Genomic DNA, 57,671 nt, shown 5'->3' with positions numbered 1-57,671 from the left:
CGGCGCGGTCGACAGGGGTACTGACGGCTGTGCACCCCAGGGTTAGGGTGACTGCCTGACGGCTTGGACGGAGTCCTCGAACGGCATCTCCGTACCGCGCCGGAGCGGTCGTTTCCGCTGGCCACAGTGGAGCAAGCCGCGAACCCATCACGTTCCATCACGCTGATCGAGCTGTAGGTGCCCGTGCCCCATACCGCATTCGCGCCCGAGGCCACGACCAACCGCGCGCTCCGGGTCTTCCTGCACGGACTCCCGGGCGTCGACGAGGTCGGTGCGCGCTCCCGCGCCCAGGACCTGTCCACCCGGTCCATCAAGACCACCGCCAAACGGGAGGCCATCGACCTGGCCATCCGGATGGTCGACCTGACCACGCTGGAGGGCGCCGACACGCCCGGCAAGGTCCGCGCCCTGTGCGCCAAGGCAGCCCTTCCCGACCCCGCCGACCGTACCGTGCCACAGGTTGCGCCGTGTGCGTCTACCCCGACCGGGTCGCCACCGCCGTCGAGGCCCTGCGCGGCACCGGAACCGGCATCGGCATCGCCTCCGTCGCCACCGCCTTCCCCGCCGGCGCGCGCCCCTGGAGGTCAAACTCGCCGACACGCGCCGCGCGGTCGAGGACGGCGCGACCGAGATCGACATGGTCATCGATCGCGGCGCCTTCCTCTCCGGCGACTATCTGAAGGTGTACGACGAGATCGTCGCGGTCAAGGAGGCCTGCGGCGCCGCTCACCTGAAGGTCATCCTGGAGACCGGGGAACTGGTGACCTACGACAACGTGCGCCGCGCTTCCCACCTGGCCATCCGCGCCGGAGCCGACTTCATCAAGACCTCGACCGGCAAGGTCTCCCCGGCGGCCACGCCGCCCGTCGTCCTCGTCATGCTCGAAGCCGTCCGCGACCACCGCGCCGCCACCGCGCCCGCGTCGGCGTCAAGCCCGCCGGTGGCATCCGCACTGCCAAGGACGCCATCCGCCAACTGGTGATGGTCAACGAGGTAGCCGGTCCCGACTGGCTGACCCCGGACCTTTTCCGCATCGGCGCCTCCAGCCTGCTGAACGACCTGCTCATGCAGCGCACCAGGCTCAGTACCGGCACCTACCCGGGCCCCGACTACTACACGCTGGACTAAAGCCGTGATCTTCGACTACGCGCCCGCACCGGAGTCCCGCTCCGTCGTCCGTCTGCGCGAGAACTACGACCTGTTCATCGACGGTGAGTTCACCCCCGGGAAGGACGGGGACCAGATGTCCACCGTCAACCCGGCCGACGAGACCGAACTCGCCCGCTTCACCGTCGCTGGCGCGTCCGACGTCGACCGTGCGGTCGCCGCCGCCCGCCGCGCCTACGACACCGTGTGGAGCCGGATGGCCGGCGCCGAGCGCGGCAAGTACCTCTTCCGGATCGCCCGGGTGATCCAGGAGCGCTCCCGTGAGCTGGCCGTCCTGGAGTCCCTGGACAACGGCAAGCCGATCAAGGAGACCCGCGACGTCGACCTGCCCCTCGTCGCCGCGCACTTCTTCTACTACGCGGGCTGGGCCGACAAACTCGCCCACGCCGGACTGGGCCCCGACCCGCGCCCGCTCGGTGTGGCCGCTCAGGTCATCCCGTGGAACTTCCCGCTGCTCATGCTCGCGTGGAAGGTCGCCCCGGCGCTGGCCACCGGCAACACCGTCGTTCTCAAGCCCGCCGAGACCACCCCGCTGACCGCGCTGGTCTTCGCGCAGATCTGCCAGGAGGCGGACCTGCCGCCGGGCGTGGTCAACATCGTCACCGGCGCCGGTGAGACCGGCCGCGCTCTCGTGGAGCACCCAGGCGCCGACAAGGTGGCCTTCACGGGCTCCACCGAGGTCGGCCGTCAGATCGCGCGTTCGGTGGCGGGCAGCGACAAGCGGCTGACCCTCGAACTGGGCGGCAAGGGCGCCAACATCGTCTACGACGACGCCGCCGTCGACCAGGCGGTCGAGGGCGTCGTCTCCGGCATCTTCTTCAACCAGGGCCACGTGTGCTGCGCGGGTTCGCGCCTCCTGGTCCAGGAGTCGATCGCGGACGAACTGCTGCCCCGGCTCAAGGACCGGATCGCCAAGCTCCGCCTCGGCGACCCGCTCGACAAGAACACCGACATCGGCGCGATCAACTCCGCCGCCCAGCTGCGGCGGATCCGGGAGCTGACCGACTCGGGCGCGGAGGAGGGCGTCGAACGCTGGTCGCCGTCCTGCGACCTGCCGCCGTCCGGCTACTGGTTCGCGCCCACGGTCCTCACCGGAGTGAGCCAGGCGCACCGGGTAGCCCGCGAGGAGATCTTCGGCCCCGTGCTGTCCGTGCTCACGTTCCGGACACCGGAGGAGGCGGTGACCAAGGCCAACAACACGCCGTACGGGTTGTCGGCGGGTGTGTGGACCGAGAAGGGCTCGCGCATGCTGTGGACGGCTGAGCGCCTGCGCGCGGGCGTGATCTGGTCCAACACGTTCAACAAGTTCGACCCGACCAGCCCCTTCGGCGGCTACAAGGAGTCGGGCTACGGCCGCGAGGGCGGGCGGCACGGATTGGAGGCCTACCTTGGCTAAGAAGGCTCAACAGCCCCAGCGGCGAACAGGGCGCCAAGGCCAGGGAAGGAAGGGCCCGGTCCGGCCCGGCGCGGATCGAAGCGACCGGAGCCGATGCGACCCGGCCCGACACGACCCGGCCCGACACGGCGCCGTCCGTGCGCCTGGCGGTTCGCAAGACGTACAAGCTCTACCTGGGCGGGGCGTTCCCGCGTTCGGAATCGGGCAGGTGCTACCCCGTGACCTCATCCGACGGCGAACACCTCGCCAACGCCTCCCTCGCCTCCCGCAAGGACGCCCGAGACGCGGTCATGGCCGCGCGCAAGGCGTTCGGCGGCTGGTCGTCGCGGACGGCCTACAACCGCGGGCAGATCCTGTACCGCGTCGCCGAGGTCCTGGAGGGCCGCCGCGACCAGTTCGCCGCGGGCGCCGAGCGCGCCCAGGGTCTGTCCCGAGCCGCCGCCGACCAGGCGGTCTCGGCCGCGATCGACCGGTGGGTGTACTACGCGGGCTGGACCGACAAGATCGCCCAGGTGCTGGGCGGCGCCAACCCGGTCTCCGGCCCGTACTACAACCACTCCGCACCCGAGCCGACCGGCGTGGTGGCGGTGTTCGCGCCGCGGAATGCCCCGCTGCTCGGACTGACCTGCGTGCTGGCTCCCGTCATCGCGTCCGGCAACACGGCCGTCGTGGTCGCCTCCGAGCGCGCGCCCCTGGCCGCGGTCGACCTGGCAGAGGTGCTGGCCACCTCGGACGTGCCCGGCGGTGTGGTCAACCTGCTCACGGGGCGGGTGCCGGAGATCGGCCCGCACCTCGCCTCGCACGCCGACGTCAACGCCCTCGACCTCACGGGCGCCGGAGCGATGGCGGCGGAGTTCGAGAAGGTCGCCGCCGCCACCCTCACGCGGGTGCTGCGCCCCGGCCCCGGCGCAGACGGGGGAGAGGACGTCTGGCTCGACCCCGACCCCGGCACCGCGCGCATGACGCCGTTCCTGGAGACCAAGACGGTCTGGCACCCGATCGGGGTGTGACCCGGGATGAAACACTGACGGACCGGGGCCCGATCGGGTCCCGGTCCGACACGGCGAACGAGGAGCCATCGTGGTGACTGACAGACCGGCCGACCCCCCGGTCAGGGGCACGGCCCCGGATGCGCCCCGGTCCGACATCCCGGCCCCGAGCACGACGCCGTCCGAGAGCTCGGGCGCGGCCTCGGAATCGACGCCGTCCGGAAGTTCGGCCCGAGCACGCGTGGTCGGACTGCGTCTGGTCCGGCTCGACCGGTACACGGCCGAGGTCTCCGTCCTACGACACGTGGTGCTCCGCCACCGCCTGGCTCCCGGCCAGTCCAGGTACACCGGACTCCCGGTGGAGACCCTGCCGCGCGCTGACGCCGACCCCGCGCGCGTTCCGTTCGCCGTCGTGCGCACCGGTGTCGACCTCACCGATCCCGACACGGCCCATGACGCCTGCGCCGGTTTCGGGATCATCGACCGCGTCGGTCACCTGCGCGACCTCGTCGACGCGCCGGAGCGGGCCGTGCTCCTGCGCGCCTTCTACGTCACTCCCGGACACCAGGGCCTCGGCGTGGGCCGCGCCGCCTGCTCCGCGCCTCTGCTGGACCTGCTCGTGGCGGGGGTCGACCCCGGCGCCGCCGACATCGTGCTGTGCGTCGACGAGGGCAACGAGGTCGGACTGCGCACCTATCGGTCGGCCGGGTTCACGCCTACGGGCCGCCGCTACGTCGACGGCCCCAACGGCCCGCAGACCGTGATGTCCCGGCCGGTGCGCACGGGAGCCCACGTCCCGACCCGCTCTGACGCCCGGGTCCGACCGGGCACGGGAACCGACGTCCCGCCGAACACCGTCACGCCCGACCCGCCGCGCCCGCGGCCCGAACGAACGGAGAAGTCCCAGTGACCCGCACACCCCAGGCCATCGCCGAAGAGGCCGCGACCGACCTTCGGTCGCGCACCGGAGTGGACAGCTACGACATCGCCCTGGTCATGGGCTCGGGCTGGGCGCCCGCCGCCGACCTGCTCGGGGAGGCGACCGATGAGATCGCGACCGCCGAGCTGCCCGGCTTCCTGCCGCCCGCGGTCGAGGGGCACAGCGGCACTCTGCGCGGGATCCGCGACGGGGACCGGAACCTGCTCGCGTTCCTGGGCCGTACCCACCTGTACGAGGGCCACGGCACCGACGCCGTCGTGCACAACGTGCGCACCGCGATCGCGGCCGGCGCCCGGACGATCGTGCTCACCAACGCGGCCGGCGCCATCAACGGCGACTACTCCGTCGGCTCTCCGGTGCTCATCGCCGACCACCTGAACCTGACGGCGCGCTCGCCGCTGACCGGCGCCGACTTCGTCGACCTCAGCGAGACCTACGACCCCAAGCTGCGCGCCGTGGCGCGCGAGGTCGACCCCGACCTGCCCGAAGGCGTCTACGCGGCCATGCCCGGCCCGCACTTCGAGACCCCGGCCGAGATCCGCATGCTCCGCGCCATGGGCGCCGACCTGGTGGGCATGTCCACCGTCATGGAGGCCATCGCCGCCCGCGCCGCCGGTGCACGGGTCCTGGGGATGTCCCTGGTCACCAATGTCGCCGCCGGCTTGGAGGGCGCCAACCTGGACCACGAGGACGTGCTGGCCACCGGGCGCGACGCCGCCCGTGAGGTCGGCCGCCTGCTCGCCGATGTCGTCGCCGAGCTCTAGGGACCGTGCCGCCTGCTCGTCGACGCGGTCACCGATCCGCGGGGGATCAGGAGCACCGTGCGACCGCCGACATCGTCGTCAATCCGTAGGGACGAGGAACACAGAATGACCGCCGACACCGTCGCCCGCGCCCGGCAGTGGCTGGACGAGGACCCCGATCCCGCCACGCGCGAGGAACTGGGTGCGCTGCTGGCCCGGGCCGAGTCCGGTGACACCGCCGCGCTGGCCGACCTCGACGACCGTTTCTCCGCGCGGCTGGAGTTCGGCACCGCCGGACTGCGCGGCGAGCTGGGAGCGGGGCCCAACCGCATGAACCGGGCCGTGGTCATGCGCGCTGCCGCCGGGATCGCGCGGTGGCTGGCCGAGGGGAGTCACGTCGTCGTCGGGTACGACGCCCGCCACGGCTCGGCGGACTTCGCCGAGGCGAGCGCGGCGGTGCTCACCGGAGCGGGGCACCGGGTGTCGGTGCTGCCGGGTCCCCTGCCCACCCCCGTCCTGGCCTTCTCCGTGCGCGACCTGCACGCGGACGCCGGGATCATGGTCACGGCGAGCCACAACCCGCCGCGGGACAACGGGTACAAGGTCTACGTGGGCGGGACCGGACTCCACGCGGGCGCCCAGATCGTCGCGCCGGTGGACGCCGAGATCTCCGCGGCCATCGACGCGGTCGGCCCGCTCGGCGACCTGCCCCTGGGCCGGGGATGGACGGTGCTGGGCCAGGAGGCGGTCGAACGCTACCTGGCCTCGGTCACCGGTTTGCCCCTGGGCGAGGATCGCGACCTGACCATCGCCTACACGCCCATGCACGGCGTGGGTGGCGAGGTCCTGCTGGCGGCCATGGAACGGGCGGGGTTCGCCCGCCCGTCCGTGGTCGACGCCCAGTTCGCTCCCGACCCCGACTTCCCGACCGTGCGGTTCCCCAACCCCGAGGAACCCGGGGCCATGGACCTGGCGGTCGCGGCGGGCCGGGACACGGGGGCGGATCTGGTGCTCGCCAACGACCCCGACGCCGACCGGCTCGCCGTCGCCGTCCCCGGCCGCCGGCTGCTGACCGGCGACGAGGTCGGCGGTCTGCTGGCCGAGTACGTGCTCGACCACACCACCGGCGCCGACCGGGTCGTGGCCACCTCGATCGTCTCCTCCAGTCTGCTGGGCAAGATCGCCCGCGACCGGGGGGTGCGTTACGAGGAGACCCTCACCGGGTTCAAGTGGCTGGCCCGGGCCGGAGGGCCGGGAGAGCGGCCGGTCCTGTCCTACGAGGAGGCGTTGGGCTACTGCGTCGGCGGTGACGAGGGGCGTCCCGTGGCTGACAAGGACGGCATCGGCGCGGCCCTCGTGATGGCGGCGCTCGCGGCCACGGCCAAGCGCCGCGGCCGCACGCTCATGGACCTGTTGGACGACCAGGCGCGCCGTTACGGCCTGCACCTGAGCGACCAGCTCTCGGTGCGGGTCGAGGATCTGGCGGTGATCTCCACGGCGATGCGGTGGCTGCGCGCCGAACCGCCCGCCGAGTTCGGTTCCCTGAAGGTGGCGGGGGTCGACGACTTCTCCGAGGGGTACGAGGGGCTTCCTCCGACCGACGCCCTGCGCTTCCGGTTGGAGGGCGGTGTCTGGGCGCGGGTGACGTTGCGGCCTTCGGGAACCGAGCCCAAGCTCAAGGCCTACATCGAGGTGGTCCTGGACGTGGACGGGGATGTCTCCGCCGCTCGTGCCCGGGGTTCGGCGGTGCTCGCGGAGCTGGTGGCCGCGGTCGCCGACGCGGTCAGGGGGTGAGCGGGTTCCTCCGCCTCCGCCCGTGGGGCGCGTGCCGCCCGAGGGTCACTCACTCTCGGGCGGTTCCACGACGGGTCGGTGCACGACCTCGTCGATGACGGTGAGCGTCTGGGTCGCGGTCACGCCGGGGAGGGACTGGAGGCGGGTGAGGATGAGATCGCGCAACTGGTTGGTGTTGGCCACGCGGACGAGGAGGACGATGTCCGCCGATCCCACCACGTACCAGCAGTACTCGATCTCGGGGTAGGACGACAGGATCTCGCGGTTGGCGCGCCAGTCCGGTTGGCTGCCGGAGATGAGGACGAGCGCGGTGACGCCGAGCCCCATCTTGGAGTGGTCGGTCACCACCGAGTAGCCGCGGATGACGCCCTCGTCGGTGAGCCGCTTGATCCGGTTGTAGGCGGTGGCCCTGGAGACGTTGGCCAGTGCGGCGATCTCGGTGATCCCGGTCCGCGCGTCCTTGGCGAGGGCGCTCAGAATGGTCTGGTCGGTGGAGTCCGGCCGGCGGCCGCTCCTGCGTTGGTCGCCCATGGCCATGTGGGTGCTCCTCATGTGCTCTTGCGTCAGTGTTCGCCCCTTCCGTCAACTTTGACCGGGGCCAACGAACTACCAGGCAAACGTCGTTCTCGTCGATGGGGATCTCAGTCCGCGAGATTGGGCGACCGGGGGTGGGCGCCGTCCTCCCGGGAAGGCGGCAACCGAGAGGACCGTTCCGGGGGAACCTCTCGCGGGCCCCACGGGGCGTGCCCTTGGGGCTGGGGAAGTCCGACTGTACTCAAGTTGGAGGCCATCACTTGGCCGGTGGTTTCCCTGACCCGTGAGTAACTACACCGGCCCTCGGCAAACATGACAGAACTTCTCCCGAAGTACGCCTCTATGTTGCTGTTTGTCATGTTGAATCCCGCCCCTACGGCACGCTGTCCACATGTGGCCATCGAATTCTTCGGCGATTCGACGGTGGCGGAGAGTGATGATCTCCGTGCTTCCGGTGCTCGCCGTCTCACGTTCTGACACGGCCCGGCGTCGTCGTCGGCCCCGAACGCCGCCCGCCGTGCAGGCCCTGTTCGCGGTGTTTCGCGTGGTGTGTCGTTTTCACGGGAGGGCTGATGCTCAAATTAGACGTTTGCGAACTGAAGAGCGTCAATCGTTCTCATATGTATCAACTACGCGTACATATCTAGCGCATCTGTCGAGTTGACCAGAGAATCAGGACCAGGATCGTGACCACCCGAGCCCTCCGTCGCACGCGCGGGGCCACGTTGGGAGCCGCTCGCATGCCCGCCCGTCGCCCACCATCGCCGCAGGAACCGCTTCGCGGGAGAAACGGGGACACCGTCCACGCGTCGTCCTCCACCACGCCCGGAAAACGGTCTTCGGCCGCGGCGTCCCCCTCCCGCGGAGGCGTTCCCCACCCCGCCCTTCCCACCGACGAGCCGGAGGGTCGGAGCTCCATCACCGTGGATCACCTGCCGTCCGACCTCACCCGCGCGCTCTACCGGGACATGCGGACCGCCCGCGACCTGGACGCCGAAGCCGTCGCCCTCCAGCGTCAGGGTGTCTTCCCGGCCTACGTGTCCGTGCGCGGGCAGGAGGCCGCCCAGGTCGCCAGCGCCACCGCGCTGGACCCGGAGAGAGACTTCGTCTTCCCCACCTACCGCGAGATGGCCTCCGCCCTGGCCTACGGGGTCGAGATGGTCGGCTACATGGCCACCCACCGCGCCCTGTGGCACGGCGGCCTCTACGACGTCATGGCCTCCCGCTTCGGCGCGATCAACGCCGTGGTCGGCGGGCCGGTCCCGCACGCGGTCGGCTGGGCCGTCGGCGAGCGGCTGCGTGGCGACGACGGCGTCGCCCTGGCCTACTTCGGCGACGGGGCCAGTTCCGAGGGCGACGTCCACGAGGCGATGAACTTCGCCGGGGTCATGACCGCCCCCGTCGTCTTCTTCTGCCAGAACAACCAGTGGGCGCTGTCGGTCCCCAACCACCGCCAGATCGCCGGCGGCTCGATCCGGGCCCGCGCCGCGGGCTACGGCATGCCCGGTGTGCTCGTCGACGGCAACGACGCGGGCGCCGTGTACCAGGCCGCCGCCGACGCCGTGGCCCGCGCCCGCCGCGGTGAGGGACCCACCCTGATCGAGGCGCTCACCTACCGCGTCGAACCGCACTCCACCTCCGACGACCCCGGGCGCTACCGGGACGAGGCCGACACCGAGCGCTGGCTCCTGCGCGATCCGCTCGACCTGCTGCGGGCGGCGCTCATCGAGGCCGGGCACGCCGACGAGGACGCGCTGGCCGAGGTGGACGCCGCTGCCCGGGCCCGTGCCGAGACCATCCGCGACGGCGTGGCCCGCGCACCCGAACCGGACGGTTCCGAGCTGTTCACGCACGTCTTCCGGGAGACCACCGACGAGCTGACCCGGCAGCGCCGTGTCTGGCAGGAAGAGGTCGAATCGTGACCGAGCTGATCGAACGAACCAATGCTCCCGCGGGCGCGACCCCCGTGGAACTGTCCATGCAACAGGCGATCAACCGTGCCCTGCGCGTCCTGCTCGCCGAGGATCCCGACGTCCTGGTCTTCGGTGAGGACGTCGGCGCCCTGGGCGGCGTCTTCCGCGTCACCGACGGGCTCCAGAAGCGGTTCGGCGAACAGCGTGTCTTCGACACCCCCCTGGCGGAGTCCGCGATCATGGGCATGGCGGTCGGCCTGGCCATGAACGGTTGGCGGCCGGTGCCCGAGCTCCAGTTCGACGGTTTCGCGTACCCGGCCATCGACCAGATCGTCAACCAGGTCGCCCGGATGAACTACCGGACCCGGGGGGCCGCGCCCATGCCGATCACTTTGCGACTGCCCTCCTTCGGCGGCATCCAGCGCCGGAGCACCACGGCGAGAGCTGGAGGCGCTCTTCGCGCACACGCCCGGGCTCAAGGTGGCCGCCCCCTCCGACGCGGGCGACGCCTACACCCTGCTGCTCCAGTCCGTCCGCTCGGAGGACCCGGTGGTGTTCATGGAGCCCAAGGCCCGCTACTGGGACCGCAAGCCCGTTCGGCTCCTGGAACCCTCCACCCCCATCGGCACCAGCCGTATCGTCCGCCCCGGCCGGCACGCCACGCTCGTCGCCTGGGGCGCCATGGTGCACCGCTGCCTCCAGGTCGCCGAACTCGCGGCCGAGGACGGCGTGGACCTGGAGGTGCTGGACCTGCGCTGGCTCAAGCCGATCGACGCCACCGGACTGGCCGCCTCGGTCGCGCGCACCAAGCGCGCGGTCGTGGTCCACGAGGCGCCGCTGACCGCCGGGCTGGGCGCGGAGGTGGCCGCCCTGGTCACCGAGAACTGCTTCCGCGACCTGGCCGCCCCCGTCCAGCGCGTGACCGGATTCGACGTGCCCTACCCCGCGGGTCCCCTGGAGCCGCAGTACCTGCCGACCATCGACCGCGTCCTGCTCGCGGTGCAACGGACCCTGGAGTACTAGACGCCCATGGCTGAGGACAACACCACCTTCACCCTGCCGGACCTCGGCGAGGGACTGGTCGAGGCCACCGTCCTGGAGTGGCAGGTCGCCGTCGGCGACCAGATCGAGCGCAACGATCCGCTGGTGGAGGTCGAGACCACCAAGTCGGCCGTGGTCATCCCCTCGCCGACCGCCGGACGTGTGGTCGCCCTGCACGCGGAGGAGAACGAGGTCGTCCCGGTGGGCGCGCGCCTGGTCACTTTCGCCGTCACCGTGAGTGACGATTCTCCTCAGGCGGGCATCGTCGGGAAGGTTCCGACCGAGGAGGCCAAGCCCGCGCGCCGTGTGCGGCTGAAGCCGCCGTCGGACTGAGACCCGCACGTCGCGAGGGCCCCTTCGGATGTCAGCACAAACGCGCTCGGGCTTCCGGCCCAGTCGTTTATAGGAACATCTGATTGGGCCTTCGATTTTTCCTGGGTGAAACCCCAAGGTCGAAAACGATGGGAAGACCATGACCGCGAATCTGGCCGGTGACGTGACAATGCGCTACGTGGATTTGCCCGCGAGCGAGCCGCGGGACGCCGTACCCGTCCTTCTTCTCCACGGATTCGGTACGAACTTCGGCATGAATTGGCGCGCAGCGGGGTGGCCGCAGGCACTGGGCGGCGCCGGACTGCGTGTCCTGGGACCGGACCTGCGCGGTCACGGCGGCAGTGACAAGCCGCTCGACGATGCCTCCTACCTGCCGGAACGCTTCATCGGGGACCTGCTCGGCCTGCTCGACGAACTGGCGGTCGACCGGGTCGACGTGGTCGGTTACTCCATGGGTTCCCGTCTGGCCTGGGAGCTGGCCCTGACCGCTTCCGACCGGGTGCGCCGCGCCGTCCTGGGCGGGTTCGGACCGGTCAACGCCTTCGCGGAGGCAGACCTCTCCGCTCCCGGCGCCGGCGACACCCCCTTCGACCAGGTCTTCCGGACGGTCGCCGAGCTCCAGGGCAACGACGCGGCCGCGCTGGCCGCCTGCGCCCGAGGTCAGGCCGCCCGTCCCTTCGTCGGGGAGCCCCGCCCCGTCGGCGTGCCCCTCCTGCTCGTCTCCGGCGCCCGGGATACGCTCGCGACGGGAGCCGAGGACCTCGCGGCCCGTTGCGCCGGGGCGCACGTCGAGATCCCCGGGCGGGACCACGCGACCGCGGTGTCCGCATGGACCTTCAGGCAGGCCGTGGTGGACTTCCTGGTTGGGTAGTCCGGTCTAGACCGGTTGGCCCCGCGGAGGCCGCGGCGCTCCCCCGGCGGGGTCGCGTGACGACCGGTAATCGAACGGAAGCGGAGTGTCAAAAAGGCCTTCCCTGCTGGAGAACCTGAGGTCGGATAAGGAGGAACGGGAATCCGGTCGGCGCCGCGTGGCGCCCGATCGGCAAGTGTCAAGTCAGGAGTCGCGTCACTCAGCTCTCGCCTTTGTAACAACTCAGTACGTCCGTCACGTGTGCTTTCCGCCAGCGGATATTGTCCGGCAACAGAAGTCAGGTCGGTTCGCGTGAATGCGGGCCGGAGGGCGAAGGGGAGAGTTACCAAGTGAAGCGCAGCAACGCGGTCAGATTCGCCGCCGCCGCGGCGGCGGGTGCGCTGGCCCTCACCGCGTGTGACAACGCGACCGACACCGCCGAGGACGGCAGTGGCGGTGAGGCGAACTCCGACGTCCGCGTCGTCTCGCCTACGACGTCGGCGGTCGCGGAGACCGTTCGTTCAACGACTCGGCCTACCGCGGTCTGACCCAGGCCGCGGAGTCGCTGGGCGTGGAGACGCGCGACTTCGAGCCCGCCGACGGCGAGCCCGAGTCCGCCAAGGAGGAGCGCCTGGCCACCATGGCCGAGGAGGGCTTCGACGTCGTTATCGCCGTCGGGTTCGCCTACGCGGAGTCCGTCCTGGCGGTCGCCGAGGACTACCCGGACGTCCACTTCGCCATCGTGGACTCCGAGATCGACGACATCCACAACGTCACCAGTCTGGTCTTCGCCGAGGAGCAGGCCTCCTTCCTGGCCGGCGCCGCCGCGGCGCTGTCCACCGAGGAGGACCACGTCGGCTTCATCGGCGGTGTCGAGACCCCGCTGATCCACAAGTTCCAGGCCGGGTTCGAGGCCGGTGTCGCGCACGTCGACGACGCCATCGAGGTCGAGGTCGACTACATCAGCCAGCCGCCGGACTTCAGCGGCTTCAGCGACCCCGCCGCGGGCCGCGAGACCGCCCAGGCCCAGTACGACCGGGGCGCGGACGTCATCTACCACGCCGCCGGCGCCTCCGGCAACGGCGTCCTCCAGGCCGCCGTCGAGAACGACTTCCTGTTCATCGGCGTCGACAGCGACCAGTACGAGAACGCCGAGGACGACCAGAAGCCGTACGTGCTCACCTCCGCCATCAAGCAGGTGGACGTGGCCGTGTTCGAGCTGATCGCGGACGCGTCGAGGGCGACGTCCAGGGCGGCATCCAGCGCTTCGACCTCGCCTCGGGCGGCGTGGACTACACACAGTCCAACGAGGAGCTCATCGCCCCGCTGGTCGAGGACCTGGACGAGTACCGGCAGCAGATCATCGACGGCGAGATCGAGGTCCCGACCGAGCCGTAAACACGCCGCGCCACGGGCCCGTCCCGTGGCACCGCACCGGAGGGCGGCACCGGCGCGCGGAGGACCCGCGCCCGGTGCCGCTGCTGGTTGCCGCTTCGCGACGACGGCGCCTGGGGCCGCCACCCGGCCGGCCCCGCGCCCCGCCGCCAGTTTCACGAGGAGACAGATGAGCAGCACGTCATCGGGCGGCGGGTCGACCCACACCCCCGCCGTCGAGCTGCACGGGATCACCAAGCGTTTTCCCGGAGTCGTGGCCAACCACGACATCGACATCACCGTGGCTCCCGGTACCGTGCACGCCATCGTCGGCGAGAACGGAGCGGGCAAGTCCACGCTGATGAAGACCCTGTACGGGATGCACCGTCCCGACGAGGGCCGGATCTGCGTCAAGGGCAGGGAGGTCCGCTTCCACTCGCCCTCCGACGCCATCCGCCACGGCATCGGCATGGTGCACCAGCACTTCATGCTCGCGGACAACCTCACCGTCCTGGAGAACGTGGTCCTGGGCGCCGAACGCCGCCACGGCATCGGCAGGCGCGCCCGCGCCGCGATCCAGGAGCTGTCCGCCCAGTACGGGCTGGGGATCGACCCCGACCGCCTGATGGAGGACCTGGGCGTGGGCGACCGCCAGCGTGTGGAGATCCTCAAGGTGCTCTACCGCGGCGCCGAGACGATCATCCTCGACGAGCCCACGGCGGTCCTGGTGCCGCAGGAGGTCGACGAGCTCTTCGACAACCTGCGCGAGCTCAAGCGCGAGGGTCTGACCGTCATCTTCATCTCGCACAAGCTCGACGAGGTGCTGTCCGTCGCCGACGACATCACCGTCATCCGCCGGGGAACCACGGTGGCCACAGCTGACCCGAGCACCACCACCGCCCGGGAACTGGCCACGCTCATGGTCGGCGGCGAACTGCCCGTGCCCGAGCTGCGCGAGTCCACCGTCACCGACCACGTCGTGCTCTCGCTCGACGGGGTGACGGTCCGTTCCGCCGGGGGACGCCCGGTCGTGGACGACGTCAGCGTCGACATCCACCGGGGTGAGATCGTCGGCATCGCCGGAGTCGAGGGCAACGGCCAGTCCGAGCTGATCGAGGCGATCATGGGCATGCGCCACCTCGCCTCGGGCCGCATCCACCTGGAGAGCCAGGACGTCACCGGCTGGTCGACGCTGCGCATCCGCGAGGCGGGGGTCGGCTACATCCCCGAGGACCGCCACCGGCACGGTGTGCTGCTGGAGTCCCCGCTGTGGGAGAACCGCATCCTGGGCCACCAGACCAAGGAGCCCAGCGTGCGCGGCCCCTGGATCAACCGCGTGGGGGCGCGCGCCGACTCCGAACGCATCGTCGCCGAGTACGACGTGCGCACGCCGAGCATCGACGTCATCGCCGACGCCCTGTCCGGCGGCAACCAGCAGAAGTTCATCATCGGCCGGGAGATGAGCGGATCGCCGCGCTTCCTCGTCGCGGCGCACCCCACGCGCGGCGTGGACGTGGGCGCGCAGTCGGCCATCTGGGAGCAGCTGCGCGAGGCCCGCGCCGCCGGGCTCGCGGTGCTGCTGATCTCCGCCGACCTGGACGAGCTGATCGGCATGTCCGACACCATCCACGTGATCCTGCGAGGCCGCCTGGTCGCGCAGGCCGACCCGACCACCGTCACCCCCGAACAGTTGGGCTCCGCCATGACCGGCGCCGGACTGCGCGCGGGCGGCGGTTCCACGGAGAGTGACAGCGGTGCTGAGGGAACTGACCGTGCCGACGAGGACGGGGGCGAGTCGTGACGACCACTGACAACCGACGCTCGCTCCCCGGACCCGCGGCCTTCGCCATCGCCGTGGTGCTGGGCACGGGTGTCACGTTCGCCCTCGATCTGGCGCTGCTGTGGTGGGCGGCGCTGATCGTCGGCGTCACCGCGGCCTTCGCCTTCGTGGTCGTGAGCGCCCGGATCGTTCCGCCCGAGCCCCGAGTCGCGGCGGCGGGCACGCAGGAACAGGGCACCACCCTGCACAACACCCTGGTGGTACCGACGGCCCTGGTGCTGTCGGTCGTCGCCGGGCTGCTGTCGACGTGGCTGCTGGACCTGCAGCTGATCGAGCCCGTCGCCGTCGCCATCGGCGCCGTCGTGGGCTCCGCCCTCACCTTCCTGCTGTTCCAACGCCTGTCGGCGCTGCTGGCGCTGTCCTTCGCCGCGGTGTTCGCGGCCGGGCTGATCGCCATCGCGGTCACCGCGCTCGTCCTGGTCCTCAGCGGCATCGCGCCGATGACGACGTTCGCCCGGATGCTGGAGTACGGCACCCGCCCGGACAGCCTGGTGCAGATCATCAACGACAGCACGACCTACTACCTGGCCGCCGTGGCCGTGGCGATCGGCTTCAAGATGAAGCTGTTCAACATCGGCGTCGACGGCCAGTACCGCCTGGCCGCCCTGCTGTCGGCCGCGGTGGGCGGCTACCTGATCCTGCCGCCGCCGTTCAGCCAGATCCTCATGATCGTGGTGGCCGTGGCCGTGGGCGGCGCCTGGGCCGGCATCGCCGGGTACCTCAAGGTCGCCCGGGGCGTGTCCGAGGTGATCTCCACGATCATGCTCAACGCGATCGCCACCGGAATCACCGCCTACCTGTTGAGCACCGACCGCCTCGCGGTCCAGATCAGCACCAACAACATCGGCACCCCGCCGCTGCCCGAGTCGTCGTGGGTCCCCGGGATCCCGGCGGGCTTCCTCGGCTCGGACCGGGAGATCCTCGGCCTGGTGTTCCTGGCCGTCGCGGTCGGCGTCGGCTACTCGGTGATGCTCAACCGCACCCGTTTCGGCTTCGAGCTGCGGGCCACCGGACAGTCGCAGTCGGCGGCCGACGCCAGCGGCATCAACGTGAAGAAGATGGTGTTCCTGTCCATGCTCTTCTCGGGCATGGTCGCGGGACTGGTGGGTCTTCCCCAGCTGCTCGGGAGCGCGCACTACTACGCGCTGGACTTCCCCACCGGCATCGGCTTCATCGGGATCGCCATCGCCCTGCTGGGACGCAACCACCCGGTGGGCATCGTCTTCGCCGCCATGTTCTGGTCGTTCCTGACCCAGGCGGCGAACATCCTGCCCTTCGACAACATCCCGCAGGAGATCGCGGTCATCGCGCAGGCCACCATCGTGCTCACGGTCGTCGTGGTCTACGAGGTCGTGCACCGGTGGGGCCGTCGTTACCAGCAGCAGCAGATCGGCAAGCAGCTCGGCGCCACGACCGTGGCCGCGGAACCCGTGGGCGCCGCGCCCACGCCCGGCGGTGAGGGCCAGAGCGGTCCGAAGACCGACGGCGAACGCGGCGGGGAGGCACAGTGAGCCAGGAACTCAACGTCACGGAGGCGGTGCACGAGTCGCCGTTCCGTCCCCGGGGATGGGCCAGGTGGCGCTTCCTCACCCTGACCTGCGCGGTGTTCGTCGCCCTGTCCGGGCTGCGGGTCATCACCGGCCAGGACATGCTCACCGACGCGGGCACCATCAACACCACGCTCGCCTTCGCCGTGCCGATCGGCCTGGCCGGTCTGGGCGGTCTGTGGGCGGAGCGCTCCGGCATCATCAACATCGGCCTCGAAGGCATGATGATCCTGGGGACCTGGTTCGGTGCCTACTTCGCGTGGACCTTCGACAACCCCTGGATCGGTCTGATGGCCGGCGTCATCGGGGGCATGCTGGGCGGTCTGCTGCACGCGGTGGCGACCGTGACCTTCGCGGTCGACCACATCGTCTCCGGTGTGGCTGTCAACATCCTCGCGCTCGGTGCGATGCGGTACCTGTCAATCCTGGTCTACTCGGACGTGCCCGGCGCGGGCGCGGCCCAGTCGCCGACGACGCCGTCCTTCCCGACGCTGAACCTGCCGTGGCTGCCGGGAGCGCTGGAGCCCGTCGCCGACAGCGGGATCTTCCTGGTCGGCGACCTGGCGTCGCTGGTGATCGGTCTGACCACGCGGATGTCGGCGCTGACCCTCATCGCGCTGCTGATGATCCCGGTGACCTACCTGGTGCTCTGGAAGACCAGGTTCGGGCTGCGGCTGCGCTCGGTCGGTGAGAACCCCGACGCCGCGGAGTCGCTGGGCGTGCCGGTGTACAGCTTCAAGTACATCGCGGTGGTCATCTCGGGCGGCCTGGCGGGCATGGGCGGAGTGTTCCTCGCGATCGTGGCGTCCAACATCTACCAGGAGGGGCAGACCGGCGGCCGCGGGTACATCGGTCTGGCCGCGATGATCTTCGGCAACTGGCGGCCGGGCGGCCTGGCCATGGGCGCGGGGCTGTTCGGCTACACCGACGCCCTCCAGGTGCGCGGTGGCGGCGAGGCGGTCCACGCCCTGCTGCTGCTCCTGGCGGTGGCGCTGCTGGCGGTCGCGGTCTGGCAGGTGCGCGGGGACCGCAAGGGCCTGGCGATCGCCGGCGCCGCGGCCGGTCTGCTGCTGCTCGTGTGGTACTTCACCACCGACTCCCTGCCGCGCGAGCTGGCCACGTACAGCCCGCACATCGCGACGCTGCTCGTGCTGTCGCTGGCCTCGCAGAGCCTGCGGCCACCCGCGGGCATCGGCAAGCAGTGGAGGGCGAGCCGGTCATGACGGGCGCACCCCTGGACCCGGAGTCCGTCGACTGGGCGGTGCTGCGCGCGGTCGCGCGGGAGGCCATGGGCCACGCCTACGCGCCCTACTCGCGGTACCCGGTGGGCGCGGCGGCGCTGGTCGACGACGGCCGGATCGTCAGCGGCTGCAACGTGGAGAACGCCTCCTATGGGCTGGCCCTGTGCGCCGAGTGCGGTCTGGTCAGCGCCCTGCACGCCTCCGGCGGAGGCCGCCTGACCGCGTTCAGCTGCGTGGACGGCCGGGGGGAGACCCTCATGCCGTGCGGGCGCTGCCGGCAGCTGCTGTACGAACACGGTGGGCCGCACCTGCTGGTCGACTCCCCCGAGGGTGTCCTGACCATGGACCAGGTGCTCCCGCGGGCCTTCGGGCCGCACGACCTCACGAAGTAGCGGGGACGTCTCCCCGGTGCCGGCGACCCGGCGCCGGGGAGACGCCTTCTCCACGGCTGCGCGAAGCAAGGGGAACGGGACATGGACGTCATCGAGATCATCAGGGCCAAGCGGGACGGCGCGGAGCTCACCCGCGAGCAGATCGACTGGGTGATCGACGCCTACACCAGGGGCGAGGTCGCCGAGGAGCAGATGTCCGCGCTGACCATGGCGGTCTTCCTGCGCGGGATGAACCGGGGCGAGGTGGGCCGGTGGACCGAGGCGATGCTCGCGTCCGGTGACCGGCTGGACTTCTCCGACCTGCAACGGCCCACCACGGACAAGCACTCGACGGGCGGAGTGGGGGACAAGATCACGCTGCCGCTGACCCCGACCGTGGCGGCGTGCGGGGCGGCCGTGCCGCAGCTGTCCGGGCGCGGCCTCGGGCACACGGGCGGCACGCTCGACAAGCTGGAGTCGATCCCGGGGTGGCGGGCCTCGCTCAGCACCGACGAGATGCGCGCGGTGCTCTCGTCCACGGGCGGCGTCATCTGCGCGGCCGGGACGGGGCTCGCGCCCGCCGACCGGAAGCTGTACGCGCTGCGCGACGTCACGGGCACGGTCGAGTCCATCCCCATGATCTCCGCCTCCATCATGAGCAAGAAGCTCGCCGAGGGCACGGGTTCGCTGGTCCTGGACGTCAAGGTGGGATCCGGCGCGTTCATGAAGGACGTCGGATCGGCCCGTGAGCTGGCCCGGACGATGGTCGACATCGGCAACGACCACGGGGTGCGCACGGTCGCGCTGCTCACGGACATGGAGGCCCCGCTGGGCAGGCAGGTCGGCAACGCGCTGGAGGTGGCCGAGGCGGTCGAGGTGCTCTCCGGCGGGGGCCCGGCCGACGTGGTGGAGCTGACCGTGGCCCTGGCCCGGGAGATGCTGGCCGCCGCCGGGCTCACCCCCGGGGAGGACGGGGTCAAGGATCCGGCGCAGGCGCTCAGGGACGGGAGCGCGCTGGCCTCGTGGAAGGAGATCATCCGGGCGCAGGGCGGCGACCCGGACGCGCCGCTGCCGGTGGCCGCCGAGACACGCGTGGTGTTGGCGCCCGTGTCGGGGACGCTCACCCGGCTGGACGCCTACCAGGTGGGGTTGGCCGCGTGGCGGCTCGGCGCCGGTCGCGAACGCAAGGAGGACGCGGTGTCCTTCGGCGCCGGGGTGACCCTGCACGCCAAGCCCGGCGAGTCGGTCGCGGCGGGCGAGCCGCTGTTCACCCTGCACGCCGACGAGGCCGAGCGGTTCGACCGCGCCGCGGACGCGCTGGCGGGCGCGTTCGAGATCGAGGCGGAAACCGCCCACGAGCCCCGGCCGCTGGTGATCGAGCGGGTGGCCTGAGGCACGGCGCTCGCACGGGGGCCGCACCGGTACTACCGGCGCGGCCCCCGTGCGCGGACGGCGGCGGGGGTCAGGTCCGGTGCCCGGTGGTCCACGGCACGGTCGGCTGGAGCACGGCCTCGCTCAGGGCGCGGGTGCGCAGGTGCGTGATCTCCTGGTACTCGGGGTCGGCGACCATGCGGCCGAACGCCTCGCGGCTGGGGTAGCGGACGAGCAGCACCGCGTCCCAGTCCTGGCCTTCCTCGGCGACCAGGGGCGCCGTGCCGTCGCCGGCGTAGAGCACTTCGGCTCCGTATTTGGCCAGGAAGCGGCCGGTCCGACGCGCGTACTCCTCGTACGAGGAACGGCCGTCCGGGGCGAAGCGCAACAGGTTGAGCATGACGACGGGGCCGTCCGGGACCTCGGACAGCGCTGCGGCCAGGGTGGTTCCTGAGGGGTCGACTGCCATCGGTGACTCCTTGTCGTGACCGGCCACGTCGGGCGACGGGCGCCGGAAACCGGGGTGCCAGCACCTTAGGCGAGGCGCGGCCCGGTATCAAACCGGCCGGTCGGTACGCTCCTTGGCTCCGGCCTGGTTCCCCGAGGGTCCCGAGGTCAGGCCGTTGTGGTCCTCGTCCCGCGTTCAGGCCAGAGCGGAGACCAGGTGGCACGTGACGGCTCCCCAGGGCCCCGGCGACGTCGTCGGCGAGGGTGGGCGTGGTCCCCTCCAGGGTGGCGAGGTCGGCCCTGAGGTCGGCACGCATCCGGGCCGGTCAGGGACGCCAGCCCCGGGCAGGTCCGGGCCGCCCGGCGCCGCCCGGGGTAGGCGAGGGTCGGGGGGTGATGTACAACGGACATGTCGGTGGTCTCCCTTGCGAGGGGTTGCGGACGGCTGACCGTGCTCCGGGGGTGCTGATAACACCCGCCGGAGCTTTGTCGCGTATGGGCTCGGGTGCGTCGCGCGCGGTGTTCCGTGTCTCAGTAAACTCTCCGCCACGAGCATGTGCAAGTAGCTTTCGAAAGTAGCGAACTTTGCCCCACCTTGTGGAGAAGGGCATGATCGAGGAATGACGGACAACCCTACGCTGGCCCAGTGGCAGCTGGCACAGGAGCTGCGGAGGCTGCGCGGAGAGCGCAAGTTCGGGGACGTGGTGCGGGCCATGCGTACGGCGGCCAGCAGCCTTGCGCGTTGGGAGACGCCAGGAGACGGTGGGGCCGTGCCCGGGGCGGCAGCCATCGAACGCCTTCTCACCATCTACGAGGCACCCGAGGAGCTGGACCGGTTGCTGGCGCTGCGCACGCGGGCTCGCGAACCGGACCGATGGCAACCCTACGACCTGGAGCGCAGCTACCGGTCCTACGCCAACATCGAGGCACAGGCGACGTCGATCGAGATGTACCAGTCACAGCTGATTCCGGGACTGGCCCAGACGGAGGACTACGCCCGCGCGGTCATCGAGGCGACCATGCGACCCGACAGCGACCTGGACCGGGAGATTCAGGTTCGTCTCACACGTCAGGAGGTACTCAACCGCGCTACGCCCCCGAACGTGTGGATCATCGTGGCTGAGGCCGCGCTGCGGCAGCGCATCGGTAGCGCGAGCCTCATGGCCGATCAGCTCGACCATCTCATCGAGCTCGCCCACCGGCCGACCGTGACGCTCCAGGCGCTCTCCCACAGCGCCGGTGCACACGCGGCCCTGACGTTGGCCTCATTCTCCATCCTGAGGGTCGAACACCACGGGCTGCTGACGGTCTACCTTCAGGGGCCGTCCTCACACATGTTCATGTCCAGCACGGAGAACGTCGAACACTACGCGGATGTCTTCAACCGGCTTCGCGCCGCCGCGCTCGACGACGGCGAACCCACCTTGACGTTGTTAGAGCGAGTCGCCAGTGACCACGTTCAAGACAAGGACTGACGAAGTGAACGAGAATCGCCCGCTGTTCGTAGAAGCCGACTTCCGCACGTCCAGCTACTCCCAGAGCGAGGCCGCCTGTGTGGAGGTGGCCGACTGGCCGACCGGGGCCGCGGTCCGGGACTCGAAGCATCGCGAACTCGGAGCGCTGTCCTTCGGTGCCGACGAGTGGCGGGCCTTCCTCGACGCCGCCACATAGCGAGACCGAGGGTTGGCCGACGCCGCCCCTCCGCCCGCGCGCGTCACCGCCGACCAGAAGCGGCGTCGACGGATGCCACCAACGCCGCCAACGCCTCCCCGAAGCGGTGGGGGCGCGGAGCCCCGTAACCGACGACCACGCTCGGGGGCCGTCGCGCCGAGGACGTCTCCGGCGCGACGGTGCCCTCGGCGAACGCGCCCAGCCCCTCCAGTGCCAGGCCGCGCCGGGCGGCCTCAACCACGACGTCCCCCTCCCGCACGCCGCCGGGCAGCTCGACCAGGCAGTGCAGTCCCGCGGGCAGCCCCGTGACCCGGCAGCGGGGAAGCCGGTCCGCGACCGCGGCCTCCACCGCCTCCCGGCGCGACCGGTACAGGTGCCGCAGGCGGCGCACGTGCCGGTCGTAGTCGTGACCGCCCACGAACTCCGCGAGCGTGAGCTGGTTGACCGCGTCCTGGCCGCCGCCCGTCGTCTCGCGGGCCTCCACCAGCGCGGGCACCAGTGACGGGGGCGCCACCGCCCACGCCAGCCCGACGGCGGGGGCGAGCGCCTTGCTGGCGGTCCCGGCGTAGAGCACGCGCTCGGGAGCCAGGGCCTGGAGCGCCCCCACCGCCCGGCGGTCGAACCGGAACTCGCCGTCGTAGTCGTCCTCCACGACGATCGCGTCCGCGCGCTCAGCCCACCGCACCAGCCGCACACGGCGCTCGGCCGACAGCGGCACCCCCGTGGGGAACTGGTGCGCGGGGGTGAGCAGGACCGCGTCGGCGCCGGCCTCCTCCAGCCGGGAGACGTCGGCGCCGTCGTCGTCGATCGCGAGCGTGACGGTCTGCAGCCCGTGGGCGCGGACGATCCGCCGGTGCAGCTCGTGCCCGTACTCCTCGACGGCGACCAGTCGCGCGCCCCGTGCCCGAAGGGCCCTGCACACCAGGGCGAGCAGGTCCCCGAACCCGTGCCCCACGAACACGTCCGCGGCCGAGGCGCGCACGCCTCGGGCCCGAGCGAGGTAGGCGGCCATGTGTTGCCGCAGGGCCGGAACACCGCGCGGGTCGGTGTAGCCGAGGGCGTCGACCGAGGCGCGCGCGAGGACCCGCCGCGCCGCGGCCGCCCACGCCTGCCGTGGGAAGGCGGAGGCGTCGGGGACGCCCGCGCGCAGGTCCAGGTCCGGCCGGGTCGCGGCCGGGGCCGGTACGCGACCGGTGGGAGGCGCCGCCCGTTCTCGCACCCAGGTCCCCGCGCCGACCCGCGCGTCGAGCCACCCCTCGGCGGTCAGCTGTTCGTAGGCCTGGGCCACACTGTTGCGGGAGATCCCGAGGTCGGCGGCGAGCGTCCGGGAGGAGGGCAGCCGGGTGCCGACCGCGAGCCTGCCGTCGACGACGGCGGCGCGCAGGGCCTCCTCCAGGGAGCGCGAAACCCGCGTCCCCGCCACGTCGACGTGCAGGTCGATACCCGCAATGGCCCATCTTCCGCCCATGGAAATGGACTGTAGCCCAGGACCGATCATCCCCTACGTTCGACGCATGGCGATCCCGACCCCGTCCGCCGCGTCCGCCGCGCGCCGACCGACCCCCGAGCCCCTTCCCGCGCCCGTGCGGCGCGTGTACGCGGTCCAGCTGATCAGCGCCGTCACGGACGGGGCCGTCCTGGCCACGGTGGTCCTGTACTTCAGCACCCGGGTCGGGCTGCCCGCCGCCTCGATCGGTCTGGTCCTGGCGCTGGCCGCCGGGTGCGCCCTGGTGACGGCCCCGTTCCTGGGCGCGGTGGCGGACAGGGCCGGTCGGCGCAGGGCCGCCGTGGCCCACAGCCTCCTCATCGGCGCCGCCCTCACCGTGTACCTGGTGGCGGACGACCTGTGGACCTACGCGGTCGGCGCGGTCGTGTTCGTGGTGGCCCAGGCCGGTGCGGGGGCGGTACGACACGCGTTGGTGGCCTCCTATGTCGGCCCGGAGCGGCGGGTGCGGGCGCGCGCCCACATGCATTCGCTGCTCAACGCGGGGCTGGGCGCGGGCACCGTGGTCGGGGCCGTGGTGCTGGCGGTCGACAGCCGGTCCGCGTTCCTGTCGGTCTACGCGTGCGGTGCGGTCGTGGCCCTGGTGTGCGCCGCGCTGCTGCACGGCCTGCCGAGGGCGGCGGACGGGCGTCCCGCTCCCCGCACGGGCGGGGGGCGGTTCCGCGCGGGCACGGGCGCTTTGCGGGACCGGCGGCTGGTCACGGTCACCGCCGCGACGGCGCTCCTCCAGCTGTACATGCCGGTCCTGTCGTTGATCCTCCCGGTGTGGGTGAGCACCCGGACGGAGGCGCCGATGTGGGTCTGCGCGGTGGCACTGGGGCTCAACACCGTGGTGGTCCTGGTCCTGCAGACTCCGTGGGCGGCGCGGGTGCGCACCGACCGCGGGGCCGCCCGTTCCGCCGTGGTCGCGGGCGCCGCCCTGCTCCTGGCATGCGGCCTGTTCGGGGCGGCTCCGCTGGGCGGCCCGTTCGGGGCGGCGGCCGTGGTGCTGGTGGGCATCGTCCTGCTCACCCTGGGCGAGGTGGCCGCGGGCCCGTCCGCATGGCACCTGGCCCTGCGCCGCGCCCCCGCCGACCTCCAGACGCAGTACCAGGCGGTGTTCGGCATGGCCGGAGCCCTGGCCCGCATCCTGGGGTCGGCGCTGGTCCTGCCGTTGGTGCTCTCCCAGGGAACGCCGGGGTGGTGGGTGCTGGGCGCGGTGACGGCGGCGGCCGCCGGGGTGCTCGCCCTGCTCGCGCGGCGCGGTGGCCGCACGGGCTGACCGTGGGCCGGGATCCGTGCGGAGAACGGGGCTCCTCCAGGGCCCGCCGCCGGTACGGACGCGCCCCCCGATCGCGGCACGTCGAACACCGCCGGACCCGGTGACGCAGACTCGGAATCAGGCCAGGTCTGCGAGCTTGCGCTCCAGCACGCCGCGCTCACGCGCGTTGCCGCACAGTGTCACCGCGCGCTCCAGTTCGGTGCGGGCCTCCTCGGAACGTCCCAGGCGGGTGAGCAGCTCCCCGCGCACGGTCGGCAGCAGGTGCGTCCTCGCCAGCGCCCCGTCCCGCGCCAGCCGGTCCACGATCTCCAGCGCCTCGGCCGGCCCCCGGGCCATGGACACCGCCACCGCGCGGTTGAGGTCGACCACCGGCGACGGCGCGACCCTCCCGAGCGCCTCGTAGACGACCACGATCCGCTCCCAGTCCGTCTCCCCGACCGAGGGGGCGACCGCGTGGCACTCGGCGATCGCCGCCTGCAGGCCGTAGGCGCCCAGACCCCGCCCGCACCCTTCCGCGTGCGCCAGGGCGGCGCGTCCCCGCCGGATCGCGTCGCGGTCCCACCGGCGCCGGTCCTGGTCCTCCAGCAGCACCGGCCGCCCGTCCGCGTCGGTGCGCGCGGGGAAGCGCGCCGCGGTCAGCTCCAGCAGGGCCAGCAGACCGTGCGCCTCCGGCTCGTCCGGGACCAGCCGGGCCAGCACCCGCGCCAGGCGCAGGGCCTCGGAGGCGACGTCGAACCGGATCAGCTCGTCGCCGGAGCTCACCGAGGACCCTTCGGTGAAGATCACGTAGACCACGTTGAGCACGGATCCGAGCCGTTCGGCGCGTTCGTTCGCCGGGGGGAGACCGAACGGCACCCGCGCCGCCCCGAGGGTCTTCTTCGCCCGTGTGATCCGCGCCTGCACGGTCGCGGTCGGCTGTAGGAACGCCCTGGCGATCTGGTCGCTGGTCAGACCGCCGACCACCCGCAGTGTGAGCGCCACGCGCGCCTCCCGCGACAGGACGGGGTGGCAGGCCACGAACATCAGCGCGAGCACGTCGTCGTCGATCTGGTCCGGATCCCACAGCATGTCCCGGTCTCCTCCACCCGGTGAAACGGTCGTGTCGCCCGAGGCGATGCCGCCCTCTGCCAGGTCCCGGGCGAGGGCGGCGTAGCGCTCGTCGCGGGCGGCGCGCCGACGGAACCCGTCGATCGCGCGCCGCCTGCCGACGGTCAGCAGCCACCCCGCGGGGTTGCGGGGCACGCCCTCGCGCGGCCAGGTCACCAGCGCTTCGGCCAGGGCTTCCTGGGCCAGGTCCTCGGCCAGCGCGAAGTCCCCGGTATAGCGCGTGAGGGCGCCGACGATCCTGGCGGACTCGATCCGCCAGACGGCGGAGACGGCCTCACGGCCTGTGGGGTCGGTCATCACTGGTCCGTTCGTCTGGTCAGAGCTGGCCGGTGGCCTCGCGCCACGCCCGCTCCTTCTGGATCCACTCGTTGTCCTGCGGGAACTCGTCGATCGTGGTGACCCGACGGATCTCGGTCTTGAGGCCGGGGCCGGAGACCGGGATGCGCTTGGCCCACTCGACGGCCTCCTCCTTGGACGCCACGTTGAGGATGTAGAATCCGCCGAAGAGTTCCTTGGTCTCCCCGTACGGGCCGTCGGTGACCACGGGCGGCTCCACGGAAGTGTCGACCACCACGCCCTCGGCGGGGTCGGCGAGGCCCTCGGCGGCGAGCAGGACGCCGGCGCGGACCAACTCGTCGTTGAACGCGCCGACCTTGGCCAGCGTCTCGGCGAAGTCGGAGTCCCCCATCTGGCCCATGGCCTCGTCGGTCGCGCGCATGATCAGCATGTACTTCATCTCTGTACTCCCTCGAAGGACCGGGCTCCTCAGCGGAACCCTCTCATCCCCAGGTCGAACCCGGACGGCGCGGATCGACACGGCCATCGAACTCTATCGCTCGGAATCGTTCGGTGCCCGGTCAGGAGGTGTGCGGGACCACCGGACCTGACTCGTGGGCGAGCACGAGGAGCCGCGCTCGGGAGAGCCGTCATGGCCGCGGCGACGGGACTGGTCGGCGCGACCGTCGGCGGCCACATCGCGGTGGGGCTGGTCGGCGCGGCCCTGGCCGGGCTGCCTCTGCTCCGGGCGCGCCGCACCGGCTGATCGGGCGCTTGCGTCGAGCCTTCCCGGTGTGTCCGATGGACCTACCGCGACGCGGGCGGCGCCGCTACCGAACCCCCGTGTACATGGACGCGCGCGAGGTGCCGCACGCCGCCCGCACCTGGTAGGTCCGGGTCAGCCGCCGCTGTAGGGCTGGTAGCCGAACCAGCCGAGTTCGGCTCCCTGCGCGGGCAGCCACGCGTAGGTGACGACCGCGATCAGGAGGAACAGGGCGCCGACGAGGACCGTCGCCGCGGACACCCAGCGCGCGGAGGCCCGCGTGTGCGCGCCGCTGCGGAACAACGACACGGCGCCTGCCAGGACGGCCAGGGCGCTGAGCCCGCCCGCGACGGCGACGTCGGCGCCGCCCGCGGGCGCGTACCCGGCCGGAACCGCGGTCGCCCCGGACAGCACGAACCATCCGAAGAGTTCGAAGAGCCGCGAGTCGACGACGACGGGGGCGAGGAGGAGCAGGCCCGCCACCGCGAAGGTCTCGGCGGAGAAGACGCCGCCCAGGGCGGAGGACGGCGGTACGGGCGTTCCCCTGAGGAAGATCTCGCTCGCGTCCTCGACCTTCGCCGCGGCTCCGCCCGTCGTGTCGGCAGTGTCGACGACGGTGTCCGCGGACTCGTCGGCGCCGTCCGCACCGGGCTTGTTGTCATCGTGGGAGGTGCTCACCGCGACAAACTACCGTGCGGCTCCGCCTCCTCGGAGGCCCCGTAAGGCACACTCTGTGGCCACTACCGGCCATCCGGTGCGCAACGGGATGATCCACAGAAAAACAATCATTCGTGCTTGTTTTTTTGTGTGTCCGGTGTCACTCTCGATCCATGACTGCGACACCAGCGCCCCCGCTGCGCGTCGGGAACGCCTCAGGTTTCTACGGCGACCGTTTCTCCGCCGTCCGCGACATGCTCACAGAAGGGCCCGTGGACGTCCTCACCGGCGACTACCTGGCCGAGCTGACCATGGCGATCCTCGGCCGCGACCAGCTCGCCGACCCCGGCCGCGGTTACGCCAGGACCTTCCTGAGCCAGATGCGCACGTGCCTGTCCCAGGTCGTGGAGCGCCGGATCCGGGTGGTGACCAACGCCGGCGGCCTCAACCCGCGCGGTCTCGCCGACCGGCTCACCGAACTCGCCGACCAGCTCGGACTGGAGCCGCGCATCGCCGTCGTCACCGGCGACGACCTCCTCCACCGCGCCGAGGAGCTGGGCCTCGGAAGCCCGCTCACCGCCAACGCCTACCTCGGCGCCTTCGGCATCGCCGCCTGCCTGGACGCGGGAGCCGACATCGTCGTCACCGGCCGCGTCACCGACGCCTCACTCGCGGTCGGCCCCGCCATCGCCCACCACGGCTGGACCGGCGACGACCTCGACGCCCTGGCCGGGGCGACCGTCGCCGGACACGTCATCGAGTGCGGCGCCCAGGCCACCGGCGGCAACTACGCCTTCGCCGCCCACCTCCGCCGCGACGGCCACGACCTCGACCGCCCCGGCTTTCCCTTGGCCGAGATCCACGCCGACGGCAGCGCCGTCATCACCAAGCACCCCCAGTCCGGCGGGGCCGTCACCACCGGAACCGTCACCGCCCAGCTCGTCTACGAGATCGCCGGTCCCCGCTACGCCGGTCCCGACGTCACCGCGCGCCTCGACACCGTCCGCCTCGACCCGCAGGCCCCGACCGCGTCCGGATCAGCGGCGTACGCGGGGAGGAGCCCCCTCCCGACCTCAAGGTGGGCCTGACCGGACTCACCGGATTCCGCGGCGAGGTCGAGTTCCTCATCACCGGGCTGGACGCCGAGGACAAGGCCGCGGTGGCCGAACGCCAGATGCGCGCCGCCCTCGCCTCCCGCGGGCCCGCGGACCTGCGCTTCGAGTTCACGCCCGCGCGAGACCCGCACGCCCCCGTCCAGGAGGCCGCCACCGGCCGCCTGCGCGTCGTGGCCCGCGACGCCGATCCCGCCACCGTCGGCCGGGCGTTCGCGCCCGCGCCGTCGAACTCGCGCTGGCCAGCTACGCCGGGTTCCATCTGTCGTCGCCACCCCGGGACGCCCGACCCGACGGGGTCGCCGTCACCCACGCCCTGGTCCCCGCCGCCGAGGTGGAGCACACCGTCATCCTCCCCGACGGCGGCACCGCCCCGGTCCCGCCGCCGAAGGCCGCACGCGGCCTCACCGCACTCCGACTGCGTGGCATCGTCGGCAAGAACGGCACCGGCAAGTCGACGCTGCTCAAGCTCATCGCGGGCGTGCTCATGCCCGACGAGGGCGAGGTCCGCGTGCGCGGCAGGGTCGCCCCGCTGCTGGAGCTGCGGGCGGGCTTCAACGACAACCTCACCGGCCGCGAGAACGTGTACCTGGTCGGCTCGCTGCACGGCATGTCCGAGAAGCAGATCGATCAGCGCTTCGAGGAGATCGTCGACTTCGCCGAGATCGAGTCGAAGTTCATCGACTCCCCGGTGCGCCACTACTCCAGCGGCATGAAGGTCCGGCTCGGGTTCGCGCTGATCTCCCAGCTGGAGCACCCGATCATGCTGGTCGACGAGGTGCTCGCGGTCGGCGACAAGGCGTTCAAGCGCAAGTGCTACGACGCGATCGACCGGATGCTGGCCAACCAGCGCACGATGGTCCTGGTCTCCCACAGCGAGAAGGACCTGCGCCGGTTCTGCAACCGGGGTCTGTACGTCAAGGGTGGCGGGCTCGCCCTGGACGCCGACATCGAGGCGGCCCTGGACGCCTACAACGAGGACACCCAGGCCAAGATCGCCGAGCGCAAGAAGCGCGAGGAGGAGAAGAAGCGCAAGGCCGAGGCCGAGCGCGAGAACGGCGAGGGTCCCACGGGCGGCGGCAGGGCGGCCTGACGGGCCCGGCTCGGCCCCTCCCGTGATCGACTGACGACGGGCGCAGCTCCAACCCCTTTCGGAGGTGCGCTCGCGTCTGTCCTGGCATGCCCGAAACGCGGTCGCTCGGCCCTCGCCACGTCTTACCAGGCGCTATGTGCGTGTCAGTGGTTGAATGGTTACTCAGCGTAAGGAACGGTGGCTCCCAGCACGGCTGGAGGAGGCACGACCATGGCCAAGGACTCGGTGCACGGGCTACCGCGCGCATGTTGGAACGCAGGTGCGTCACCCGCTCGGGGGTGACACGGATCAGCGTCGTGGCGGCGATCGCGGCGGCGGTCTGGTTCTCCCAGGCCGACACGGTCGGCTGTCTGGTCGGCTCGGCCTTTCTCGGGGCCGTGCTGTTCTGCGACGCCGTCCGGGCGCGCATCCGCACCGACCGCCGCGACGCGCTCACCATGTGGCTCGCGGCCATGCTCGGCCAGCTGCGCGAGTACGCCGTCTACGTCGGGCTCGCCCTCGGGGCGGTGGCGGCCGGCATCCAGGGCGCGTGGGGCTGGGCGGCGGGCGCGCTCATCGCGTTGGCCTGCGGGACTCGTTCCTGGTCGTGCGCTCGGCGCGGTCCGGCACCGGCACGGGTGGCGCAACCGCGTGGGGGAGCGGGGGCGGCGGCCCCGGCGGGCTCGTGACGGGGTTCGTGCCCCCGCCGCGCCGGGGCGCCCGGGAGAACGACCCCAGGCTCGCCAACCGCCTCCTCGGCGGCCCCGACGGGCACTCGGCCGCCTCGCGCGACGGCGCCGCCCCCGGTTCCACCGCCGGAACCGCCGTCCGCGACACCGCGGAGTCCTCCGCCGAAGCGGCCGGCACCGCCGCTCGGGGCGTCACCGACCGGGCCGGGGGAGCGCCCCTGCCCGCGGCGATCCGACGCGTGATGGTGTTCGGCCAGCCCACGCGCTTCCTGACCATCGCGGTCACCACGACGGTCTGGGACGCGCGGGTCGCCTTCCTCACCCTCGTCGTCGGGTGCGCGCTCGCCGTGACCGGGGAACTCGTCGACCCCACCGCCAAGGAGACGCGTCGGTGACCGAACACGACCCAGACGGGGGCGTCCGGCCGCCGCGTGAGCGGCTGCGCGCCACCGTCCCCGACCTGCGGACACTGCGTGACGACAGTCACGTCTGCGCGCTGCTGGGCCGGGTCGCCCCGGGGGCCGTCGCACCCCTGCTGCCCGCGCTCACCGGCCTACTGGTGGTCGGGACGCTCCTCGTGGCGGTTCGTGGACAGCTGGCAGGCATTACCCTGTTCGCACCGGTCGCTGCCCTGCTACTGTCCGGTCTGGCCTCGGGGCACCCGCACGACGGGCGCCTCGACCGGCTCGTGCCACCCGTCCTTCGGTTCACCGAGTACGGGTACCTGGCGGTTCTGGGGTCGGCGTCCGGTGTACCCGGTCCCTTGGTGTTCGTACTCTTGATGGTGGTCGTCAGCCACCACCGCGACGACGTCGCGCGCCCCTCGGTCGGCGTCGCCCGCCCAGCTTGGGTGCGCGTGGCGGCGCTCGGATGGGACGGGCGCATGCTCGTCGTCGCGGTCGGCGGTGCGTTCGACGTACTCGCGCCCGCCTACGGTGCGCTCGCCGGATACCTGGCGGTGCTCCTGGTCCGCGAGGCGGTGCGCTCCTGGTGCGCGACGCCCGTGACCGAGGTGTGCACGACCGTCGTCGCGTCCCCCCGCGGAGGCGGCACGGACCGGGGAGGTCCACGGACGACCCCACCTGGACACGAGGACGGGGGCCGACCGGCCGCCGGAACGAACGGGGAGGCGTGTGGCGTCTCCCCGACCTAAGGAGGAACACGCCCTCATGCTCGGAATGGTTCTCGCCGCAGGCGCGGGACGGCGTCTGCGCCCCTACACCGACACCCTGCCCAAGGCCCTGGTGCCCGTCGACGGCGAGACGACCATCATGGACATCTCGCTGCGCAACCTCGCCGCGGCGGGGCTCACCGACGTGGTCGTGGTGGTCGGTTACCGTGCGGAGGCCGTCGAGGCCCGCAAGGAGGCGCTTGAGGAGCGTCACGGCGTCAAGATCACCCTCAGCTACAACGACAAGGCCGAGGAGTGGAACAACGCCTACTCCCTGTGGACCGCACGCGAGTTCTTCTCCGAGGGCGTCCTCCTCGTCAACGGTGACACCGTTCACCCCGTGAGCGTCGAGGAAACGCTACTCGCCGCGCGCGGTCCGGAACTCCTCCTCGCGGTGGACGACGTGAAGAACCTGGCCGACGAGGAGATGAAGGTGACCCTCGACGAGGGTGGCCACCTCAAGACCATCACCAAGCTGATGGACCCGGCCACCGCCGCGGGCGAGTACATCGGCGCCACCCTCCTGGAGGGCTCGCTCGACGCCCGCCTGGCCGACGCGCTCAGGGCCACCTGGGAACGCGACCCGCAGCTGTACTACGAGGACGGCTACCAGGAGCTGGTCAACCGCGGCGAGAAGGTCTCCGTGGCCCCGATCGGCGACGTCCGGTGGGTCGAGGTCGACAACCACGACGACCTGGCCAAGGCGAGGGAGATCGCGTGCCGCTACTAGCGCGAATGCTCCCCTCCCCCCTGGCGATCGACGTGCGCCGGGGGGCCATCGCCTCCCTCGGGACCGTGCTCGCCGACCGCCGGATCGCCACCGAGGGCCGTATCGCGGTCGCGGTCGGCCCCGGCCAGGGCGGGCAGATCGCAGCCGATCTGGACCTTCCCCAGTGCGAGGTCTTCCAGGTCGACGAGGGCACCGTGGACGCGGCCACCGATCTGGGCAAGAAGCTCCGGTCGGGCGCCTACGAGGCGGTCGCCGGCATCGGCGGCGGCAAGACCATCGACGTCACCAAGTTCGCCGCGACCATGGCGGGAATCCCCATGGTCGCCGTCGCGACCAACCTGGCGCACGACGGCATCGCCTCGCCGGTCAGCTCCCTCGAACACGAGGGCGGCAAGCCGTCGATCGGCGTCACCATGCCCATCGCCGTGGTCATCGACGTCGACTACGTCCAGGCAGCCCCCCCGCAGCTGGTCCGGTCCGGCATCGGCGACGTCGTCAGCAACATCTCGGCCATCGAGGACTGGGAGCTGGCGGGCAGGATCGGCGGCGAGCCGGTCGACGGCATGGCGGTCACCTTCGCCCGGGTCGCGGCGGAGGCCGTGCTGCACCGTCCCGACTCCATCGAGTCCGACGCCTTCCTCGCCGTGCTCGCCGAGGGCCTGGTGCTCTCCGGCATGGCGATGTCGGTGGCCGGTTCCAGCCGTCCCGCCAGCGGCGCCTGCCACGAGATCCTGCACGCGATCACTCAGCTCTACCCGGGGACCAGCAACCACGGCGAACTCGCCGGGCTGGGCGCGCTGTACGCGTCCTTCCTGCGGGTGCGCCACCTGGGCTGGTCGCAGCGGCGGCTGGAGGAGATCCGCTCCTGCCTGATCCGCCACAGGCTGCCGGTCCTTCCCTCCGACGTGGGACTGGGCGACGACGACTTCGTGCGCGCCGTCGTGCACGCTCCGGGCACGCGTCCCGGCCGCTTCACCATCCTTGAACACCTGAGCCTCTCCGAGGCCGAGATCAAGCGGAGTGTCGCGGACTATGTCGAAACCGTCGGTCGCTGAGGTCCGCGCGGGCGGCCAGCCCGCGGGGATCAAGGAGCGTGTGAACGAGGAGCACTGGGCGGGTCGCTACTACATGCGGGATGTCTCCCCGTACCTGAGCACCCTGTTCGTCCGGCTCGGCGTCCCGCCGAACCCCATCACCTACCTGATGATGGCGTTCGGCGTCCTGGCCGGGGCGGTCGTGCCTTCGGCGGTCTGTGGTCGGCGATCCTGGCGGCGCTGCTGGTGCAGGTCTACCTGCTGCTGGACTGCTCCGACGGCGAGGTGGCCCGCTACACCGGACGCACCAGCGTGGCGGGGATCTACCTGGACCGGATCGGCCACTACGTGTCGGAGATCGCCCTGCTCGTCGGACTGGGCGTGCGCGCCCAGGGCGGGTTCGAGCCGGGCGGTTGGGTCGTCCTGGGGATGGCCGCGGCGATCGGCGTCGCGCTGATCAAGGCCGAGACGGACAACGTCGTGGTGGCCCGCGCCAAGGCGGGGCTGCCGGAGGAGGTCACCGACGAGGCGATGCGGCCGCGCTCGTCCGGGCTGAGTCTGGCCCGGCGGCTGGCCTCCGCGCTGAAGGTGCACCGCGTGATCCAGGCCGTCGAACTGTCGTTGCTGGTCGTCGTGGCGGCGGTGGTGGACGCCTTCCTGGGTGAGCTGGCCGCGACACGCGTGCTCGTGGCCGCGTGCGCGGCGGTGGCCGTGGTCATGAGTCTCGCCCACTTCGTGAGCGTGGTCGCGTCGCGTCGCCTGGAATAACGCGCCAGTGACGGTACCGTCACCTACGAGGCCGTGTGCGTTGCCCGCCTCACGGCCTCGTACACCTTTCTCTTATTCTCTCGTTAGTCTGTTCGTGCGAACGTTGACGAGAGTCAACCTTCTCGATGTCCGTCGTCCACTGAACGGTCGCAAGCATGGCCACATCCGTGATCCCGTCCTCACCGGTCTCCGGCGCGTCCGCGGAGGGGGACTCCCGAGCGCCGAGAGCCGAACGGAGCCGCCCCGAGGTGCCCGGTCCCATCCAGCCCACGCTGTCCTGCGTCCTGCTCACCATGGGCAACCGCCCCGCTGAGCTGCGCCGGGCGATCACCAGTGTGTTCGAGCAGGAGGGCGCGGACGTCGAGGTGGTCGTGGTCGGCAACGGCGCGGACCTGCCCGAGCTCCCCGAGGGTGTGACCACCGTGCGGTTGCCGGAGAACGTGGGCATCCCCGAGGGACGCAACCACGGGGTGCGGGCGACCAAGGGCGACATCGTGCTCTTCCTGGACGACGACGGGTGGTACCGGTCCACCGACCTGGCCCGGCATGTGCGGGAGCGGTTCGCCGGCGAACCCGCGCTGGGCGCGCTGTCCTTCCGGATCGCCGACCCGGACGGGGGACCCGACCAGCGCCGCCACGTGCCGCGGCTGCGGGTGGGCGACTCCCGCCGGTCGAGTGTGGTGACCACGTTCCTGGGCGGGGCGTGCGCGATCAGGCGCACCGCGTTCGAGGACGGCGGCGGTCTGCCGGGTGAGTTCTTCTACGCGCACGAGGAGACCGACCTGGCCTGGCGGATCCTGGACGCGGGCTACACGATCGAGTACGACGCCGACGCGGTGATGTACCACCCGGCGGTCGCGCCGACCCGGCACGAGGACTTCTACCGTCTCAACGCCCGCAACCGGGTGTGGCTGGCCCGCCGCAACCTTCCCTGGCCGCTGGCCTTCGCCTACCTGGGGACCTGGGTCGGGCTGACGGTACTGCGCGAGCGGGACCGGGCGGCGCTGCGGTCGTGGTTCGGCGGTTTCCGCGAGGGTTGGCGGGAGGACCCGGGTCCGCGCACGCCGATCCGGTGGTCGACCGCCTGGCGGATGACGCGCGCGGGACGCCCGCCGGTCATCTGAGATCCGGGACCCGGCGGGACCGCGTCCGTGTGCCGTGCGACCATGGGGGCACCAGCTGCTTGTCTGAAAAGATACTTCCCAGGGTCTTTTGTGCGGTCCAGGTCACTCGCTCGTCGCGTACCGGCGCCGCGTCCGCGGTCGCGGTATCTCCGGTACGACCGGCGAGCTCCGGTCCGCCCACTCCTCCAACCGCTTGACGAACAGTCGCGCCTGCACCGGCCAGTGGTAGGACGTCCGTGCTATCGCGTGACCCGCGCGCGCCAGCGAACGCCGAAGGCCAACGTCCCGCCGCAGCCGGAGCACCGCGTCCTCGGCCGCGTCCACGTCCCCGAAGGGGACCACCAGACCCGCGTCCCCCTCAGGGCGTCCCGTGACCAGGTCCCTGGCCATCGGGTTGGCGGTCGTCACCACCGGCAGGCCGTGCGCCATGTACTCCACGACCTTGGTCGGCATCGAGTGCCGGTAGTTCGGCGTGTCGTGCAGCAGGCTCAGCCCCGCCATCGCCCCCGAGCAGATGCGCAGCGCCCGGTCGTTGGGCACGAACCCGTACCAGTGCAGGTCGCCGTCCCGCTGCGCTTGGCGGAGCAGCGGCCGCACACCGGCGTCCGCTCCGCCGATCACCTCCAGCCGCACCCCGTGCAAGCGCAGCCGACGCGCCAACTCGACCAGTTCGTGCGCCCCGCGCGCCACGGACACGTGCCCCAGGTACACCACCCGGTCGTCGCCCGGCCCCCGGGTCGGCTCCACCGGCACGTCGGTCGTGTTGGGCACCACCGGGTGGTCGGATCGGAACCGCGACCGGTACCCCTCCTCGGCCAGCAGCAAGCGCATCCGGCGCTCGGCGCCGCGCTCGAAGGCGCGCGCCACCGCGCCGAGCGGGCGCCGCAGCGGCCGGGGCACCCACGGCTTGGTCAGGATGGCCGCGGCGGTGTCCTCGTGGACGTCCCACACGGTCACCGGACGCTTGGAGGGCAGCGCCAGCATGAGTTCGGGGTCGTGGAAGAGCAGCAGGTCAGCGCGCGGAGCGTGCTCGGCGAGGACCGCGCGCGCCGCGCGCAGGGCCTTGATCCGCTCACGGCCGACCGCACGGGGCACGTCGACGGAGTTCACCTCACTCCACGGGGTGACGCCGCACTCCCTGAACGGGGCGACGTAGGTCACGTCGTGCCCCGCTTCGAGGAGCGCGCGGATCTGACGGTGCAGGATCCGGGCGTCCTCGGGATGGTGGACCACCGTGGCCACGAGCGCCTGCATTGAACATCACCTAAGTCACCGGTCGGGTCCGTCTACAGCGATGATCCGCCTCACCTGCGCGGTACCAGCTGTCCGACACGGTATTCACCTGCGGAAACGGTGCGAATAAACCACGGTGGACACATGGGGGTGATCCGGTGAACCTTCGGCTGGACGAAGGTGAACGAAACGGGGCACGCCGATGAACCGCGATGGGTCCGCGATCGGCGTGCCCCGGTCACAACGGTTCGGGGACGGTGGTCGCCTAGAGCACCTGGAGGCCTTCGCGCCGCGCGATCGCGCGGGACTGGGGGGGCACCTCCGTGCCGGCCTCGGGCGCCGAGCGGCGCAGCACGCCACGGGTGTCCAGCAGCAGCCGCGCGTACTCCGCGAGCCGCTTGGGCCGGTACTCGCCGTGGTCGGTGAGCAGGACGGTCAGGTCGGCCTCGGCCAGCGCACGGTCCAGGTCTGTGGCCCGGGGGACCTCCTGGCCGTCGACCTCCCACGCGTCCACGTGCGGGTCGTGGTAGGTCAGGGAGGCGCCCTTGGCCGCGAGCTTGCGGGCCACCGGGCGCGCCGGGGACTCGCGCTGGTCGGCGATGTCGGCCTTGTAGGTCACGCCCAGTAGCAGCACCTTGGACCGCGACAGCGCCAGCCCGGACTCGTTGAGCAGCTCCTGCGCCCGCTGCGCCACGTAGGCGGGCATCCGGCCGTTGATCTCCTGCGCCAGCTCCACGAAGCGGAACGGGTAGCCCAGCGTCTTGACCTTGTACGAGAGGTAGTTCGGGTCGATCGGAATGCAGTGTCCGCCCACGCCCGGCCCCGGATAGAAGGCCTGGAACCCGAACGGCTTGGTCTTGGCCGCCGCGATGGCGTCCCACAGGTCCACGTCCAGCTCCTGGCAGAAGATGGCCATCTCGTTCACCAGGGCGATGTTGACGTGCCGGTAGGTGTTCTCCAGCAGCTTGGCCATCTCCGCCTCGCGCGTCCCGCGCGCCCGGACCACGGTCTGCACGAACCGCCCGTAGAACTCCGCGGCGGCCGTCCCGCACTCCTCGGTCAGGCCGCCGACCACCTTGGGGGTGTTGGCGACGCCGAAGGTCGGGTTGCCCGGGTCGATCCGCTCGGGGGAGAACGCCAGGTGGAAGTCGGCGCCCGCCACCAGGCCGGACTCCTCCAGGATCGGGCGCACCACCTCCTCGGTGGTGCCCGGGTAGGTGGTGGACTCCAGGATGACCAGGGTGCCCGGGGCCAGGTGGGCGGCGATGGCCTTGGCGGAGGAGGTCACCGCGCCCAGGTCCGGCCCGCCCTCGGAGGAGAGGGGGGTGGGCACGCAGATGACGATCGTGCGCGTGCGGGCCAGGCACGCGGCGTCCGTGGTCGCGATGAACCCACCGTCGCGCATCGCCCGGACGTCCTCGTCGGCGAGGTCGTCGACGTGCGAGACCCCGCTGTTGAGTCCGTCGACGACGTGCTCGTTCACGTCGAGACCGGTCACGCGCAGCCCAGCGGACACGGCCTCGGCCGCCAGGGGCAGGCCGACGTAGCCGAGTCCGATGATGACGAGTTCACCGGTCTCACCGGTGGGCTGTTCGGGAACGGACACTGGGTTGGAGGCTGCGGCATCCACTTCGCGGTCACACTCACATTCGTTTGGTGAACGGGCGCACTGTTTTCGGGGACAGCCTGGGGAGGAAGGTGGGACAACCGAGTCTAGGCAGAGGTCGTCCCCGGCTATGGGATCTGGCCTGGTTCGGACAATTTCCGAATAAGAGCCCGGTACGCCTGGTTGTAGCGGTATGCGGCTTCCGACCAGGTCCGATCGGCGCCGACACGGTTTCGGCCAGAGATACCGTACGAAATCCGCTTTTCATGACTGTAAGCGAGCTTTGTCAGCACTTCAGCGAGCCCCGCCGATTCGCCGGCCGGAATTAACTCACCGGTCACCCCCGGTTCCACAATCTCTCGCAACGCCGGCAACTCACTGGCCACAACGGGAAGGCCGCCCGCCATAGCCTCCACGGGCTTGAGCGGCGTCACCAGCCGACACACCCGCTCGTCCCGGCGCGGGACCGCGAACACGTCCAGGGCGCCGTGGTAGGAGCGCACCTCACCGGCGGGAACCCGCCCCGGGAAGTGCGCCGTCCCCGCCAGGCCGAGCTCCCGTGCGTGGGCGCGCAGCGCGGGCAGTTCGGGGCCGTCGCCGACGACCAGCGCGTGCACCCGCTCTCCTCGGTCGCGCAGCAGGGCCACCGCGTCCAGCAGCACGTCCAGGCCTTCGTAGGAGAAGCAGCTGGTGGTCGTGCCCACCACGAACTCCTTGGGGCCGATCCCCAACGCCGCGCGCACACCGTCGCCTGGCGGCAGCGGTTCGAGGAAGGAGGCGTCCACCGCGTTGGGCACCACCAGCAGCCGCTCACGCGGCACCCCCCGGGCCTCGATGTCCGCGCGCATCGCCTCGCCCAGCGTCACGACCAGGTCGGCGGCCAGCATGCACACCGTCTCGTTGTCCCGTTCCGCCCGGTAGAAGGCGTCCTCCACACCGCGCGAGGGGTCCCGGGACAGCCAGGACTCCTCCAGGAAGCCCCGTACCTCGTACACGACCGGCAGCCCGTACCGCCGACCCAGCTCCAGGGCCAGCCGCGCGTTGTGGTGGTTGCTCGCCGCGTGCAGCACGTGCGGGCGCACCGCCTCCACCAGGGGCTCCGCCAGTCTCAGCCCGGCCGCCAACTCCGCGCTGGCGTCGGCGGGCGCCGTCCACGGCAGCAGTCGGTGGTAGGGGACGCCGTCCACCCGCACCACGGTCCGCGGGTCCGCGACCCCCTGCGTGAGCGGGTATCCGGCGCGGGTCACCACGTGCACGTCCATCCCCGCCTCCCGCTGCGCGGTGGCGATGCGGTGCGTGCGCTGCGTGTACCCCGCGTTGGTGCGCGGTAGCGCGTTGGTGACCAGGTGCAGCACCCGCAGCCCCGCCCCCGGCGCGGCCGGATCCTCGGCCACCCGCCACCGTTCACCGGCGGGGCGCACCGGTCGCCGAGCGTTCACCGTGTCGTCGGGCCGCGTTCGGTGACCACGGGTTAACGTGATCCCGTGATGGTCAGGCGACGTGGACGGGGACGTGGGAACAGCGCGTCCCGTCGCCAGAGCCGTCCGATACTCCGCCGCGTCCCGGCGCGGGCCCTCCGGGAGCTGTCCCACCAGTTCGCGCGCGGTGTCCGCGTCGCCGGCGGCCAGGCTGGCGGACACCAGGCGGTCGACGCGGCGGGGCGAGGCTCCCCTCGCGGCGGCGAGCACCACCGCGCGTGCCTCCCCGCGCTGGCCCCGGTCCCAGAGCGCGTAGGCCCGTGCCAGGCCGCCCATCCGGGTGGCCACGGCCCGGACCGCGCGCCGCAGGGCGCCGGGTGTCAACCGCAGCGCCAGCAGCGGCAACCGCGCGGGATCGGAGCGCAGGTGTCGCCAGGCCAACGTGACGGTGAACGTCACCGCTCGCACCCAGCGGGTACGCGGGCGCGGGACGTGGGATTCGCAAGTCTGGGTGTCATGCACGGTCAGTCACACAACCACGTGGACGTGACCAGGTGGTGACACCACGGCGACACGGACGGGACGGCTCGGGCAAGGAACCGGGCGGGCTGTCCCGGGGCCGGACCGGGCCCACCACCCACGGTCCGGGCCGGACTCGCCCCACCAGCCCCCTCGGTGGGCACAGCACTCCAACAGAAGGAAACGTGAGAGACGTGGCATCGAGCGCTCCCCTCGGGAGTCAGGACACCGGGATCGTGCACGTCGTCGGAGCGCGGCCCAACTTCGTCAAGGCCGCGCCCGTCGTCTCGGCACTGCGCGGACGCGGCGCGCACCAGGCGGTCGTCCACACCGGGCAGCACTACGACGACCGCATGTCCGCCGTCTTCTTCCGCGACCTGGGCCTGCCCACCCCCGACGTCGACCTCGGCGTGGGCTCGGGCTCCCACGCGGCCCAGACCGCCGCCCTCATGGTCGGGCTGGAGAAGGAGTTCACCGAGCGGCGCCCCGGCATGGTCGTCGTCTACGGCGACGTGAACTCCACCGTGGCCGCCGCACTGGTCGCCGCCAAGCTGGGCATCCCCGTCGCGCACGTGGAGGCCGGGCTTCGGTCCTTCGACGCCACCATGCCCGAGGAGATCAACCGCCGCGTCACCGACCAGCTCAGCGACCTCTGCTTCGCCACGAGTCCGGAGGCGATCGGCCACCTGGCCGCGGAGGGCGTTCCGACCAGCCGCGTCCACCTGGTCGGCAACCCCATGATCGACACCCTCCTCGGCAACCTCGACCGCTTCGACGCCGACGCGCTGCGCGCCCGCCTCGACCTGCCCGAACGCTACGTCGCCGCCACCCTGCACCGGCCCGCCAACGTCGACGACCCCGAGACCGTGGCCCGCCTCGTCGCCCGCCTGCACGAGATCGCCGACGCCATCGACGTGGTCATGCCCGTGCACCCGCGCGGCAGGGCCGCCTTCGACCGAGCCCGGCTCGGCGACCACCCGCGCGTGCGCCTCCTCGATCCCCTCGGCTACCTCGACTTCGTCGCGCTGACCCGCGGCGCCGCCGCCGTGGTCACCGACTCCGGCGGCGTCCAGGAGGAGACCACCATCCTCGGCGTCCCCTGCCTGACCCTGCGCCCCAACACCGAACGGCCCGTCACGATCACCCACGGGACCAACCAGCTCGTCACCGAGGCCGACCTCCTCCAGGCCCTCGCCAAGGTCCTGGACGGGCACGGCTCCGAGCGGTTCGGCGACGACGTGCCGCCGCTGTGGGACGGACGCGCCGGTGAGCGCGTCGCGGCCATCCTCACGCGGTGGTCGAGGTGAGCACCATGGCACACTTCCACCAGACCATCCCCGCACGGCGCGGACCGCGCACGGGGCCAGCCGCCCGCCCGAGCCCGGGCGTCCCCGCTCGCCCCGGCGCCCACACCCGGCACCGTCCGACCGATCCCGCGCCCAGGCCCGACGCGGTGGAGACGCCGACCCGACCAGAACGCGAGGTGGCAGACCGTGAAACGGCGTGAACAGAGCCAGACCGAGCAGCTCAAGCAGGCCCTGGCCGAGCGCGAGGCCCAGCTCCAGGAGGCACGCGCACGCCTGGCCGCTGTGGAGGGATCGACCTCCCTCCAGGTCGGGCGCGCCCTCACCGCCGCCGCCAAGCGACCCGGCCGCTCCCTCGTCCGGCTCCCGCGTGACCTCTACCGACTCTGGCGCCGCAGCGGCCAGACCAACCACAGCGAGCGCCGCCCCACCAGCGAGCCGGTCCGCTCCTTCGAGGCCGAGCGTCAGGAGGCCCGCCTCCTGACCGGTGTCCCGGGCGGTCGCGAGGACCTGCTCGTCGCGGCCACCGTCGTCGGCTCCGCCATCCAGACCGCCGTCGACCCCTACGTCCGCACGGTCCCGCTGCGTCCCCACGACGCGCAGATCGTCATGGACGGCGTCGACGTCGACCTCGTCCTGGTCTCCTCGTCCGCCGCCGCCCCGGGCTCCCCGTGGGCGCACGTGGGCGACCCCGCCGCCGCCGACCGCACCCGCGCCCTGCACTGGGTCCTGGAGTCCGCGGCCGCCCGGGGCGTCCCCGCCGTCCTCCTCGACGACGCGCCCGCCCCGCCGGCTTTGCGCGAGCTCGGGTTCGACCGCGTCCACCGGGGCGACGCGGGGGTCCCCCTCCACCTGTTCAACCCGGTCGCCGCCGACCTCGCGCCCGGCCCCGCCGCCGTCTACGTCCGCGTCGCGTCCGACGAGCCCGTCCCCGACGTCCTGGCCGATCTCGGTGTGCGCGTGGTCGACGCCGACGCCGCCGACCTTCCCGACGCCCTGCGCGCGGCCAACGTCGCCGTCGTCACCGGCGCCTCCCCGGACGCCGACCGCCTCCGCCGCCGTGCCTGGGCCTGTGGCGCCCGCGTGGTCACCCACTCTCCGGCGCTTCAGTCCGCCGGCGAGGACCTGGCGGTGTCCGTGCCGCGTCTGCGCGCCGAGGAGCCGACCGAGGCCGAGCAGCGCGAACTGCTGCGCCGGGTGTTCCTCGACGAGGCCACCCCGGTCCGTCTGACCTCGGTCCTGGACGGCCTCGACTTCGCCTCCGGCACGGCCGGCACCGAACTGCCCCTGCGCGGGCGCTCCGTCGCCGTGCTCGCCGACCCCGCGGGGGAGGCCGACGCCGACCAGCTCGCCGCCGACCTGCTGACCGCCCGGTTGCGCCCGGCCGAGGTCGTGGTTCCGGGCACGGCGGCCAAACTGCCCGGAGTCAAGCGGCTGCGCGCCGAGGGCGTCACCGTGCGCACCGTCCGCTTCAGCGCCCCCGACACCCCCGAGGAGCTCACGCGGGACACCGCCCGCGACGACCGGGACGCCCACGGGGGCCGGTCCGCCCAACGGTGGGCCGCCCTGGCCGAGCGCGCCACCGCGCCCTGGGCCCACCCGTGGACCCGACCGCTCGGCGCCCACCGGCTCGTCGACCTGGTCTGCGCCGCGGAGTGCTCCGGGGCCGACGCGGTCGCGCCGCCGACACGCACCCCGACGACCCCCTCGCGAACTCGGGGGAACGCGGCTTCTTCGACCGCCCGACCACCGGCGGCCAGCAGTACGAGTTCGTCAACGCCATCACCCCGGAGCTGGCCCGCACCGAACTCCTCAGGCGCGGCTGGCGCCCCAGGGAGTGGAACCGGCGCGGCAGCCGACTCCTGGCGCTGGGCCCGGACCACGGCACCGGAGCCGAACCCGGCGGCGACGGTTCCTCCCACACCGCCGCCCAGACCGGCGCCGTCGGTTGACCCCCGACCGCGCCGACCGCCCCGCACGGGCAACCCGAAAGCATCCGAAGGGAAGAACGTGAGTACACCTCCTCCGCGCGCACTCCTGTACGGGGACGTGGACCTCAACATCATCGACGGTTCCGCGATCTGGGCGCAGTCGATGGCGCAGGCCCTGGCCGCAGCCGGATGCGAGGTCACCCTCCTGCTCAAGGCGCCCGTGCGCACCGACCGGCTGACCGGGCCCCTGAAGGAGGCGCCCGGAGTCCGGTTGCTGCGGCCCTACGAGGACAAGCTCCTTCCCGAGCTCGGACCGCGCGGGCTCACCCCCGAGCAGGCCGTCGCCCTGATGACCGGACAGGACGGGCGCAGGCGGTTCGACCTGGTGGTGGTGCGGGGCCGTCGGCTGGCCGGGCTGGCCGCGCAGGAGGAGTCCCTGACGGGGCGGCTGTGGACCTACCTCACCGACTTCCCGCACGCGTCGCGGAGTTCACCGCCACCGCCACGGCGGAGCTGACCGAGATCGCGTTGGCGTCCCGCTTCCTCCTCTGCCAGACCGAGGAGTTGCGCGCCTTCCTGGAGTCATCGGTCCCCGCCGCGTGCGGGCGCTCGGTCCTGTTCCCGCCCGTGGTGGTCGTCCCCGCGGACGTGCGCGCCCAGGGGGAGGTGCACGCCCGCGCCCGGCTGGCCTACACCGGCAAGTTCGCGCCCCGGTGGAACACCCTGGAGATGACCGAGCTCCCGGCGGAACTGGCCCGGCTCGGAGTGGACGCCGAGGTGGTGATGATCGGCGACAAGATCCACTCCGACCCGCCGGACTGGGCCAAACGCATGCGCAAGGGTCTGGAGGGCACCGAGAACGTCGACTGGCGCGGGGGCACGTCGCGCGCCGACGCGCTCCGCCAGGCCGCCGAGTGCGACTTCGGGCTGTCCTGGCGCGATCCGTCCATGGACGCCAGCCTCGAAATGTCCACCAAGGTCCTGGAACTGGGCGCGCTCGGCCTGCCCGTGGTCCTCAACCGCACCCCCATGCACGAGGCCATGCTGGGCGAGGACTATCCGCTCTTCGCGGGCGTCGGGATCGACTCGGTCGCCACCGTCGTCGCCCGCGCCCACCGAGACCGCGCCGTCTACGCGGACGCGGCCGAGCGGTGCCGTCGCGCCGCCGCCGACCACACGCTGGAGCGAGCCGCCCAGCGGCTGCGCGCCTGCCTGACCGAGGCGCTCCCGCCCGCCCCCGACGGAGCCGACCCCGAGCGTCCGCTCAAGGTGGTCGTGGCCGGGCACGACCTCAAGTTTTTCACGCGCCTGGCCGACTACCTCGAATCCCTGCCCGGGCTCGACGTGCGCATCGACCAGTGGGAGGGCCTGAGCACCCACGACCAGTACCGCTCACGGGAACTCGCCGGCTGGGCGGACGTGGTGATCTGCGAGTGGTGCGGCCCCAACGCGCTGTTCTACGCCAAGTGGAAACGCCCCGACCAGCGGCTCGTGGTGCGCCTGCACCGTTTTGAGCTCTACGCCGAGTGGCCGCGCAGACTGGACGTCGACAAGGTGGACGCGGTGGTGTGCGTCAGCCCCCACTACGCCGACCTGACCCGGGAGATCACCGGCTGGCCCGCCGACAAGGTGGTCGTCGTGCCCAACTGGGTGGACGACGAGCAGTTGAGCCGTCCCAAGCTCGCGGGGGCGCAGTACGCCCTGGGCATGGTCGGGATCGCGCCCTCGCGCAAGCGCCTGGACCGCGGCCTGGACGTGCTCGCCGAACTGCGGCGGATGGATCCCCGGTACACGCTCTCGGTCAAGACCAGGCAGCCGTGGGACTACTGGTGGATCTGGAACCGGCCCGAGGAGCGCGCCTACTTCGAGCGCGTCTACCGGCGGATCCAGCGCGACGAGCGGATCGCCCCGGCCGTGGTGTTCGACCCGTTCGGCCCCGACGTGGCCACCTGGCTGCGGCGGGTCGGCTTCATGCTCTCCACCAGCGACGACGAGTCCTTCCACCTGGCGCCCGCCGAGTGCGCCGCCTCGGGAGGGGTGCCCGCCCTGCTGCCGTGGCCGGGCGCGACACCATCTACGACCCGCACTGGATCCACGCGGACGCGGTGGAGATGGCCGAGGCCATCCACGCGGTCGTGTCCGAGGGCCGCTTCGCCGAGGAGGCCGAGCGGGCCCGGGCCGAGGTGACGGGCGTCTACGGGCTGGCCAGGGTGCGCGCCCTGTGGAGCGACCTGGTGGTCAGCGGGAGGGTGCCCCGGGCCGCGGCGTCCCCGACGGTCGCCTAGGTTCGGGCCGGAGCCGAGGACCAGAACGAACACGGTCAGACGGGGCCGGTCATCTTGGTCAGACCGCCCGCCCCCGCGGGCAGGAACAGGGCGAAGGTGGTCGGCCGGGTCTGCACCAGTTCGATCCTGGCCCCCTCGGACTCGGCGATGTGCCGGGCCAGGGCCAGCCCGAGTCCGGTGCCGCCGTCACCGCTGACCTCGCGGTCGAAGATTCGGCCCGACAGGTGCTCGGGGACGCCCTCCCCCTCGTCGCTGACCTCGACGCGGACCGACTGTCCGGCGTCGACGCGGCGGATGGTGACGGTGCCCGCGCCGTGCTTGTAGGCGTTCTCGACGAGGGTGGCGAGGATCTGCGCGAGGTCGCTCGGCACGGTGATGGCGGTCAGCCCGGGGTCGCCCGTGACGATCAGGTCGCGCTGTTCCTGCTGGAAGACGGGTGACCACTCGGCCTGGAGGTGGTTGAGCACCGGGTCGAGCTCCACCGGTTCGACTTCGGGGTTCTGGCTCTTGCGAGCGCGGCCCAGCAGGCTCTCGACGGTCTCCACGAGGCGTTCGGTCTGGGCGAGGGCGGCCTCGCCCTCCTCGCGGACCACATCGGGGTTCGCGGACTCGGCGAGGATCTCCTCCAGTCGCATGGTCAGCGCGGTGAGCGGGGTGCGCAGCTGGTGGGAGGCGTCGGTGGCGAAGTGGCGTTCGGTGGCGATCAGTCCGGCGATGCGTTCGGCGCTGCGGTCGAGCACCTCCGCCACGCGGTCCGCCTCGGGGATGCCGTAACGATGGCCCCACGGCGTGGTGACCCCCGAACCCAGGCGCTCGGCGGTGGCGGCGAGGTCGACGAGGGGGAGTGTCAGCCTGCGGGCCTGGAACATCGACAACCCCACGGCCACTCCGATGGCCAGCAGGGAGAGGGAGGCGATCCCCAGCCAGGCGCGGACGACGCTGCGCTGGACCTCGTCGGCGCTGGCCCAGACCTCGACGACGGTGCCGAGGCTGGTGGTGTCCGTGGCCCGGAGCAGGCTCGGCGCGTCCGGGGCCACGGGGTTGAGCGCTGGGTCCCCGGCCGTGGCCGAGGGCGCGTCCCCGGGGGGAGTGATGCGCATGAAGCGGTCCGGGTGCTCGACACCCAACTCGGCGGGGTCGAGTTCGCCCTGGAGTTCGAGCATGTTGTCGCTCTCCGCGCCGATGAGCTCCGCCTCGCTGTGGAGCTGGCGGTCGGCCTCGTCGTGCACCAGCTTGTACGTGAGCGCGCCCAGAGGCAGGCCGAGCAGCATGACGGCGATGACGGTCACCACGAGGGTGGAGAAAACCATCCGCCTACGCATGTCACCTCATCCGTGCGGCCCGGGCGGCCGATCCCCGGGGGGCGGCCGGGGCCGGGTCAGTCCCGTTCGAAGCGGAAGCCCACGCCGCGAACGGTGGTGATGTACGACGGCTGGTTGGCGTCGTCGCCGAGTTTGCGACGCAGCCAGGAGATGTGCATGTCCAGGGTCTTGGTGGAGCCCCACCAGTTGGTGTCCCAGACCTCGCGCATGATCTGCTCACGCGTGACGACCTTGCCCGCGTCGCGCACCAGGACGCGCAGGAGGTCGAACTCCTTGGTGGTGAGTTGCAGTTCGCGCTCGCCGAGCCAGGCGCGGCGTGAGTCGTTGTCGATGCGTACGCCGTGCACGACCGGAACCTCCGCCCCTCCGCGCCGCAGGAGCGCGCGGACGCGGGCGAGCAGTTCGGCGAGGCGGAACGGCTTGGTGACGTAGTCGTCCGCCCCCGCGTCGAGGCCGACCACGGTGTCGACCTCGTCGGCGCGGGCCGTGAGGATGAGGATCGGCGTGCCGTGACCCTCGGCGCGCAGCCGACGTGCCACCTCAAGGCCGTCCATTTCGGGCAGCCCGAGGTCCAGGACCATGAGGTCGATGTCTCCCGCACGGGCACGGTCGAGTGTCTCAACGCCGTTGACGGTCACGTCCACCGTGTAGCCTTCGCGGCGGAGCGCACGCGCGAGGGGCTCGGAGATCGAGACATCGTCTTCGGCCAGCAAAACGCAGGTCATGATCACGATCGTAGGTCCGAGGTCGCGCATTTCCCTATTATGCGCGCCGGATAGCCCAAGGTTGGCCGAAAATACGCTATTCCCATACCGGGCATATGTTCCAAGCAGGCATATTCTATGTTTTCTTTGCTTTTTCTTGGCGAAACTGGGATGCTTGTCCGCTCGAACGTGTGCATGCCCGACCTCTCGGCACTTCGAGACGACCCCGCTCCGCCTCACCGTGAGGAAGTGGGACACTGCACCACGCGACGGACCATGGGGATGGCTCGGGCGGGGCATCGACACGGAGTCGGGACCGCGCTCCGCCGCCAGCCCCCGTCCGAGTGCGACCGACCCCCGTCCCCAGACATCGAGGAGCCCCTCAGTGAATCACCACACCTCCGACCCCGGAGGCGGTTTCGGTCCGCTGCCCCAGGGCCCGCACGGTCAACAGGGCCAGGGCCACCAGCAGTCGCAGGGCCAACCGGAGGCACACGGCTACCAGCAAGCCCAGCAGGGCCACCAACAACCCCAGCAGGGCCACCAACAACCTCAGCAGCCCTACCGCCCCCAGGGGGCACAGCAGCATCAGAAGGCCCAGGCATTCCTGGACGCCCACTCCCCGCAGATCTCAGGGCGAGTGGGGAGGGCAGCCGCCCCAGGGGCCCGCCGGTCCCACACCGCCCCCTCCGCGTCCCGGCCGTACGGGACCGGGCTCCTGGCCGTTCTGACCGTGATCGCCGTCCTGGCGGGCGCGTCCTTCCTCGGCGGTGGCATCGTCCTCGGCCAGACCGTGGTGAACGGGTTCGCCGAGGACGCCTCCCCCCAGCCGTCCGACGATCCCACGCAGGAGCCGACCGGGGGTCCGTCCCCGACCCCCTCCGCGGACCCCTCCGAGCCGACGTCAGCACCCGCGGAGGAGCCGACCTACGAGACCGAGGCCCCGCTCACCTCCGAGGAACTCGTCGACGAGCTCTCGGACGACTTCGACATCGCTGGTCGCCTCGACACCACCGACGACGTCTGTGTTCCCGAGGACGGTGAGGAGGCGCCCTTCCAGTGCACCTCGGCGATGGACACCAACCTCGTGCGCATGATCGCGTTCGAGAACGTCGGCGTCGCCTCGATCGTGGCCCTCGGTCTGGCCGCGGACGAGGAGTCCGAGGCCGTGGACGTGCAGAGCGCCTGCCACTTCGTGCTCATCTGGTTCGAGGCCAACGGCACGGACCAGGGCCAGCGCGACGACATCGTCTCCACCGCCGAGGAGATCACCGGCTGCGGCTGAGCCTGCGGCGCCCTCCCGTCCGGGGCGCCTCACGTGTCGTTACGCGCGACGTCGATCACTCTGGGTAACAATAGTCTCGTTGGTGCGGTCCGCCGGGCTTGCGTGCCCTGTGGCCGTTCCACTGAGTTCATCCATCCCGGTGCCAGCCCCGGCCGCCGCCCACGGCCGACAGCCCGACCGGAGCGCCGACACCGGCAACATCCCCGTCCCGCGTTCCGGGGCGGGGCGAGGAGCGGCGATGGCCAACAGACGAATCCTGAGAGTGACGGCCGCGGCCCTGGGGCTCGCGACGCCCCTGGCCCTGGCGGCGCCGACCGCCCTGGCGGAGAGCGCCGCGCTTGGCGGCCGGTCCACGGCGGCGGAGTCCTTCTCCCCGCGGCAGTACTTCACGACCTGGCGCGAGGCCAGCACCTACTGGTCCGCGGACACCCGCTACGGCACCGGTGGCTGGCTGTGGCCCGGAAGGCACTACGTCTTCTGCCAGTCCGAGGGCCAACCACACACCGACGACCAGGGCAACCGCACGATGTGGTGGGTGCTCACCGACGACGACACCGGTAACAAGGACGTCTTCGTCAGCGCGACCGCCTTCGAGGTGTCCGAGCCCTGGAAGCCGATCGAGGGCCTGCCGCTGTGCTGAGCGGCCGGGACGGGCCCGACGGCGGGTCCGCCCCGGCAGGCTGCGACGGCGCCGTCCGACTCCGCGGGGCAAGCGGGGCGGACGGCGCGTCCGTGTCAGCGCCTGCGGATCTCGAAGGTCAGCGGACCGGCCAGGACGTCGCCGTCACAGTCGAGCAGGTAGGCCGTGAACGTGCCCGTCCCCAGACCGCGCGTGCTGACCGGGACGCGCCCCCGCTCGCGGCGGACCCGCCGCTCGACCAGCGGTTCGTCCGCACCGGGGACACCGTCCTGCGCGAACACGGCCACGTGGTTGCCGCGGCCCGGGGCGTCGGTCGTGTAGCGGAAGACCGCCGTCGTGCGCTCACGGACCGGTGTGCGGGCGAGTTCCAGCGTCCCGTTCGGCGCCCCGCCCGGGTCGGTGGCCTCCTCCCCGACCACGATCCGGCCCGAACCGCCCTCCGGGTACCGCTCGGCGGTCACCCGGCCCTCCAGGGTCCCGCTCAGGTACCGTTCCAGGGCTCCCTGGTAGGTCGCGCCCACCACGGTGAAGTCCGCTCCGCGGAACGGGTACATGTCGCCGCCGCGCGCGGAGAAGTCGATGGTGGCGATCGTGATCGGGTCGCCCTCGACCACCTCTCCGTCCTCGACGACCACGGTCCCGTCGTGCAGGATCACCTCGCGGACCCGTTGGCCCGGCGTGACCACCCGGCCGTCCGCATCGACCTCCTGGGCGGTCCGCTCCGGGTCGTAGGCGAAGTTCACCCCGCCCACCTGCATGAACCCGCCGTTGGCCGCCGGTGCGGCGTGCACGCCGTGTTCGAGGAGTTCCTTGACCTGCGCGCGCGGGACGTCCGGCACGACCACGACCTGGTTGGCGAACGGCGCGATCCCGTAGGTGTCGAGGGCGGTCAGCGGTCCCGGCGGGATCACCGACGAGTTGCGGATGCCGCCGCCGTTCTGGATGCCGATCTGCGGTTCGGGAACCCCGTACTCGGCCGCGTTGCGGCGACCGGTGTCCAGCAGCGCGTCCGCCATCAGTCCGCCCAGGTTGGTCTCCTGGGTGCGCACCCCCGGGTCCCGTGTGCCGTCCAGAGCGACCTCGCTCTCCGCGACCACGGTCTCGTCGAGGGCGCGACGTGGTCGGAGACCGGCTCGGTCACCTGGCTCAGGACCTCGGCGTGCGGTGCGACGGCGTCGTCGCCGACGCCCGAGACCCGGACGGTTCCGGAGCGGTCCGAGACCGAGGACACGCCGCCTTCGGAGTCGAAGTTGACCACCAGGCGGCCGACGTACTCGTAGTCGCCGCCGGTGGTGACGATCGGCAGGTCGGCGCCCTGGGCGTCGCTCACCCACAGCGGGTAGGACAGGGGCTCTCCGGTGGCGGGGTGCGCGGTCACCTCGTCACCGGGGACCAGCGCGTCGTCGGGGTTGGCCATGACCTCGTGGCCGCCGCCGGAGACGATCGCGTCGACACCGGTCAGCTGCCGGCCGACGCTCTCCTCGAAGCCGATGTTCTGGAGGTGGGAGATCATGACGATCTTGTCGACGCCCTCGGCGGTGAGCCGGTCGACCTCGGCCTGCACAGGGCCGACGACCTCGTCGATCACCAGGTCGCGCGGGCTGCTGATGCTGTGCAGCGCGGGGTAGAGGGCGCCGACGACGCCCACGGGCTCGCCCGCCACGTCGACCACGGCGCTGGGCGCGATGCGGCCCGCGTCCGCGAGCGCGGCCAGACGGGGTTCACCGGACACGTCCACGTTGGCCGCCACGACGGTGGTGTCGCCGGTGAGCCCTTCGAGGAAGTCGGCGTACACGTCCGGGCCGAAGTCGAACTCGTGGTTGCCCATCGACACGGCGTCGTAGCCCACGTGGTCGGTGGCGATCGCGTCGTAGAAGGGCGCGCCCTCCTCCATGGACGCGGAGAACTCCGGACCGGGCAGATAGAGGTCGCCCGAGTTGACCGAGAGCACGCCCCGCTCCGCGGCCTCGTCGCGCCCGCGCCGGCACCGGCGTCCTCGGCGTCGCGCAGCTGGTGGAAGAGGGTGGTGTACCGTGCCGCACCGCCGAAGTCCGGCTGGCCGGAGGAGTGCAGCAGGTGGGATTCGGGGTCGTTCCCGTGCAGGATCGTCAGGGTGAAGTCGGTCGCGTTCTGGGTCCCGGGGGTGTCCGCGCCCGCCGCGGAGACGGACCCGGCGACCAGGCCGCCCGCCAGTGCCAGCGCGACGGACGCGCGCAAGAGATTGGACATGCTCGGTTACTCCTGTGTTTCGTGGAACGGGGGATGAGGGTACCGAAAGGATCACTTTAGAGGATGAATGCCCAGCTAGCGCAAGTAGGGGGCGACGAGGCGAAGAACCCCCGCCGCCGTCTGGGGGACGCCGGGCGGGCACGCCCTGGGAGGAGACACGAGCCCGGAGAAACGGGCGGGCGCACTACCGCGTCCGCGGTCACCGCGCCACTAGCATGGACGCACACGCACATCGATTCCTCGGAGGACCTCCGTGTCTCCCTCTGCCCAGGACCCGCACGACTTCGACGGGGAGCGGAGCGCGGGCGGCGTCCCACCGCGGCGGGGGCCGTTCGGCTTCGGGCCGCACCTGGACGCCCTGCGCCCGGACGCCCCGACGCCCCGCGCGGTGGCGGTGGTCAGGACGCTCATGTTCATCGGCGGGTCCTGCGGTCTGGCCCTGGGCGCACTGTTCCTCATGGGGCTGAGCGTTCCGGCGGAGGCGATGAACGAGGCCCTCCAGGACCAGGTCGACATCGCCGCCGAACAGGGCGTCGAACTCGTGGTCACCGTCGACCTCATGCGCTCGCTCATGGGGGTGCTGGCCCTCGTGACCGGGGCCTACGGACTGCTGTCCACCCTTCTGGCGACCCGGATCCAGCGGCGGACGGTCGGCGTCTTCTGGGGCGTGGTGCTCTTCCAGGCCGCCGCCGGACTGCTCCTGCTGTGGAACCTGCTCGGCGGGGAGTGGTTCTCCCTCGTGCCGCTGGGCTTCACGGCCGCCATGGTGGCGTTCATGTTCACCCGCGAGGGCCGCGCCTACTACGGGCTGCTCTGAGACCCGTCCGATCAGCCCGTACCGCTCAGTCCGCGCCCCCGCCCGGTCCGCGTCCGAACGGCCACGGCCCCTGGCGCGGCGGCAGCGGATGCCGGACCGCGACCTGCGTCCACTGGCGTTCGAGCAGCGCTCGCACCGCCCCCGCCCCCGCCCCCGGCTGCCCGGCGCCCTCGGCGCCCGCGCACCGCCCTCCGGCTCCTCCAGCGCCAGGCAGGCTCGCAACAGCTCCCCCGCGTCGGGACGGTCGCGTGGATCCTTGGCCATCGCCGCCGCCACCAGCCGTTCCAACCCGGGCGGAAGGTGGTCCACGTCAGGCTCCTCGAACATGACCCGACGCGCCATCTCCTTGGGGTGCGCGTGCCCGAACGGGTCGTGCCCGACGGCCGCGAACGCGACCGTCGCGCCCCACAGGAACACGTCCGCCCTCTGGGTGGTGGGCTGGCGTCCGTACTGTTCCGGGCTCATCCACCCCGGGGTGCCGAGCTTGTCCCGACGCCGCGCGAACCGCTCGTCGGAGAGCGTCTCCGGTGACGGCAGCCGCAGGTCGCGGTACGCACGGCGCATCCGGCGCAGCCTGATCCACTTGGTGGGGTCGGGATCCTCCACCGGGTGCGCGATCCCGAAGTCCACCAGTTTGGGTCCGCGGTCCGAGAGCACGACGTTGCTCGGCTTGAGGTCGCGGTGCACCACCCCGGCGTCGTGGATGGCGCGCAGGGCCTCGGCCGTGCCGACGGCCAACCCGAGCAGCATGCCCCGGCGCAACCGGCCGAAGCGCTCCACGTGGCGGCGCAGGGTCGGGCCCGGCACGTACTCGGTGATCATCCACGGAAGTTCGGCCTCCACGTCCGCGCGCACGAAGCGTGCCACCGACGGGCTGTTCACCCTGGCCAGCAGCCGCGCCTCGTGGGCGAACCGCTCCCGGAAGCGGGGGTCGGCGGCCTGTTCGGGGTGGACGACCTTGACCGCCAGGTAGCCGTGCACGCCGGGGGAGTCGGCGGCGTAGACCGTGCCCATCCCGCCGGAGCCGACCCGCCCCCTGAGCCGGTGCCCGCCCACGGCGCGCGGGTCGGCGGGTTCCAGCGGGGCGAGTCTGCGGATGCCGCGCGCCTTCATGGTGCTCCCGTTCGCTGGGGGACACGTGTGCCCGGATCCTATCCCCGCCACGGCTCCAGGACGGGGCACGCATGCGCGGCCGCCGCACGGTCGCGCACCCCTGGGCGCGCGGGATTCGGGCGCAACTTGGTACTCGGTTGGGACGTCGAAGTCGGTGACAGCCGCGCACGTTCTCGGGCCGCGCGCCGGAAGGGACACGATGGAGTTCAACCTCGCCGACGGCACGACCGTGCGGATCACCGCAGCCACCTCCCGCGCGTGCGGGCGGCGCGCCCGTGCCCGGTCGCCCCGGCGTTCTGCGGCTGCGCGGCCGAACCGCCGGCGAGGCCGTCCGGGACCTGGCCGAACAGCGGTTGGCCGTCCGCGACCGCTCTCTGGGCGTCTGGGTGCTCACCCCGCGCGGCGCGGGGGTGCGGGAGCTCCTGGACAACGCGCCCGGCGCCGTGGTCGGCGACGCGGCCGACGACTGGGGCGGTCAGGAGCCCACACGCCTCACCGTCCACCCCGAGATCGACGACACCACCGCCGCGCGACTCAACGCGGCCGCGCTCCGCCGTCCCCCGCCGCCCCGACCTCCCGGCCCGCCCCGGCCCTCGGCCGCACCGCGTCGCCCCAACGACCACTGGATCTACCCGGTCGGGGCGGCGGCGATCGTCGCACTGGGTCTGGTCGCGATGGCGGTCAGCGGCGTGCTGGTCCTGCTTCTGCTCGTCTTCGTCGGGTTGTGCGTGGCGGGAGCCGTGGTGCTCGGGAAGGTCCTCTCGAAACTCGCGGCCCCCGCGCCCGCGCAGGTCCAGGAGACGGCCGACCGCGACTGGGAACGGCGGCTCCTGCGCCAGTGGCGGGACCGGTACGTCGGCCCCGACGCGCTCGACACCCAGGCGCGGGCGCTGCTCGCCCGCACCCAGTCCGCCGTCGACGCGGTCCTGGCGTCCTCCCTGCACGACCAGGTCTCCTGCTCGACGCGGTGCGCGACCGGGTGGTCCTGGCCGACGTCGAGTGGGCCGTGGCCGACCGCCTGCTCGGCCACACCCGCACCCGCCGCACCATGGCGAGCACGCCCACCCCCGGAGAGAACAGCCGCCGGGCCGCCGCACGCGCCCGGAGGATCCTCGACCAGGACGTGGCCCGGGTGGAGGCGCGCGTCCGGGTGCTGGAGGACTACGCGGCCACGGTGCGCGCAGCGGAGATGGAGCGGTACGACCGCCGGGCCGCGGAGCGGCTGGACGCCCTTGCCGTCGAGACGGGGGTCGACCACGAACAGCAGGACGAGGCCCTCTCCGCCCTGGTCCAGGCCCAGGAACTGGCACTGCGCGTGGCCTCCCTCACCGACGAACTCCTGGGTTCCGGCCAGCCCGACGGCCCGGAGCCGCCGGAGCCCCCGGAGAAGGGCCGCTGACCCGTGCCGTCCACCGGTCCGCCGCGGAGCCTCCCGTTCGTCGGTTCCTTCTGGCACGCTCGACGTGAGAGGAGGGACCATGACCCCCGAGCAGTTCGTCGACGCCGCCCTGTGGTTTCCCGAGGCGTCGGAGTCCGAGCCCTTCGGCCCCGGGCCGCTGGTCTACAAGGTCGCAGGACAGAAGGTGTTCGCCCTGCTCATGGAGGGCGAGCAGGGGCCGTTCGTCAACCTCAAGTGCGACCCGGAGCTGGCCCTGGAACTGCGCGACCAGTTCCCCGGGATCACCCCCGGCTACCACATGAACAAGCGGCACTGGAACTCGGTACCGCTGGACGGTTCGGTCCCCGACGACGAAGTCCTGGAGATGCTGAGACACTCCTACGTACTCGTCGCCCGTAGCCTGCGCCGGGCCGACGGGGACCGCGTGCTCGCCGTCCTGGGTGACGACGCCCCCACTCCGGGGGAGGCGCGCCACACCTGACCGCACCGTCCGACCGCCGGGAAGGGACGCTCCCGTGTCCGACAAGACCTTTCGGCCCGCCGTCGTCCAGGGTGTCCTGGAGCGCTTCACCTACGTCAACGAGGACAACGGGTACACCGTCGCCAAGGTCGACACCGGACACGGTCCGCACGACCTCCTCACCGTCGTGGGCGCGCTCGCGGGCGTCCAGCCCGGCGAGGCGCTGCGGATGCGGGGCCGCTGGGGCTCCCACCCCCAGTACGGCCGCCAGTTCCAGGTGGAGGACTACACCACCGTCCTGCCCGCCACCGTCCAGGGCATCCGCCGCTACCTCGGCTCCGGACTGATCAAGGGGATCGGTCCGAAGATGGCCGAGCGCATCGTCGGCCACTTCGGCACCGACGCCCTGGACGTCATCGAGGACGCCCCCGAGCGGCTCATCGAGGTCCCCGGCCTCGGACCCAAGCGCACGCGGCTCATCGCGGACGCCTGGGAGGAACAGAAGGCGATCAAGGAGGTCATGGTCTTCCTCCAGGGGGTGGAGGTCACCACCTCGCTGGCCGTGCGCATCTACAAGAAGTACGGGGACGCCTCCATCGACGTCGTCCAGAAGGAGCCCTACCGGCTGGCGTCTGACGTGTGGGGGATCGGATTCAAGACCGCGGACACGATCGCCCAGGCGGTCGGCATCCCGCACGACAGTCCGCAGCGCGTCATGGCGGGCATCCAGTTCACCCTGTCCGAGTCGACCGGGGACGGCCACTGCTACCTGCCGGAGGAGCGACTGATCTCGGCCGCCGTGAAGATCCTCGGCGTGGAGGCCGGGCTCGTGATCGAGTGCCTTCAGCAACTGGTCGCCGAGGAGGGCGTGGCCCGTGAGACCGTACCCGGCCCCGAGGACGATCCGGTGCGCGCGGTCTACCTCCTGCCGATGCAACGGGCCGAGATCGGACTCGCCTCGGGCCTGCGTTCCCTCCTGGAGCACCCCGTGGACCGGCTCTCCGCCTTCGCCGACGTGGACTGGGACGTGGCCCTGGGCTGGTTGCGCGATCGCACGCACGTCGACCTCGCCGACGCCCAGCGCGAGGCCGTGCGCACGGCGCTCACCCGCAAGGTGTGCGTGCTCACCGGCGGACCCGGGTGCGGCAAGTCGTTCACCGTGTCCTCCGTGGTCACGCTGGCGGAGGCCAAGCGGGCCAAGATCGTCCTCGCCGCGCCCACCGGTCGCGCGGCCAAGCGGCTGACCGAGCTCACCGGCGTGGACGCCTCCACCGTCCACCGCCTGCTCGAACTGCGTCCCGGCGGTGACGCCGCCTACGACCGCGACAACCCCCTCGACTGCGACCTGCTCGTGGTCGACGAGGCGTCCATGCTCGACCTCGTCCTGGCCAACAAGCTGGTCAAGGCGGTGCCGCCCGGTGCGCACGTGCTCTTGGTCGGCGACGTCGACCAACTGCCCTCGGTCGGCGCCGGACAGGTGCTCCGCGACCTACTCTCCGAGGGCTCGCCCATCCCCAGCGTCCGACTGACCCACGTGTTCCGCCAGGCCCAGCAGTCCGGGGTGGTCACCAACGCCCACCGCGTCAACACCGGCGAACAGCCGCGGTTCGAGGGGATGGCCGACTTCTTCCTCTTCGCCTGCGACGACGCCGAGCAGGCGGCCGAACTGACCGTCGACGTCGTCGCCCGCCGCATCCCCCGCAGGTTCGGCTACGACCCCCGCCGCGACGTCCAGGTGCTCACCCCGATGAAGGGCGGCCCGGCCGGGGCCGCGCAGCTCAACACCGCCCTCCAGGCAGCGGTGACGCCGCAGGGGGAGAACGTGCCCGAACGCCGCTTCGGCGGGCGTGTCTTCCGGGTCGGCGACAAGGTCACGCAGATCCGCAACAACTACGACAAGGGCGCGAACGGCGTCTTCAACGGCACGCTCGGCGTGGTCACGGGCATCGACTCCGTCGCCCAGGAGGTCGCCGTGCGCACCGACGAGGACGAGGAGATCGCCTACGACTTCGCCGAACTCGACGAGCTCGCGCACGCCTACGCCATCACCGTGCACCGCTCCCAGGGCAGCGAGTACCCGTGCGTGGTGGTGCCGGTCACCACCAGCGCGTGATGATGCTCCAGCGCAACCTGCTCTACACCGCCATCACCCGGGCCAAGAAGCTGGTGGTCCTGGTGGGCTCCCGCCGTGCCCTCGCCCAAGCCGTGCGCAACGCCTCCTCCGGACACCGGTACACCGCCCTGGCGCACCGGCTGGGCAGTGTCGCTTAGGGCCTCCGTTTCGCTTCGGCCCGTGTTCGGGCGCCGCCAGGGGCGCCGGTCCCGGGAGCAGGCCCTAGATGAGTGATTCCGATGTCTGAACTGGTTACGGACATGGCGAAGGGTGCCCGAGAGTCTTGCTGTGACACGAGACCTGGACACCCTTCTGACCGCACTCTACGCCTTCTGCGACGACCACGTCGTCGGACCCCGCAGGGTCGGCCGCCCACCCAAGCTCACCGACGCCGAACTGCTGTGCCTGGCCACCGCCCAGGTCCTGCTCGGCTTCCCCTCGATGCGGCACTGGCTGCGTTTCG

General features: G+C 72.0%; 41 protein-coding genes and 10 pseudogenes. 36 read left to right on the top strand and 15 right to left on the bottom strand.

Going from position 1 to position 57,671, the window contains the following annotated elements; all coding sequences use genetic code 11:
* The first annotated feature begins 177 nt into the window (after positions 1 to 177).
* The 6 genes and pseudogenes from deoC (at position 178) to BJF83_RS07740 (ending at position 7,029) form a co-directional block, all read left to right on the top strand.
* A pseudogene (deoC, locus tag BJF83_RS07765) lies at positions 178 to 1,128 on the top strand (deoxyribose-phosphate aldolase).
* Between the two features lie 4 nt (positions 1,129 to 1,132).
* Positions 1,133 to 2,563, top strand: a complete 1,431-nt coding sequence (locus BJF83_RS07760) for an aldehyde dehydrogenase family protein (RefSeq protein WP_075925758.1) — start codon at positions 1,133 to 1,135, stop codon at positions 2,561 to 2,563.
* Between the two features lie 74 nt (positions 2,564 to 2,637).
* Positions 2,638 to 3,573: an aldehyde dehydrogenase gene (locus tag BJF83_RS07755; protein ID WP_075925757.1), complete on the top strand. Its 936-nt coding sequence runs from the start codon at positions 2,638 to 2,640 to the stop codon at positions 3,571 to 3,573.
* A 136-nt stretch (positions 3,574 to 3,709) separates the two neighbouring features.
* Entirely contained in the window at positions 3,710 to 4,462 is a 753-nt protein-coding gene (locus tag BJF83_RS07750; protein ID WP_394329310.1) for a GNAT family N-acetyltransferase, read from the top strand.
* Positions 4,459 to 5,256, top strand: a complete 798-nt coding sequence (locus tag BJF83_RS07745) for a purine-nucleoside phosphorylase (RefSeq protein WP_075925756.1) — start codon at positions 4,459 to 4,461, stop codon at positions 5,254 to 5,256. Before BJF83_RS07750 ends, BJF83_RS07745 begins: the two co-directional genes overlap by 4 nt.
* A 105-nt stretch (positions 5,257 to 5,361) precedes the next feature.
* The gene (locus BJF83_RS07740) at positions 5,362 to 7,029 is read left to right on the top strand and encodes a phospho-sugar mutase (protein WP_075925755.1); all 1,668 of its coding nucleotides are present in this window, start codon (positions 5,362 to 5,364) and stop codon (positions 7,027 to 7,029) included.
* Positions 7,030 to 7,074: 45 nt separating this feature from the next.
* Here the strand turns inward: BJF83_RS07740 and BJF83_RS07735 are convergent, their stop codons facing one another.
* Positions 7,075 to 7,566: an Lrp/AsnC family transcriptional regulator gene (locus tag BJF83_RS07735; RefSeq protein WP_075925754.1), complete on the bottom strand. Its 492-nt coding sequence runs from the start codon at positions 7,564 to 7,566 to the stop codon at positions 7,075 to 7,077.
* A 965-nt stretch (positions 7,567 to 8,531) separates the two neighbouring features.
* Between BJF83_RS07735 and BJF83_RS07730 the strand changes: the two genes are divergently transcribed.
* From BJF83_RS07730 to BJF83_RS07685, 11 genes and pseudogenes are all read left to right on the top strand, one after another.
* Positions 8,532 to 9,485 carry a thiamine pyrophosphate-dependent dehydrogenase E1 component subunit alpha gene (locus BJF83_RS07730; protein WP_394329309.1) on the top strand — a complete coding sequence of 318 codons (954 nt, stop codon included), beginning with the start codon at positions 8,532 to 8,534 and terminating at the stop codon, positions 9,483 to 9,485.
* Positions 9,482 to 10,499 (top strand): annotated as a pseudogene (locus BJF83_RS07725) (alpha-ketoacid dehydrogenase subunit beta). Before BJF83_RS07730 ends, BJF83_RS07725 begins: the two are co-directional and overlap by 4 nt.
* A gap of 6 nt (positions 10,500 to 10,505) precedes the next feature.
* Positions 10,506 to 10,850 carry a biotin/lipoyl-containing protein gene (locus BJF83_RS07720; protein ID WP_075925752.1) on the top strand — a complete coding sequence of 115 codons (345 nt, stop codon included), beginning with the start codon at positions 10,506 to 10,508 and terminating at the stop codon, positions 10,848 to 10,850.
* Between the two features lie 139 nt (positions 10,851 to 10,989).
* Entirely contained in the window at positions 10,990 to 11,721 is a 732-nt protein-coding gene (locus BJF83_RS07715; protein ID WP_075925751.1) for an alpha/beta fold hydrolase, read from the top strand.
* 329 nt (positions 11,722 to 12,050) lie between these two features.
* The gene (locus tag BJF83_RS30925) at positions 12,051 to 12,248 is read left to right on the top strand and encodes a hypothetical protein (RefSeq protein WP_262391387.1); all 198 of its coding nucleotides are present in this window, start codon (positions 12,051 to 12,053) and stop codon (positions 12,246 to 12,248) included.
* Positions 12,245 to 12,877: pseudogene (locus BJF83_RS30920) on the top strand (BMP family protein); the annotation flags it as partial. The gene BJF83_RS30925 and the pseudogene BJF83_RS30920, both read left to right, overlap by 4 nt.
* Positions 12,878 to 13,264: 387 nt before the next feature.
* Positions 13,265 to 14,875, top strand: a complete 1,611-nt coding sequence (locus tag BJF83_RS07705) for an ABC transporter ATP-binding protein (protein WP_075925750.1) — start codon at positions 13,265 to 13,267, stop codon at positions 14,873 to 14,875.
* Entirely contained in the window at positions 14,872 to 16,425 is a 1,554-nt protein-coding gene (locus tag BJF83_RS07700; RefSeq protein ID WP_075925749.1) for an ABC transporter permease, read from the top strand. Before BJF83_RS07705 ends, BJF83_RS07700 begins: the two co-directional genes overlap by 4 nt.
* Positions 16,422 to 17,684, top strand: a complete 1,263-nt coding sequence (locus BJF83_RS07695) for an ABC transporter permease (protein WP_075925748.1) — start codon at positions 16,422 to 16,424, stop codon at positions 17,682 to 17,684. Before BJF83_RS07700 ends, BJF83_RS07695 begins: the two co-directional genes overlap by 4 nt.
* On the top strand, positions 17,663 to 18,094 hold the full coding sequence (locus tag BJF83_RS07690; RefSeq protein ID WP_075925747.1) for a cytidine deaminase: 432 nt from the start codon (positions 17,663 to 17,665) through the stop codon (positions 18,092 to 18,094). Before BJF83_RS07695 ends, BJF83_RS07690 begins: the two co-directional genes overlap by 22 nt.
* Positions 18,095 to 18,175: 81 nt before the next feature.
* Positions 18,176 to 19,465, top strand: a complete 1,290-nt coding sequence (locus BJF83_RS07685) for a thymidine phosphorylase (protein WP_075925746.1) — start codon at positions 18,176 to 18,178, stop codon at positions 19,463 to 19,465.
* A gap of 70 nt (positions 19,466 to 19,535) precedes the next feature.
* Here BJF83_RS07685 and BJF83_RS07680 read toward each other — a convergent pair whose 3' ends face one another.
* Positions 19,536 to 19,913: a DUF1330 domain-containing protein gene (locus BJF83_RS07680; protein ID WP_075925745.1), complete on the bottom strand. Its 378-nt coding sequence runs from the start codon at positions 19,911 to 19,913 to the stop codon at positions 19,536 to 19,538.
* Between the two features lie 598 nt (positions 19,914 to 20,511).
* Here BJF83_RS07680 and BJF83_RS07675 point away from each other — a divergent pair.
* A complete protein-coding gene (locus BJF83_RS07675; protein ID WP_075925744.1) occupies positions 20,512 to 21,366 on the top strand; it encodes a helix-turn-helix transcriptional regulator in 855 nt (284 codons plus the stop codon).
* Positions 21,367 to 21,370: 4 nt separating this feature from the next.
* Complete coding sequence (locus BJF83_RS07670) at positions 21,371 to 21,562, top strand: DUF397 domain-containing protein (protein WP_075925743.1); 192 nt, start codon at positions 21,371 to 21,373, stop codon at positions 21,560 to 21,562.
* A 43-nt stretch (positions 21,563 to 21,605) separates the two neighbouring features.
* Here BJF83_RS07670 and BJF83_RS07665 read toward each other — a convergent pair whose 3' ends face one another.
* Complete coding sequence (locus BJF83_RS07665; RefSeq protein ID WP_075925742.1) at positions 21,606 to 23,030, bottom strand: PLP-dependent aminotransferase family protein; 1,425 nt, start codon at positions 23,028 to 23,030, stop codon at positions 21,606 to 21,608.
* Between the two features lie 46 nt (positions 23,031 to 23,076).
* Here BJF83_RS07665 and BJF83_RS07660 point away from each other — a divergent pair, with 46 nt between their 5' ends.
* Positions 23,077 to 24,327, top strand: a complete 1,251-nt coding sequence (locus BJF83_RS07660; protein ID WP_075925741.1) for an MFS transporter — start codon at positions 23,077 to 23,079, stop codon at positions 24,325 to 24,327.
* A gap of 117 nt (positions 24,328 to 24,444) precedes the next feature.
* Here the strand turns inward: BJF83_RS07660 and BJF83_RS07655 are convergent, their stop codons facing one another.
* The 3 genes from BJF83_RS07655 to BJF83_RS07645 form a co-directional block, all read right to left on the bottom strand.
* On the bottom strand, positions 24,445 to 25,731 hold the full coding sequence (locus BJF83_RS07655) for an RNA polymerase sigma factor (RefSeq protein ID WP_075925740.1): 1,287 nt from the start codon (positions 25,729 to 25,731) through the stop codon (positions 24,445 to 24,447).
* Positions 25,732 to 25,750: 19 nt separating this feature from the next.
* Positions 25,751 to 26,170, bottom strand: a complete 420-nt coding sequence (locus tag BJF83_RS07650; RefSeq protein WP_075925739.1) for a YciI family protein — start codon at positions 26,168 to 26,170, stop codon at positions 25,751 to 25,753.
* Between the two features lie 438 nt (positions 26,171 to 26,608).
* Positions 26,609 to 27,151, bottom strand: coding sequence for a hypothetical protein (locus tag BJF83_RS07645; RefSeq protein WP_083678458.1), 543 nt, complete (start codon positions 27,149 to 27,151; stop codon positions 26,609 to 26,611).
* A gap of 152 nt (positions 27,152 to 27,303) precedes the next feature.
* Between BJF83_RS07645 and BJF83_RS07640 the strand changes: the two are divergent.
* The 8 genes and pseudogenes from BJF83_RS07640 to BJF83_RS07605 all read left to right on the top strand — a co-directional run.
* Positions 27,304 to 28,289, top strand: a pseudogene (locus tag BJF83_RS07640) (acyclic terpene utilization AtuA family protein); the annotation flags it as partial.
* 287 nt (positions 28,290 to 28,576) lie between these two features.
* On the top strand, positions 28,577 to 29,335 hold the full coding sequence (locus tag BJF83_RS07635; RefSeq protein ID WP_394329308.1) for an ABC transporter ATP-binding protein: 759 nt from the start codon (positions 28,577 to 28,579) through the stop codon (positions 29,333 to 29,335).
* Between the two features lie 245 nt (positions 29,336 to 29,580).
* Positions 29,581 to 30,398: pseudogene (locus BJF83_RS30915) on the top strand (hypothetical protein).
* 44 nt (positions 30,399 to 30,442) lie between these two features.
* Positions 30,443 to 31,156, top strand: coding sequence for a DUF5941 domain-containing protein (locus BJF83_RS07625; protein WP_075925774.1), 714 nt, complete (start codon positions 30,443 to 30,445; stop codon positions 31,154 to 31,156).
* Between the two features lie 16 nt (positions 31,157 to 31,172).
* Complete coding sequence (locus tag BJF83_RS07620) at positions 31,173 to 31,904, top strand: sugar phosphate nucleotidyltransferase (protein WP_075925738.1); 732 nt, start codon at positions 31,173 to 31,175, stop codon at positions 31,902 to 31,904.
* A gap of 5 nt (positions 31,905 to 31,909) precedes the next feature.
* Complete coding sequence (locus tag BJF83_RS07615) at positions 31,910 to 32,959, top strand: iron-containing alcohol dehydrogenase family protein (protein ID WP_075925737.1); 1,050 nt, start codon at positions 31,910 to 31,912, stop codon at positions 32,957 to 32,959.
* Positions 32,937 to 33,706: pseudogene (locus tag BJF83_RS07610) on the top strand (CDP-alcohol phosphatidyltransferase family protein). The gene BJF83_RS07615 and the pseudogene BJF83_RS07610 overlap by 23 nt, the downstream one beginning before the upstream one ends.
* 293 nt (positions 33,707 to 33,999) lie before the next feature.
* Complete coding sequence (locus BJF83_RS07605; RefSeq protein ID WP_187347112.1) at positions 34,000 to 34,830, top strand: glycosyltransferase; 831 nt, start codon at positions 34,000 to 34,002, stop codon at positions 34,828 to 34,830.
* 102 nt (positions 34,831 to 34,932) lie between these two features.
* On the opposite strand, the gene BJF83_RS07600 is transcribed toward BJF83_RS07605, so the two are convergent.
* The 3 genes from BJF83_RS07600 to BJF83_RS07590 form a co-directional block, all read right to left on the bottom strand.
* Positions 34,933 to 36,084 (bottom strand): glycosyltransferase, encoded by a 1,152-nt coding sequence (locus BJF83_RS07600; protein WP_075925736.1) that lies wholly within the window; start codon positions 36,082 to 36,084, stop codon positions 34,933 to 34,935.
* Positions 36,085 to 36,328: 244 nt separating this feature from the next.
* Complete coding sequence (locus BJF83_RS07595; RefSeq protein WP_075925735.1) at positions 36,329 to 37,693, bottom strand: nucleotide sugar dehydrogenase; 1,365 nt, start codon at positions 37,691 to 37,693, stop codon at positions 36,329 to 36,331.
* 104 nt (positions 37,694 to 37,797) lie between these two features.
* The gene (locus BJF83_RS07590) at positions 37,798 to 39,546 is read right to left on the bottom strand and encodes a glycosyltransferase family 4 protein (protein ID WP_262391386.1); all 1,749 of its coding nucleotides are present in this window, start codon (positions 39,544 to 39,546) and stop codon (positions 37,798 to 37,800) included.
* A gap of 254 nt (positions 39,547 to 39,800) precedes the next feature.
* Here BJF83_RS07590 and wecB point away from each other — a divergent pair, with 254 nt between their 5' ends.
* The gene (wecB, locus tag BJF83_RS07585) at positions 39,801 to 40,913 is read left to right on the top strand and encodes a non-hydrolyzing UDP-N-acetylglucosamine 2-epimerase (RefSeq protein ID WP_075925733.1); all 1,113 of its coding nucleotides are present in this window, start codon (positions 39,801 to 39,803) and stop codon (positions 40,911 to 40,913) included.
* A gap of 2,034 nt (positions 40,914 to 42,947) precedes the next feature.
* Positions 42,948 to 45,126: pseudogene (locus tag BJF83_RS07575) on the top strand (glycosyltransferase).
* Positions 45,127 to 45,161: 35 nt separating this feature from the next.
* On the opposite strand, the gene BJF83_RS07570 reads toward BJF83_RS07575, so the two are convergent.
* The 3 genes from BJF83_RS07570 to BJF83_RS27385 all read right to left on the bottom strand — a co-directional run bounded on the left by BJF83_RS07570 (position 45,162) and on the right by BJF83_RS27385 (position 47,771).
* Entirely contained in the window at positions 45,162 to 46,448 is a 1,287-nt protein-coding gene (locus BJF83_RS07570) for a HAMP domain-containing sensor histidine kinase (protein WP_075925732.1), read from the bottom strand.
* A 56-nt stretch (positions 46,449 to 46,504) separates the two neighbouring features.
* The gene (locus tag BJF83_RS07565; protein WP_013154850.1) at positions 46,505 to 47,173 is read right to left on the bottom strand and encodes a response regulator transcription factor; all 669 of its coding nucleotides are present in this window, start codon (positions 47,171 to 47,173) and stop codon (positions 46,505 to 46,507) included.
* A 361-nt stretch (positions 47,174 to 47,534) separates the two neighbouring features.
* Positions 47,535 to 47,771 (bottom strand): hypothetical protein, encoded by a 237-nt coding sequence (locus BJF83_RS27385; RefSeq protein WP_075925731.1) that lies wholly within the window; start codon positions 47,769 to 47,771, stop codon positions 47,535 to 47,537.
* Positions 47,772 to 47,885: 114 nt separating this feature from the next.
* Here BJF83_RS27385 and BJF83_RS07555 point away from each other — a divergent pair, with 114 nt between their 5' ends.
* Together BJF83_RS07555 and BJF83_RS07550 are read left to right on the top strand one after the other, a co-directional pair.
* Entirely contained in the window at positions 47,886 to 48,437 is a 552-nt protein-coding gene (locus tag BJF83_RS07555; protein ID WP_143831823.1) for a hypothetical protein, read from the top strand.
* A 238-nt stretch (positions 48,438 to 48,675) separates the two neighbouring features.
* Positions 48,676 to 49,077: a hypothetical protein gene (locus BJF83_RS07550; protein WP_262391385.1), complete on the top strand. Its 402-nt coding sequence runs from the start codon at positions 48,676 to 48,678 to the stop codon at positions 49,075 to 49,077.
* A gap of 95 nt (positions 49,078 to 49,172) precedes the next feature.
* Here the strand turns inward: BJF83_RS07550 and BJF83_RS07545 are convergent.
* A pseudogene (locus tag BJF83_RS07545) lies at positions 49,173 to 51,306 on the bottom strand (bifunctional metallophosphatase/5'-nucleotidase).
* Positions 51,307 to 51,559: 253 nt separating this feature from the next.
* Here BJF83_RS07545 and BJF83_RS07540 point away from each other — a divergent pair.
* Entirely contained in the window at positions 51,560 to 52,123 is a 564-nt protein-coding gene (locus BJF83_RS07540) for a hypothetical protein (RefSeq protein WP_075925728.1), read from the top strand.
* Positions 52,124 to 52,148: 25 nt separating this feature from the next.
* On the opposite strand, the pseudogene BJF83_RS07535 reads toward BJF83_RS07540, so the two are convergent.
* Both BJF83_RS07535 and BJF83_RS07530 read right to left on the bottom strand, forming a co-directional pair.
* Positions 52,149 to 53,236: pseudogene (locus BJF83_RS07535) on the bottom strand (serine/threonine-protein kinase).
* Positions 53,237 to 53,472: 236 nt separating this feature from the next.
* A complete protein-coding gene (locus BJF83_RS07530) occupies positions 53,473 to 54,180 on the bottom strand; it encodes a hypothetical protein (RefSeq protein ID WP_075925727.1) in 708 nt (235 codons plus the stop codon).
* A 23-nt stretch (positions 54,181 to 54,203) separates the two neighbouring features.
* Here BJF83_RS07530 and BJF83_RS07525 point away from each other — a divergent pair, with 23 nt between their 5' ends.
* The 3 genes and pseudogenes from BJF83_RS07525 to BJF83_RS07515 all read left to right on the top strand — a co-directional run bounded on the left by BJF83_RS07525 (position 54,204) and on the right by BJF83_RS07515 (position 57,366).
* On the top strand, positions 54,204 to 54,635 hold the full coding sequence (locus BJF83_RS07525) for a hypothetical protein (protein ID WP_075925726.1): 432 nt from the start codon (positions 54,204 to 54,206) through the stop codon (positions 54,633 to 54,635).
* A gap of 79 nt (positions 54,636 to 54,714) precedes the next feature.
* Complete coding sequence (locus tag BJF83_RS07520) at positions 54,715 to 55,116, top strand: MmcQ/YjbR family DNA-binding protein (protein WP_075925725.1); 402 nt, start codon at positions 54,715 to 54,717, stop codon at positions 55,114 to 55,116.
* 34 nt (positions 55,117 to 55,150) lie between these two features.
* Positions 55,151 to 57,366, top strand: a pseudogene (locus BJF83_RS07515) (ATP-dependent RecD-like DNA helicase).
* Positions 57,367 to 57,671: the final 305 nt, after the last annotated feature.

Source organism: Nocardiopsis sp. CNR-923, assembly GCF_001942255.1.
GTDB lineage: Bacteria > Actinomycetota > Actinomycetes > Streptosporangiales > Streptosporangiaceae > Nocardiopsis.
The sequence above is the reverse complement of the archived record's forward strand: the minus strand, read 5'-3'. Positions and strand labels throughout refer to the sequence as shown.

Excerpts from the sequence above, each read along its gene's own strand:
- BJF83_RS07740 (WP_075925755.1), top strand. The coding sequence starts at position 5,362 with ATGACCGCCGACACCGTCGCCCGCGCCCGGCAGTGGCTGGACGAGGAC.
- BJF83_RS07685 (WP_075925746.1), top strand. The coding sequence starts at position 18,176 with ATGGACGTCATCGAGATCATCAGGGCCAAGCGGGACGGCGCGGAGCTC.
- BJF83_RS07520 (WP_075925725.1), top strand. The coding sequence starts at position 54,715 with ATGACCCCCGAGCAGTTCGTCGACGCCGCCCTGTGGTTTCCCGAGGCG.
- BJF83_RS07680 (WP_075925745.1), bottom strand. The coding sequence starts at position 19,913 with ATGGCAGTCGACCCCTCAGGAACCACCCTGGCCGCAGCGCTGTCCGAG.
- BJF83_RS07615 (WP_075925737.1), top strand. The coding sequence starts at position 31,910 with ATGCTCCCCTCCCCCCTGGCGATCGACGTGCGCCGGGGGGCCATCGCC.
- BJF83_RS07705 (WP_075925750.1), top strand. The coding sequence starts at position 13,265 with ATGAGCAGCACGTCATCGGGCGGCGGGTCGACCCACACCCCCGCCGTC.
- BJF83_RS07720 (WP_075925752.1), top strand. The coding sequence starts at position 10,506 with ATGGCTGAGGACAACACCACCTTCACCCTGCCGGACCTCGGCGAGGGA.
- BJF83_RS07600 (WP_075925736.1), bottom strand. The coding sequence starts at position 36,084 with ATGCAGGCGCTCGTGGCCACGGTGGTCCACCATCCCGAGGACGCCCGG.
- BJF83_RS07655 (WP_075925740.1), bottom strand. The coding sequence starts at position 25,731 with ATGACCGACCCCACAGGCCGTGAGGCCGTCTCCGCCGTCTGGCGGATC.
- BJF83_RS07730 (WP_394329309.1), top strand. The coding sequence starts at position 8,532 with ATGCGGACCGCCCGCGACCTGGACGCCGAAGCCGTCGCCCTCCAGCGT.
- BJF83_RS07715 (WP_075925751.1), top strand. The coding sequence starts at position 10,990 with ATGACCGCGAATCTGGCCGGTGACGTGACAATGCGCTACGTGGATTTG.
- BJF83_RS07570 (WP_075925732.1), bottom strand. The coding sequence starts at position 46,448 with ATGCGTAGGCGGATGGTTTTCTCCACCCTCGTGGTGACCGTCATCGCC.
- BJF83_RS07735 (WP_075925754.1), bottom strand. The coding sequence starts at position 7,566 with ATGGCCATGGGCGACCAACGCAGGAGCGGCCGCCGGCCGGACTCCACC.
- BJF83_RS07620 (WP_075925738.1), top strand. The coding sequence starts at position 31,173 with ATGCTCGGAATGGTTCTCGCCGCAGGCGCGGGACGGCGTCTGCGCCCC.
- BJF83_RS07550 (WP_262391385.1), top strand. The coding sequence starts at position 48,676 with ATGGCCAACAGACGAATCCTGAGAGTGACGGCCGCGGCCCTGGGGCTC.
- BJF83_RS07650 (WP_075925739.1), bottom strand. The coding sequence starts at position 26,170 with ATGAAGTACATGCTGATCATGCGCGCGACCGACGAGGCCATGGGCCAG.
- BJF83_RS07665 (WP_075925742.1), bottom strand. The coding sequence starts at position 23,030 with ATGGGCGGAAGATGGGCCATTGCGGGTATCGACCTGCACGTCGACGTG.
- BJF83_RS07660 (WP_075925741.1), top strand. The coding sequence starts at position 23,077 with ATGGCGATCCCGACCCCGTCCGCCGCGTCCGCCGCGCGCCGACCGACC.
- BJF83_RS07605 (WP_187347112.1), top strand. The coding sequence starts at position 34,000 with ATGGGCAACCGCCCCGCTGAGCTGCGCCGGGCGATCACCAGTGTGTTC.
- BJF83_RS07565 (WP_013154850.1), bottom strand. The coding sequence starts at position 47,173 with ATGACCTGCGTTTTGCTGGCCGAAGACGATGTCTCGATCTCCGAGCCC.
- BJF83_RS07675 (WP_075925744.1), top strand. The coding sequence starts at position 20,512 with ATGACGGACAACCCTACGCTGGCCCAGTGGCAGCTGGCACAGGAGCTG.